We start from the raw sequence: 56,599 nt of genomic DNA, 5'->3' as shown, positions 1-56,599 counted from the left end.
GCGGGTCCAGCGCCGTCGAGGCCACCACCGAGCCGCCGTCGTCGGAGCCGGTCGTCACCGCGACGGCGCCGGCGCCGACCGCGCCGCCGACCAGCAGCCCCGCGGCGACGGCCAGCCATCCGCGGCTCGGGCCGGACACCCGACCCCGGCGGGGCCGAGCGACCCGCGGTCCGGGGGCGGCGTCCGGGTCGTCGGACACCGGATGGGGCACGGCGCGCAGCGGCACCGCGTCCGGCGCCTGGACGACGACGGGGGCCGGCTCCTCGGTCAGCTCCCGGCGCGGGGCGACGGTGACCCCGGTGGCGGCGGCGATCGCGTCCCAGACCCGGGGCGGGGGCGGCACCGCCGGTCCGGGCGCGGCCAGCGGCGGCACCGCGAGCGCCTCGACCGGGCGGCGCAGCGAGGCCACCTCGGCCTGGCACTGCGCGCAGCCGGCCAGGTGGTCGGCGTCGCGGGCCGGCAGCGGCTCGCGGAGCGCGGCCAGCGCGAGCTGTTCAGGCTTGCAGTGCCGCACCGTCCACCTCCAACCGGTTCCTCAGGCGTTCGAGCGTCCGCCGGATGTGGGACTTCACCGTGCCCAGCGGGATCCCCGTGCGGTCCGCGATCTGGGCGTGGGTCAGGTCGGCGAAGAACGCCAGCTCGATGATGCCCCGCTGCGGCTGGCCGAGTCGGTCCAGCTCGCCGAGCAGGAGCACCCGGTCGGCGACCACGCCGTCGACCTCGTCGCCGCGGGACGCCGACGGGCGCGACCGGGCGTCCACGGCGACGGCCTCGGCCTGCCGGCGCTGGCGCTCCATCCGGGCCCAGGTGTCGGCGATCTTGTGCCGGCAGATCCCGACCAGCCACGCCGGCAGCGGTCCCTGCCGGGCGTCGTAGCGGCGCCGGTCGGTCCAGGCCGACACGAAGGTCTGCTGGGTGACGTCCTCGGCGTCCGGGCCGCTGCCGAAGGCGCGCACCGCCATGCCGTGCACCTGACCGGCCCACCGTTCGTAGGCCCAGGCCAGTGCCTGCTCCTCGCCGGCGGCGAACCGCGCCGCGATCTCGGCGTCGTCGGGGTCCCGTGGCCCCGGACGCAGCTGCGCGACCTCCTCCGGCATGCCCCGACCGTAGGGCCCCTCGCTGCTCAGCGGCACACCGACCGCCACGGCGGTCATGCCGGCACCGCCACGACGACCACGTTGTCCCGGTAACTGCGCAGCTCGGGGAGGTACGGGCCGCCGCAGGTGACCAGCACGAGTCGCGGGTCGCCCGTGCGGGCGAACAGCGTGTCCAGCGGGAGGGCCCGCTTCTCGAGCACCTCGCGGCCGACCACGCGCCAGCGGGTCACCGTGCCCGCCCCATCGGTCACCAGCACCTCGTCGTCGACCTCGGCCCCGCGCAGCGGCGCCAGCGCGCCGAGCCCCTGGTCCCAGCCGTCGACGTGCCCGGCCAGGACCGCGGATCCCCCGGCGCCGGGCACCGGGCCGAAGCGGTACCAGCCGACCCGGTCGACGTCGTCCGGCAGGGCCATCGAGCCGTCGTCGCCAACCCCGACCGGGTCGACGGCGGTGTCCACGCCCAGCGCCGGCACGGCGAGCCGGACCGGCGGCGGGACGACGGCCGGCGGGGCCGGCGTGGCGTCCCGGGTGGGAACGGCGGGGACGGCGTCCGCGGTGGGGACGCCGGAGGACGGAGGAGCCGGCGTCGTCGTCGCGGCTGGCGGCACCGGTGTCGCCGCCAGGGCCTGCTCCACCGGTGCGCCCGCCGACGCCGGCGGCTGGGCGAGTTCCCAGACCGTCGGCACGCCGACGGCGAGAGCCAGCCCGAACACCACTCCGGCGGCAGCGGGTCGCACGGTGGACCTCCTCCAGGCGGTGCGGGTCAGACCCGGTCGGCCAGCAGCCGGCGACCGGCCAGCGCGGCACCGAGCAGGCCGGCACCCGAGAGGGCCATCAGCGGCAGCGGCAGGCCGTCGTCGACCAGGCCGGCGGTGCCACCCGGGACGCCGGACGGCGAGGAGTGCGCGCCGCTCAGGGTCTGGACGGCGAGCTGGTAGCCGGCCTCCTGGTTGCCCCAGGCGTAGACGACGGTGGTGGTGCCCTCGGTGAGCGTGAGGTCGGCGGGCCCGATCGCCACGGTGTCCGTGCCGGCCAGGACGACGTCGGCGGAGACGGTGCCGGCCGGGACGACCAGGGTGGCCTCGTTCGGGTTGGTCAGCCCGGGCGCGACCACCTGGCCGCCGGCCCGGACGTCGACCGCGGGCGCGGCGGCGGTGTGCCGCACGGTCACCCGGGCCTGCCCGGCCGGGACGGCGGACACGTCGTTGACGAACGGTGTGAGCACCGGGGCGCCGGCCTCGGTCAGGTGGGCGACCACGGTGGCGTTCGCGCCCGCCGGGACGGCGACGTCGTCGGCCTTGGCGGCGGGCTGCGTGCTCGCCGGGTCCGAGCCGGCCGGGTAGATGGCCAGGTCGTACTCGCCGGCGGGCAGCGACAGCGGGTCGGTCAGCGTGCCGGGCGCGAAGTCCGGGATCAGCTCCTCCCCGTTGGCGTACACGTCCACCGTCACCCCCGGGACGGCGTGCAGCACGGAGACGGTCGCCTCGTCCGCGGCCCCGGCGGGAGGAGCGGCCAGCAGCACGAGCGCGCCTGCGGCGCCGGCGACTCCGGTGGAGAGGGCGACGGTGCGGGTCCTGGTCACGATGGGTCCTTCCGGTAGAGGGGGACTGCGTTCACCCCTCATTCCGGCCGGTGTCGTCCCCTGGATGCAGCCGGCTGCCTCAGGACGCGAGCGCGGTGGCCAGCAGGTCCAGCTGATCGGCGGTCGCGTCCAGGTGCGGGGAGACCCGCAGCACCGGGCCGGTCAGCTCGGCCGGCGCCCGCTCCCGGCCGGCCGCGGTGACCACGATGCCGTGCTGCTCCCGGAGCCGGACGGCCGTCGCCCGGACGTCCACGCCCGCCGGCGGCCGGAGCGTGGTGATGGCCGTCGGCTCGTCCAGCGGCTCGGCCACCGACCAGCCGCCCCGCCCGTCCAGCCGCTCGCGGGTGGCCCGGCCCAGGGCCGCCAGCCGCTCCCGCACCCGGTCCGGCCCGGCCGCCAGGTGCTCACCGATCGCGACCACCAGCCCCACCCGGCCGGCGACGTGCGCGTCGGAGGACTCGTACCAGCGGGCGTGGTCGGTGCCCGCTCCGCCGTCGTCCATCAGCTCCGGTCCGACCACGGGCGCGAGCCGGGCGCTGACCGACGGCCGCAGCACCAGGAAGCCGACGCCCCGTGGGCCGGCCAGCCACTTGCGCGAGGTGCCGTAGGCGGCGTCGGCGCCCAGGTCGCAGTCCACCTGCCCCAGCGCCTGCGCCACGTCCAGCGCCAGCGGCACCCCGGCGGCGCGGCACAGCGCCGCCAGCTCCCTGCCGGGCTGCAGCACGCCGCGGTGACTGGCCACCAGGGTCACGTGCACCAGGTCCGGCGGGTCCCGGCGGAGCAGCCGCTCGACGCCAGCCAGGTCGGCGCGGCCGTCGTCGTCGGCCGGCAGCACCAGCGGCTCCAGTCCCGCGTCGGCCAGGGCCGCGAGGTTGTGCCAGTACTCGCCGGGCAGCACGCCGACGCGGGCGCCGGGCGGCAGCTGCCAGCGGCCGACCAGGGTGCGCACCGCCGCTGAGGCGCTCTCGGTGAAGGCGACGTCGGCGGCGGCCATCCCGACGAGCCCGGCGAGCACCGCACGGCCCTGCTGCAGCAGGCCGGCCGCCGCGGCCTCCGCGACGTAGCCGCCGATCTCGGCCTCGTGCCGGGCGTGCCGGGCGACGGCGTCGAGCACCGCGGTGCTCTGCCGGCTGCAGGCGGCGCTGTCCAGGTGGACGCCGGCCGAACGCGGGCGGGCGTCCCGCCAGGCGGTCGCGAGGTCGTCGTACGGCAGGGTGCTCACCCACCCGACGCTAGAGCCTCCGCGCTTTCGGTACCGAAAGCGCGGAGGGGCGGTGGGTCAGGGGGTGGGGACGGCGAGGGAGAGGGCGTAGTCGCCGTCGGGGTCGGTCCACCAGTGGGTCAGCCGCAGCCCGGCCGCGGCCAGCTCCTCCTCCACCCTGGCGCGGCGGAACTTGGCCGACACCTCCGTCCGCAGCTCCTCACCTGCCGCGAAGGGGACGTCGAGGTCCAGGTCGGCGACGTGCACCACCTGGTCCCGGGTCGAGCGCAGCCGCATCTCGACCCACTCCCGCTCGGCGTCCCAGACCGCCCGGTGGGTGAACGCGGACGGGTCGAAGTCGGCCTTCAGCTCCCGGTTCACCACCGCCAGCACGTTCCGGTCGAACTCCGCCGTGACCCCGGCCGCGTCGTCGTAGGCGCGGACCAGGCGGTCGGCGTCCTTGACCAGGTCGGTGCCGAGCAGGAACGAGTCCCCGGGCGCCAGCGTGGCGGCCAGGGCGCGCAGGAAGGTGGCCCGGGGACCGGGCTCCAGGTTGCCGATGGTGGACCCGAGGAAGGCCACCAGCCGGCGCCCGCCGGCGGGCAGCCGGTCCAGGTGGGCGGTGAAGTCGGCGACCACCGCCTCGACGACGACGCCCGGGTGCTCGGCGGTGATCGCCTCCCCGGCCAGCCGCAGCACCGAGGGGTCGACGTCCACGGGCACGTACCGGCGCAGCGTGCCGACCCCGGCCAGCGCGGACAGCAGCAGCCGGGTCTTCTCCGAGGTGCCGCTGCCCAGCTCGACGAGCGTGTCGGCGCCGGAGGCCGCGGCCACGTCGCCGGAGTGGGCCGCCAGCAGCGCCCGCTCGCTGCGGGTCGGGTAGTACTCCGGCAGCCGGGTGATCGCGTCGAACAGCTCGCTGCCGCGCTCGTCGTAGAACCACCGCGGCGGCAGCGTCTTCGGGGAGGCGGTGAGACCGGCCAGCACGTCGGCCCGCAGCGCGGCACCGGCGTCCACCGGGCCGAGGTGGTCGGTGAGGGAGAAGGTCACGCGCCGGCTCCGGGGAGCGGCCGGTCGGCGTCGAAGGCCAGCCGGATGCCGCTGAACACCTGGCGGCGGACCGGGTGGTCCCAGTTGCGGAAGCTCGGCCGCAGGATCGAGGCGGCCACCGCCCAGGAGCCCCCGCGCAGCACCCGGTAGTCCCCGTCGAAGAACGGCGCGGAGTAGTCGGCGTACAGCATCGGGGAGAACCCGGGCCACGGCCGGAACGGCGAGGAGGTCCACTCCCACACGTCGCCCATCAGCTGCTCCACGCCGTAGGCCGACGCGCCGGCCGGGTAGGCGCCCACCGGCGCGGGCCGCAGCGCGTCCCCGCCCAGGTTCGCCAGCGCCGGCGTCGGGTCGCTCGAACCCCACGGGAAGCGGCGGCGCCGGCCGGCTCCCGGGTCCCACGCCGCGGCCTTCTCCCACTCCACCTCGGTGGGCAGCCGGCCGCCGGCCCACGCGGCGTACGCCTCGGCCTCGAAGAAGGTGACGTGCTGCACCGGCTCGTCCGGCGGCAGCTCCTCCACCAGGCCGAACCGGGTCCGGGTGCCGTCGGTCCCCCAGAACTGCGGCCGGGTGAGCCCGGCGTCGCAGCGGTGCTGCCAGCCGCGGGCCGACCACCACCGCGGCTGGTCGTAGCCGCCGTCGTCGACGAAGGCGGCGTACTCGGCGTTGGTCACCGGCACCCGGCCGATGCGGAACGCCGGCACGTCCACCACGTGCGCGGGCCGCTCGTTGTCCAGGGCGAAGGGCTCGTCGGTGCCGTCCACCCCGAGGACGAACTCCCCGCCGGGGACCAGCACGGTCGTCCCGGCCACCCCCGGACGGCCGGCCGGCAGCGGGGCGCCCGCGCCGAGCAGCGCCGGGCCGGTGCGCAGCTGCAGGGCCTGCAGCATCGTCTCGTCGTGCTGCTGCTCGTGGCTGACCACCATGGCCACCTCGAAGGCGACGGCGTCCGCGTCGCCGTCCCGGCCGGCCCGCTCGAGGCGGTCCAGCACCCGCCCCCGGACCTCGGTGCAGTACGCCCGGGCCTCCACCGGGGGGAGCAGGGGCAGCCGGGCGCGCACCGCCCGCGGGTGGGTGAACGCGTCGTAGAGCGTCTCGACGGCCGGGGGGAGCAGCCCCGCCCGGCGGGCGTCCCCGCCGCGGAGCAGCCACAGGTCTTCCTGCTGGCCGATGTGCGCGAGGTCCCAGATCAGCGGGCTCATCAGCGGGGAGTGCTGGCGCAGCAGCTCGGGCTCGTCGTGGTCGGTGAGCAGCAGCGTGCGGTCGCGGGCGGTGGTGAGCTCGCGGGCCAGGTGGTCCCTCAGGTCGGGCACGGCTCCTCCTCGGGATCGCGGGCGGTGTCGAACGGTGCGGTGTCGAACGGGGCGGTGTCGAACGGGGCGGTGCCGGCCAGGGCGGTGTCCCGCAGCGCGGCGTCCGGGCCGACGCTGCGGGCCGCCTGCTGCAGCTCGTCGCCGGGGCAGCTCCCGCGGGCCACCAGCTCGGCCAGCGCGGTCACCTCCGCGGACAGCGCGGCGGGGCCGTGCCGCACCGCGGCGTCCAGGCAGGCCACCGCCGCGGCGTGCAGCGCCGGGTCGGCCAGGCCCACCCGGGCGGCGCGGTCCCAGGCGTGCCGGACGGGCTCGGTGGCGGCCGCGGCGGCGTCGGCCGCGGCCGGGTGGTCCAGCAGCGTGGTGGTGACCGCGGCCAGGGCCGGCCACCACGGCTCCGGCGCCGCGTCGAGGTAGCGGACCTCCAGGAAGCCCCGCAGCCGGACCGGCGGGAACAGCGTGGTCAGGTGGTAGTCCAGGTCCGCCACGGTGGGCCGCCGGCCGCCGAGCGTCCCGTCGGTGAGCCACTCGGCGAACGACGTCCGGCCGCGGACGGCGACCGCGCCGCCCGAGCCGTCCCGGACCAGCATCACCGGGGCGGCCAGCGCGTACTCGGCCCACTCGTCCGCCGGCGCGTCCCGGCCGAGCAGCGGCCCGCAGCGGGCCTGGTCCAGCCGGCCCCACACGTGCTGGCGGGTGGACCGCCAGCCGGTCTCCCGGCCGGCCAGCAGCGGCGAGCAGGCGGACACCGCGATGAGGACCGGGCCGAGGGCGTGGGCCAGGCGCACCCGCTGCTCCCAGCCGGCGGCGGGGCCGGCCTCGAGGTTCACCTGGAGCGCCGCGGTCGAGGTCATCATCGCCCTGCCGGCGGACAGGCAGCCGACGGCGGAGAAGTGCTGCTCCATGGCCGCGTAGCGCGCCCCGGGGTTCACCCGCCCGGCCGGCCGCGCCGGGTCGGCACCCAGCGGTGCCAGCCCGAGTCCGGCGGCCCGCAGCTCCGTGTGCAGGACGGCGGTGTCGGCCCGCAACGCCGACACCGCGGCGGCCACGTCGGCGCCCGGCGGACCGGAGAGCTCGACCTGGCCGCCGGGTTCCACGGTCACCCGGCTGTCCCCGGGCAGTGGCGGCAGGGCCCCCAGCGCGGCGGTGACCCGCGCCCAGGGCACGCGGGCGCCCGGGGCGGCGAGGTCGACCAGGTGCGCCTCGAGCTCGAGGCCCACCTGGCCGGGGACGGAGGGCCGCAGCGCGGTGTCCGCGACGTGCGACCGGGCGGCCTCGAGGTCGCCGAGCGCGCCGTCCTGCTCCGGAGCCAGGGGCACGGCGACGGGTTCGCGGGACACGGGTCCGCGGGACACAGTGCCCACGGACACGGTGTGCCGGGACGGTTGAGCAGGCACGGGCCACCCCCTCCAGGTCCGGACCGGTCGGATCGACCGCGGGTCGGTGCGGGGGCGGCACGCCGTCCGGGCGGCCGTCCTCGGCTCCATCCTGCACTTGAGTACGTTGTGCGCAACCCCCTGGGTGGCGGAGTCCGCCGGAGGGGGTGGCTGCGCGGGCCGCCCCCCGGACGGGGGTGCGCCGACGGCCCGAGGCCTAGGTCGGGGCGGGCCCGGGTAGGGGTGCACGGCAGGCTGCCCCGCCGGGGCGGCCGGACCAGCACGGACGGGAGCTGCGCGCGCATGGACGGGGCAACGGGGTCCGGCGTGCACCGCGCGCTCGTCGCCGGCTCGGACGCCGACCTCGTCGCCGGGGCGGAGCAGTTCGTCTGCGACGGCCTCGCGGCCGGGGAACCGGTGGTGCTGGCCTGCACCGAGGTCACCGCCGACCTGCTGCGTCCGGTGCTCCGTGAGCACGGCCAGGTGGTGTGGGCGGCGTGGTCCGACGTGTTCGGCAGCGGTGCCGCGGCCGCGGTGACCGCCGTCCGCCGGCTCGCCGAGCGGCACCGCACCGGCGACGGCGGCCTGGTCCGGGTGGTGCTGGAGCCGCAGCCGGGCGACGACCCCGACGGCTGGCGGGAGTGGCAGCGCTACGAGGCCGTGCTGGACCACGAGGTGGGCGTCGAGCCGGTGCTCACCCTCTGCGTCACCGACGTCCGCCGGGTGCCTGCCGTGCTGGTGGACACCGCGCGGGCCACCCACCCGGTCCTCGTGGTCGGGGCCACGGACGAGTCCAACCCCGGGCACACCGACCCGGCGGCCTTCCTGGAGTCGCTGCCGGTGCCGCCGGAGCCGCTGGAGGAGACCCGGCCGCTGCTGCAGGCCGACTCCGTCCGCGACCTGCGCGGGCTGCGCCGCGCGCTCGCCGACCGCGTCGCCGACGCCGAGCTGGCCCCCGGCTCCGAGCCCGCCCTCGAGGACTTCCTGCTGGCGGTGGACGAGATGACGACCAACGCGCTGCGGCACGGCCGACCGCCGGTCAGCCTCCGGATGTGGGCCAACGGCGAGAAGCTGGTCTGCACCATCACCGACCGCGGCGCCGGGTTCGAGGACCCGTTCATCGGCTACGGCCCGGCGCACGGCAGCGACCTGTCGCTGGGGGGCATGGGCCTGTGGCTGGCCCGCCAGCTCTGCGACCACGTCGACATCACCCCCGACGGGGACGGCGTCCAGGTCCGGCTGACCACCGTCCTGGACTGACCGTGTCCGGTCCGGGCCTCCCGGGACGGGACCGGGACCCCGACGGGCGGGCCCGCAACGCCCGCCCCCGCGACGCGCTCGGCCGCCCGCTGCCCTACGGCGCGGTGGGTGAGGACCGGGCCCCCGAAGGGGTCGTGCGCACCCCGGGCCAGACGCTGGCCGAGGCACAGCGACTCCTGGACGCCGGCCGGCCGTTCCACGCCCACGAGGTGCTGGAGGACGCCTGGAAGACCGGGCCCGCGGAGCAGCGGGACCTCTGGCGCGGCCTGGCCCAGCTGGCCGTCGGCCTCACCCACGCCGCCCGCGGGAACCGTACGGGCGCACGGACGCTGCTGGACCGGGGCGCCCGGTCGCTGGCGGACGCGACCGCCGTCGCCGCCGACCTGGGCGTGGACGCCCCCGGGCTGACCCGGTGGGCGCGCGGGCTGGCCGAGGCGGCTGCCGGGGAGGGGCCGCTGGGGCTGAGCCCGCCGCAGCTCCGGGTCGCGTTCCACCAGCCGGGATGACGGGCCCGAGTGGTGGAACCTGCGGCCGCCGGGTGCCAGGATGAGCGGGCCATGAGCATCGACATCCAGCAGAACGGCGCGCCCGCGGCTGCCCCCGCGCGCGGCCCGGTCACCTCCGCGTCCTACTCGATCACCGTCCGGCTGTCCGCCGAGGGCGACCCGGCCAGCATCGGCCGGATCGCCACCGCGGTCGGCAGCGCCGGCGGCGCGGTCACCGCGATCGACGTCGTCGAGTCCCGCCCCGACGGCCTCACCGTCGACGTCACCTGCTCGGCCGCCGACGCCGCGCACTCCGAGGAGGTGGTCGCCGCCCTCGACGCCGTGGACAACGTGCACGTGCGCAAGGTCAGCGACCGCACGTTCCTGCTGCACCTGGGCGGCAAGCTCGAGGTCGCGTCGAAGGTGCCGCTGAAGACCCGCGACGACCTGTCGATGGCCTACACCCCCGGCGTCGCCCGGGTCTGCCTGGCGCTGGCCGACCACCCCGAGGACGTCCGCCGGCTGACCATCAAGGGCAACACGGTCGCCGTGGTCACCGACGGCTCGGCGGTGCTGGGCCTGGGCGACATCGGTCCGGGCGCGTCCATGCCGGTGATGGAGGGCAAGGCGGCGCTGTTCAAGCGGTTCGCCGACATCGACGCCTGGCCGATCGCGCTGGACACCCAGGACGTCGACGAGATCGTCCGCACCGTCGAGCTGATCGCCCCCGGCTTCGGTGGCATCAACCTGGAGGACATCTCCGCGCCGCGGTGCTTCGAGATCGAGGCCCGGCTGCGGGCGAAGCTGGACATCCCGGTCTTCCACGACGACCAGCACGGGACGGCGATCGTCGTCCTGGCCGCGCTGCGCAACGCGCTGCGGGTGGTGGAGAAGGTCCTCGAGGACGTCCGGATCGTCGTCGCCGGCGGCGGCGCGGCCGGGACGGCAATCGTGTCGCTGCTGCTGGAGGCCGGCGCGCGCAACGTGCTGGTCTGGGACCGGGAGGGCATCCTCTCCCCGGACGACGAGCGGCTGTCCCCGGCCAAGCTCGAGCTGGCGACCCGGACCAACCCCGAGTGCCGGCGCGGTGACCTGCCCGACGCCCTGGTCGGCGCGGACGTGTTCATCGGGGTCAGCGCGGCCAACGTCATCCCGCCGGAGGCACTGGCCGGGATGGCCGAGCGGGCGGTGGTCTTCCCGATGGCCAACCCCACCCCGGACGTCGACCCGGTGGGCGCCCGGCAGTACGCCGCCGTCGTCGCCTCCGGCCGGTCGGACCTGCCCAACCAGATCAACAACGTCCTGGCCTTCCCCGGCGTCTTCCGGGGGCTGCTGGACGCCCGGGCCAAGGAGATCCGGCCCGGCATGCTGCTCGCCGCGGCCGACGCGCTCGCCGCGGTCGTCAAGGACGACCAGCTGAACGCCAACTACATCATCCCGAGCGTGTTCGACCCGGCCGTGAGCCATGCCGTCGCGAGCGCCGTGGAGGACACCGCGCGGGCCGAGCCGGGCGCCACCGTGGACCTGGACGAGGAGGCCCACCTCAGCTGAAGAAGGACCTGCCTGCCCCCCACGGCTCGCACGCTCGCCGCGGGCCCCTACAGGCAGGCCACCGTCCCCCGCACCCCGCGCGGGCGCGGGCGGCGCCGGACGGGGTACCCGATCAGGTGAGCTGGTCCGCGCAGCAGCCGTCCCGGCGTGGATCATGGGCGGATGCCCGAGTTGCCCGAGGTCGAGGCGCTGGCGGCGTTCCTGCGGGAGAACGCCGTCGGCCGAGTCGTGACGAGGGTCGACCTCGCCGCCGTCCAGGCGATCAAGACCTTCGACCCCCCGCTGTCCGCCCTCGGCGGGCTGGAGCTCACCGGCGCCTCGCGGGTCGGCAAGTTCCTCGACCTCGACGTCTCGGGGCTGCACCTCGTCGTCCACCTGGCCCGGGCGGGGTGGCTGCACTGGCGGACCGCGCTGCCCCCGGCGCCGCCCAAGCCCGGCAAGGGCCCGCTGGCGCTGCGCGTGCACCTGAGCCCGGCCGAGGACGGCGCGCTGCCCGACGGGTTCGACCTCACCGAGGCCGGTACCCGCAAGGGGCTGGCGGTCTACGTGGTCCGCTCGGTCGCCGACGTCCCGGGGGTGGCCCGGCTCGGGCCCGACGCGCTGGCCGTGGACCGCGACCAGTTCGCGGCGCTGATGGCCGGCCGGCACGGCCAGCTCAAGGGCACCCTCACCGACCAGACCGTCGTCGCCGGGATCGGCAACGCCTACTCCGACGAGATCCTGCACGCCGCGAAGCTGTCGCCGTTCAAGCCGGCCGACCGGCTGACCGACGACGAACTGGTCCGTCTCTTCGACGCCGTGCGGGTCACGCTCACCGACGCCCTCGAGCGGCAGGTCGGGCAGCGGGCCGCCACGCTCAAGGGCGAGAAGCGCTCCGGTCTGCGGGTGCACGCCCGCACCGGCCTGCCCTGCCCGGTGTGCGGGGACACCGTCCGCGAGGTGAGCTTCGCCGACACCTCGCTGCAGTACTGCCCGACCTGCCAGACCGGCGGCAAGCCGCTGGCCGACCGGAGGATGTCCAAGCTGCTGCGCTGACGGAGGACGGGGTCCTTCGTCAGTGGTCGAAGCCGACGCGGTCGACCTTGCGGTGGTACCGGGCGCCCAGCAGCCCGCCGAGCACGGCGGCGACGAGCGTCACCACCAGGACCGACACCAGCGAGATGATCCCGGCCGTCGTCGCGGTCCCCTCGTCGACGGGGATCCGCGGCAGGTCCAGCCGGGACAGCACGTTGTACTGCGAGCCGAAGACCACGCCGGCCAGCGCCAGCAGCAGCACGACCAGCAGGCCGATGACCCAGACCGCGACGCCCTGCTTGGCGCCGTCGAAGCGGGCCATCCGGCCGGCCACGTAGCCGCCGGCCAGGTAGGCCAGGAACAGCGCGACCAGCAGCGCGATGCCCGCGCCCAGCCCGATGCCGGTGGCGGCCTGCTCGGTGGCCTGCTGCGCGTCGTCGATGCCGGCGGTCAGGCCGAAGGCCACGCCCAGGGCCGACAGCAGCGCGATCAGCAGGACGGCGACGCCGTTGGCCGACAGCCAGCCGAAGAAGGCCGACCCCCAGGAGATGCCGCCGTAGCGGGCCCGCTGGGCGGCCACCACCTCCTTGCGGCCGGCGGTCGACACCGGGGCGGCCGGCGCCATCGGGGCGGCAGGGGGCGCTCCGACCACGGCCCCAGGCGTGCCCGGGGCGCCCGCCGTCGACATGGTGCGGGTGGTGTCGGCCGGCGAGCCGACCGAGGTGCCCGGGGTGGTCGGCGTGCGGTCGGGGTGGGTGCCGGTCGGCTGGACCACCGTCGGCTCGTCGGCCGGCGCGGCGGTCCGGGACGAGGTGGGGGCCCCGGACGACGGCGTCCCGGACCCTGACATGCCGGTGCTCGCGCCGGGACCCGCCTGCGCGCCGAGGCCGGGACCGCCCACGGCCGTGCTCCCGTGGGCGTCCCCACCGGTGCCGCCGGCGGCGGGCACAACGCCCTGCACGCGGGTGGTGTCGTCGTGGTCGTCGTCGCGGCGGTGGCCGGGCATGGGTGTCCTCCTGGTCGACCCGGGCTGGATCGTCGGTGTCGGGAGTGCCCGCCGAGGGGCGCGGTCAACCGTCCTCCGCGATCATGGTCCGGTGGCCTGGGTGACCTTCGACCTGTTCAGCGCGCTGATCGACGCCCGCACGGGCGGGTCGGCCGCGTTGTCCCGGGTCGCGTCGGGCCACGGCTGGGACGCCGACGGCGGCGAGCTGTACGACGAGTGGGACACCCGGAACAAGGCCGCCCAGAAGGACACCCCGCAGGGCGGGGGTGCACCGTGGGTGCCGTTCGCGGAGCACTGCCGGCGCGCGCTGGCCGCCACCTACGCCGCCCGGGGACTCACCGCCGACCCCGCCGTCGCCGCGGCCGACACCGCCGCCCTGCTCGACACGCTGCCCGACTGGCCGCTGTGGCCGGACGTGGCCGCCGCGCTGCCCGAGGTCGCCCGGTCGCACCGGGTCGGGATCCTGTCCAACGTCGACGACGTCCTGTTCCGGCGCACCCGGGCCGCCGCCCTCATCGGCGACCCGGACGCCGTCCTCACCAGCGAGCGGCTGCGGGCGTACAAGCCGCACCCCGAGATCTACCGGCGTGCGGCCGCGGCCGGGGTGGACGTGCACGTGCCGGCCTCGGCCCGGGACACCCGGGGTGCGCTGGAGGCCGGGCTCGCCGTGGTCCGGGTCGAGCGGCCGGGGCACCGGGTCGACCCGGACGGTCCCGCCCCGCAGCACGAGGTGGCCGGGCTGGACGAGCTGCCGGCGGTGCTGGCCCGCCTCGGGGCCTGACCGCCGGCGCCGTCACCGGCGGGGCGCGAGCCGCCGCGGCCGCGGCGTCGCCGGGCCGACCGGTCGGCCCTCGCCCGAGCCGACCGCCGACCACCAGTCGGTCAGCGGCGGCGGGGTCAGCGCGTCGACCCGCTCACCGGGGCGGGGGACGACCAGCCGCACCCCACCGCGGAGCGCCCCCGCGGCCAGCCGCTGGACCGGCTCGGCCCACCGGTGGAAGGCCAGGTTGAACGTCGCCCAGTGCACCGGCACCAACACGTCGCCGCCGAGGTCGCCGTGCGCCCGGAGCGCCTCCTCCGGGTCCATGTGCATCGGCTTCCAGGCGTCGTTGTAGGCGCCGATGGGCAGCAGGGTGAGGTCGAAGGGGCCCAGCCGGGCGCCCACGGCGGCGAACGCCGGGGTGTACCCGGTGTCCCCGCCGAAGAAGACCCGGTGCCGGGGCCCGGTGACCACCCAGGACGCCCACAGCGTGGTGTCCCGGGCGAAGAACCGGCCGGAGAAGTGCCGGGCCTCGGTGCAGGTGAGGGTCAGCCCGGCGACTGTCGTCGCGCCGTCCCAGTCCAGCTCCACGATCCGGTCCTCGGGGACCCCCCAGCCGCGCAGGTGCGCGCCGATGCCCAGCGGGACGACGAACGGTGCGGACTGCTCGCGGACCAGCGCCCGGACGGTGGGCACGTCGAGGTGGTCGTAGTGGTCGTGGCTGATCAGCACGGCGTCCACGCGCGGCAGGGAGGCCAGCGGGGTCGGGGGCGCGTGCAGGCGACGGGGGCCGACCAGCGGGGACGGCGACACCCGCTCGCCCCACACCGGGTCGATCAGCACCCGCCGGCCGTTGACCTCCAGGAGTGCGCTGGAGTGCCCGAACCAGGTGACCGCGAGGTCGCCGGCCTGCTCGGGGATCCGTGGGGTCACCACGGGGATCGGCGCGGCCGGCAGGCCGGTGTGCCGCTCCCCGTGCACCTGCCGCAGCAGCCCCGCGCGGGCGCTGGCGGGGGGCAGTGCCGGGGTGGGCAGGCTGTTGTGGAACTTCCCCTCGCTGAAGTGCGGGGAGCCGGTGACGGTGGGCCGCAGCCGGCGCCGGCTGGCACCCAGGGCGGTGGGCAGCCCCCAGGCGGCCCGGGCGACCCACTGGGCGCCGCTGAGGAGGGCGGTGGTGGTCACGACGGTGGCGGTGCGGCGGACGGACGACACGGTCCCAGCATCCCCTGCCCGGCTGTGCGGCGGCGACGGGGTGCAGTGGGCGGGGAGCGCAGGGTCAGGGCGCTCCAGGCCCGCGGCGGTGGCGACGACGACGATCGCGGCGATCTGCGGCACCGGGACGTCGAGCACGACCACCCCGACACCGTCGCGCCCGGCGCCGTCGTCCCGCGTCGTCTCCCGGGCGGGTTCCCGGGTCATCCCCCGGTCGGACGCCAGGCGCTGGGCCTGCCTCAGGGGGCGTCGCGGAGCAGGTCGGCGGGGGCGACCAGTCCGGTGCGGTAGGCCAGCACCACGGCCTGCACCCGGTCCCGGGAGCCGGTCTTCGCCAGCACCCGCCCGACGTGCGTCTTCACCGTCGCCTCGCTGACGAACAGCCGGCCGGCGATCTCGGTGTTGGTCGCGCCGTAGGCCATCAGCTCCAGCACCTCGCGCTCGCGCGGGGTGAGCTCGGCCAGCGACCGGTCGTCGGTGGCGACCGCCGCCGGGGTCGCCGACCCGCGCAGCAGCGGGGCGACGTGCTGGAGCAGCCGCCGGGTGGAGCTGGCGGCGATCACGGCCTCGCCGGCGTGCACCGTGCGCACGGCGGCCAGCATCTCCTCGGGCGGTGCGTCCTTGAGCAGGAACCCGCTGGCGCCGGCGCCGATGGCGGAGACCACGTACTCGTCCAGGTCGAACGTGGTCAGCACGACGACCCGCGGCGGGTCCGGCATGACGGTGATCTGCGCGGTCGCGGCGATGCCGTCGGTGCCGGGCATCCGCACGTCCATCAGGACGACGTCGGCGGGGGTCCGGCGCACCAGCTCCACCGCCGCGTCCCCGTCCCCGGCCTCGCCGACCACGGTGAGGTCGGGCTGGGAGTCGATCACCATCCGGAAGCCGGCCCGGACCAGCTGCTGGTCGTCGACCAGGACGACGCGGACGGGGGCGGCTGCTCCGGGTGCGCTCATCGGACCGGACGGTAGGGGAGGAAGGCGTGCACCCCGAAGCCCCCGCCGTGCCGCGGCGCGGCGGACAGCCGGCCACCGTGCAGCTCCGCCCGCTCCCGCATCCCGAGCAGGCCCTGCCCCAGGCCGTCGCCGCGCTCGGCGACCAGCGCCCGGGCGGCCGGACGCCCGCGCAGCGCGTCCTCCAGCAGCCCGCCGTCCAGCACCTCGGTGTCGGCTCCCGGGTCGGCGACCGCGGCGGCCGCGCCGCGGCCGTCGTCCAGCACGGCGACCTCCAGCCCGTCGGGCCGCCAGTGCAGCCGTACCCAGGCGCGGCTGGCCGGCCCGGCGTGCTTGAGCACGTTGGTCAGCGACTCCTGCACGATCCGGTAGGCGGCCAGCTGCGGGCCGGGGCCCAACGGCTGGGACGCGCCTTCCACGATCAGGTCGACGTCCAGCCCGCTTGCCCGGACGTCGGCCACCAGCCGGTCGATCGCGGCGACATCGGGCTGCGGCGCGTACTCCTGCTGGCCGCCCTCGCGCAGCACCCCGAGCAGCGTCCGCATGTCGGTGAGCGCCTGGCGGCCGGTGGCGGCGATCGCCTCCAGCGCCCCGGTGGCCGCGGCGGGGTCGGACCGGCCGGCGTAGCGGCCGCCGTCGGCCTGGGCGATGACCACCGAGAGGGAGTGGGCGACGACGTCGTGCATCTCGCGGGCGATCCGGGCCCGCTCCGCGGTCGCGGCCAGGCGCACCTCCTGCTCGTGCTCGACCTCCAGCAGCCGGGCCCGCTCGCGGAGCCCGACCAGCTGCTGCAGCCGGGCCCGGCGCAGGTCGCCCAGGGCCCAGGCGGCCACCACGGTGACGGCGATCGCGCCGGCGGCGGTGAGGAAGGCCTGGGCGTCGCCGTAGTAGGCGTACCGGCCGGCTGCCAGCACCGCCCCGGCCAGCCCCGCGGCGAGCCCGGCCCGGCCGGCCCAGCGTGGGGCGTAGGCGGCCAGCGCGTGGACCATCACCAGTGCGGCCACGTCGGCCGGCAGGAACGTGTCGACGACCGCCAGCTGGAGCAGCCCGGCCAGCACCACGGCAGCCGCGGCGGCGAGCGGTGCCACCCGCCGCCAGGCCAGCGGGACGGTGAGCAGCAGCCCGACGGGCAGCGCGTCGCCGTCGTAGCTGCCACCGACACCGGCCAGCACGAACACCGTGCAGAAGCAGACGACGCCGGCCAGGACGGCGTCGACGGCGAACGGGTGGCCGCGCAGCCAGGTCGCCAGACGCTCGATCAGCGGCTGGTCCATGCCGCCGACCCTAGGGACCGCGGACGGCGGAGTCGTCGTCCCGCGGGGTGAACCGCGCGTCGTCCTGCGGGATGACCCGTCGGTACCGTCCGGCGGTGTCGTCCCTGCGGATCACCCCCGCCGTGCCCGCGGACGCCGGCGAGCTGCTGACCCTGCAGCGGGCCGCCTTCGTGACCGAGGCGCAGGTCTACGACGACCCCCGGCTGCCCGCCCTGGTGGAGACCCCCGACGAGCTGCGGAGCGCGCTGGGCGGTCGCTGCGGCTCTACCGGCGGGCCGGGTACGTCGAGCAGCGGCGCGAGCGGGTGGACGACGTGCTGACGTCCGTGCACCTCGGCAAGGTCCTCCGTCCCCCGATCCCCTGACAGGCTCGGGGCAGGTCGGCCCCGGTCGGAGGTGACGGACCGGTCCGGCTCCCGGGGGCCCGGCCGGTCGGGCCGGTCCGGGCTGGCAGGGTCGGGGCGGTGACCCGTCCCCTCGGCCCGGCGTTCCGGCGGCTGCTCGCCGCCAGCGCGTCGGCCAACCTGGCTGACGGGATCACCCGGGTGGCGCTGCCGCTGCTGGCGGCCAGCCTGACCCGCGACCCGGTGCTGGTCGCCGCGCTGACCTCGCTGGCGTTCCTGCCCTGGCTGCTCTTCGCCCTGCCGGCCGGCGCGGTCGTGGACCGGGTGGACCGCAAGCGGGCCATGGCCGCGGCCACCACCGTGCGGGCACTGGCGCTGGGCGCCCTCGGCGTCACCGTGCTGACGGGGACCGCGTCGCTCGCCGTCCTCTACGTCGTCGCCTTCGGCGTCGGGGTGGCCGAGACGTTCTACGACAGCGCGGCCCGGGCGATGCTGCCGCAGGTCGTCCGGCGCGACCAGCTCGACCGCGGCAACGGCCTGCTGACCGTGGGGGAGACCGCCGGTGAGGGCTTCGTCGGCGCGCCGGTGGGGGCGGCGCTGTTCGCGGTGGCCGCCGCGGCCCCGTTCCTGACCACGGCGGCCGCCTACGCGCTGGGCGGCGTCCTGGTCTGCACCGTCGCCGGTCGGCACCGGCCGACCCGCGCCGACGGCGGTGGACCGGCCGGCATCGGGCGGGACGTCGCCGACGGGGTGAGCTGGCTGTGGCGGCACCGCTTCCTGCGCGGCCTCACCCTGGTGTCGGCCAGCACCTCGGGCCTCCAGTCGCTGACCACCGGCGTCCTGGTGCTCTGGGCCCTGGAGGTGCTGCGGGTCGGCGAGGCGGGCTTCGGGCTGCTGATGACCGCCTCCGGCGTCGGCGCGGTGCTGGGCGGGCTGGTCGCGGCGCCTCTCGGCGCCCGGTTCGGCCGCTCGCCGGTGCTGGTCGCCGGTGCGGTGGTCGCCGGGCTCGCCACGCTGGGCTCCGGGCTCACCTCGCACGGCCTCGTCGCGGCCGCGCTGATGGCCGCCGGTGCGGTGGGGGTGATGTTCTGGAACGTGCTGACCATGTCGCTGCGGCAGGCGATGATCCCGGCCGAGCTGTTCGGCCGGGTCCAGGGCGGCTACCGCACGCTGGTCTGGGGGGCGATCCCCCTGGGCGCGCTGCTGGGCGGCCTGCTCGCCGACGCCACCACGGTGCCCACGGTCTTCGTGGTCGCGGGCTGCGCCCAGCTGGCGGTCGCCGCGGCGCTGTGGCGGCTGCTCGCCGTCCACCGGGACGCCGTCCGGTCCGCGCTGGCGGCCGGGGACGAGCCGGCCTCCGCGGACCGGACGGACCCGTGACCAGGACCGATGCGCCCGCGTTCCCGGGGGCCGACCGTCCCTGGTCACTTCGCGGTCACGTCTGGCGCACCGCCCCTCGCCGACGGGCGGTACGCAACCTAGGGTGACTCCGATCACCTCTCAGGCCACGCACACGGAAGGTGTCCCGTGACCCAACCTCCAGAACGCAGGCTCCTCACCCCCGAGGAGTACCGGGCGGCGCAGAACAGCCCGGAGTTCGTAGACCTGAAGCGGCGGTTCCGCCGGTTCGCCTTCCCGATGACCGTGGCGTTCTTCACCTGGTACGTGCTCTACCTGCTGCTCTCCACCTACGCCCCGGACTTCATGTCCACCCCCGTGCTCGGCAACATCAACATCGGGATCCTGCTCGGCCTGGGCCAGTTCGTGACGACGTTCGTCATCACCCACGTCTACGTCGCGCACGCCAACCGGCAGACCGACCCGATCGCCGACGAGATGCGCGGCCGGCTCGAGGCGCACGAGTTCGCCGAGGGCGGCCGGTCCACCGGTCCGGCCGGCACCGAGGGGGCGTCCCGTGCGTGACGTCACCGCCGCCGCCGCGGCGACCGAGACGATCGGCAACCCGATCATCAACATCTCGATCTTCGGCGTCTTCGTGCTCATCACGCTGGCCATCACGTTCAAGGCCAGCAGCAACAACAAGAGCGCCGCGGACTACTACGCGGCCGGCCGCAACATCAGCGGCACCCAGAACGGCCTGGCCATCGCCGGCGACTACCTGTCGGCCGCCTCGTTCCTCGGCATCGCCGGGGCCATCGCCGTCTACGGCTACGACGGCTTCCTCTACTCCATCGGCTTCCTCGTCGCCTGGCTCGTGGCGCTGCTGCTGGTCGCCGAGCTCATGCGCAACACCGCCCGCTACACGATGGCCGACGTCCTTGCGTTCCGGATGCGGCAGACGCCGGTGCGCATGGCCGCCGCGATCTCGACGCTCACCGTGTCGCTGTTCTACCTGCTGGCGCAGATGGCCGGTGCCGGCGGGCTGGTCACCCTGCTGCTCGGGGTGAGTGGCGAGGCGGCCCAGGCCATCGTCGTCACCATCGTCGGCGCGCTGATGATCTTCTACGTGCTGGTGGGCGGCATGCGCGGCACCACCTACGTGCAGATCATCAAGGCGACGCTGCTCATCTTCGGCGCCTTCGTGATGACGGTGTGGGTGCTCGGCAAGTACGGCTTCAACCTGTCCGCGCTGCTCGGTGGCGCGGCCGAGAGCTCCGCCGCGGCCGCCACGCCGCGGGACGTCCTCGCCCCGGGAGCCCAGTACGGCGCCACCGGGACGTCGAAGCTGGACTTCCTCTCCCTGGGTCTGGCCCTGGTGCTGGGGACGGCGGGCCTGCCGCACGTGCTGATGCGCTTCTACACCGTGCCCACCGCCAAGGACGCCCGTCGTTCGGTGGTGTGGGCGATCTGGCTGATCGGGATCTTCTACCTGTTCAGCCTGGTCATCGGGTACGGCGCCGGCGCCCTCGTGGGAGCCGACACGATCCTGGGGGCACCCGGTGCGGTGAACGCGGCCGCGCCGCTGCTGGCCTTCGAGCTGGGCGGGACAGTGCTGCTCGGCGTCATCGCCGGGGTCGCGTTCGCGACGATCCTCGCCGTCGTCGCCGGCCTGACCATCACCGCGTCGGCGTCCTTCGCCCATGACGTCTACGCGTCGGTGATCAAGAAGGGGCAGGTGTCCGGGAACGGGGAGGTGCGCGTCGCCCGGATCACCGCGATCGTGATCGGCGCCATCTCCATCGGGCTGGGCATCCTGGCGCTCCGGGCGGGCATCAACATCGCCTTCCTGGTGGCCCTGGCGTTCGCCGTCGCCGCGTCGGCGAACCTGCCGACGATCATCTACACGCTGTTCTGGAGCCGCTTCACCACCCAGGGCGCGCTGTGGTCGATCTACGGGGGGCTGATCGCCTGCGTGACCCTGATCATCTTCTCTCCCGTCGTCTCGGGTGCGCCGGTGAACCCGGCGACCGGGCTGAGCCCGTCGCTGCTGCAGGACGTGGACTTCCACCTGTTCCCGCTGAACAACCCCGGCCTGGTGTCGATCCCGCTCTCGTTCTTCCTGGGCTGGCTCGGCACGAAGCTGTCCAAGGAACAGCCGGACGAGCTCAAGAACGCCGAGCTCGAGGTGCGGTCGCTCACCGGCATCGGGGCGGAGAAGGCCGTCGAGCACTGAAGAAGGACCCTCCTGCCCCCCACCGCTCGCACGCTCGTGGAACGGCCCCGCTGCAGGGGCCCGCGGCGAGCTTGCGAGTCGTGGGGGGCAGCGGGGTCCTTCTTCAAGCGGTCGCCGGGGCGACGGCGGGGGCCTCCTCGGGGAGCACGGTGTCGACGGCGGCGGTCGCGGCGGTGACCGCGCCGACGGCGGAGCGGCGGCGGTGCACCGCCCAGCGGGCGGTCAGGCCGGCCAGGACGACGAGCCCGGCCAGCGTGTTCGCGCCGGGCGCGGTCAGCGCCACGAGCACCGCCGCGAGGTAGACGGCGGTGAGCAGCAGGGTGGCGACGGGCAGCGGACGCCCGGTCGACCGGGGCAGGGACAGGCGCAGCGCGGGGACGTGCAGGACGGGGCTGGTCAGGTGCACGGCAGGACCTCCGGGTCGGGGGCGGCCCGCCGGCCGGCGTCCCAGGCCCGCGGGAGACGGGTCCGGGGCGCCGGCACGGCGACGGCGCAGGGGAGAACGGGTCCTACTTGAGGGCGTCCTTGGCCTTCTGCAGCAGGGAGGTGCCGGGGGCGGGCGGCGTGCCGTACAACCGCGGGTCGCCCGGCGGCAGGATCGGGGCGTCGGCGTGCGCGGCGATCGGGGCCGCCCGGAGGACGTTGTCCGTCCCGTCCAGGGCCGGACCGCTGGCCCACCGCCCGGAGGCGGCCTCGGGGCCGTCGGACGCGTCGATGAACGTGTAGGCGAACTCCGGGAGCTCCTCCTCCAGCGGGAACGCCTCGGGGACCGGGATGCCGTCCAGACCGTCGGCCTTGAGCTCCTCCATCGCGGCCAACCACTGCTGCTGGTGCATGTGGTCCCGGGTGAGGAGGAAGCGGAGCAGGTCCTTCACGCCGGGGTCGTCGGTCATGTTCCACAGCCGGGCGACCTGCAGCCGGCCCTGCATCTCGGCGGTGGCGTTGTAGGAGAAGTCCGCGTACAGGTTGCCGCTGGCGGTCACGTAGGCGCCGGTCCACGGGTTGCCCATGCTGTCCATGTAGGAGGCGCCGGCACCGTTGACGATGGCGTGCTGGGGGTTGTGCTGGCCATAGCCCGCGGCTGCCTCCTTGGTGCGGTCCGCGGCGTCCGGCTTGAGCGGCACGTGGTCCAGCAGCCGGTCGATCATCGTCACGATCATCTCGACGTGCGCCAGTTCCTCGGTGCCGATCGCCAGCAGCATGTCCTTGTACTTGCCGGGCAGCCGGCAGTTCCAGCCCTGCAGCAGGTACTGGGTGGCGACGGTCATCTCGCCCCACTGGCCGCCGAGCACCTCCTGCATCTTGCGGGCGAAGTCGGCGTCCGGGCCGTCCGGCTTGGCCTCGAACTGCAGGGCGTGGGTGTGCGTGAACACGGGCGTCTCCCTCTGCGGTGGTCGCTGTCGCCGCCCTCGCGGTGACACCACTGGGATGCCCCTCCCCGCTGTCACCCCCGTGCCGTCCCGTGGCCCCCGGGGGCCGACCTGTCAACGGTCGGGGAGTCGGACGACGAGGGTGAACGCCCCGTCGTCGTCGGTGCACCAGGCCAGCCGGCCGCCCAGCTCGCGGGTCTGCCGCTGCACCGACCACAGCCCCAGCCCGGTGAGGTCCACCGGCGGCTCGCTGCGGGTCAGGTGTCCCAGCACCCGGTCGGTCGGCACGCCGGCCTGGGTCAGCGCGAGGTCCACCCAGTCGGCGCGGCGGGCGACCCGCAGCCCGACCGGGGCCCCGCCGCCGTGCCGGTGCGCGTTCTCCAGCAGGTTGGTGAGGATGCGCTGCACCCGGGCGTCGGCCACCGCGACGTCGCAGGCGTCCCCGGCGATCTCCACGCGGAGCTGCTCGGGCGGGAGCCCGGAGGCGGCCACCGAGGCCCGGACCACGTCACCGAGCCGGCGCAGGCCACGGCGCTCCGGTGCGCCCCCGGTGGCGTCGGCGGTGCGCAGCATGGAGGACAGCTGGGAGGCCTGTTCCCGGGCCAGCTGCACCAGCTGCGGGTGCGTGTCGGTGTCGAGGTGGTCCAGCACGGACTGCAGCGCGGCCAGCGGGCTGCGCATGTCGTGGCACAGTGCCCGGACCAGGGCGTCCGCCGGGGCCACCGGTGGCACCGCCGTCGGGCGCAGCCGGTTCCGCAGGACCCCCAGCAGGTCGGTGAGCAGCCCGGTCGGGGCGGACGGTCGTGTGTCGGTGGACAGGGTCACGGGCACCTCCAGGAGTGCGGTCGGTCAGCCACGCCGGACGCGGTCCGGGGCAGGGGGACACGTGGAGGAACACGCGATCGGTGCCGGGGCTGGGCACGGTCCTCCGGTGGACGTGGTCGTCATCGACGACCACCCGCTGTTCAGCCGAGGGCTGGCGTTGCTGCTGCCCCCGGTGAGCGGTGGCCGCGTGCAGGTCGTCGGGACGACGGACGACGCGTCGGCGGGCGCCGCGCTGGTCCGCCGGCACCACGCCGACGTCGCCGTCGTGGACCTGCACATGCCCCCGCCCGGGGGTGTCCGGGCGATCGCGGCCATCCGCCGGACGGAGCCGCTGACCCGGGTCGTCGCCCTGTCCGGACTGGCCGAGCCGGACGCGGCGCTCGAGGCGCTGCGCGCCGGTGCGGCCGGCTTCCTGCCCAAGACGGCGACGCCGGAGGCGCTGGTCCTCCCGCTGCTGGCGGTGCTGGACGGCTGGTCGGTGGTCCCGGAGCCGCTGCTCCGCCAGCTGCTCGACGACGCCGCGCCCACCGGCGACCAGGGCATCGCGGAGCGGCTGACCAGCGACGACCGGCGGCTGTGGCGGCTGGTCGCCGCCGGCACCAGCACCGTGGACATGGCGACCACGCTGCACGTGTCCGAGCGCACGGTGAAACGGCTGGTGGCCGGCCTGCTGCGGCAGCTGGGGGTCAGCACCCGGGTGGAGGCGGCCGCCCTCGCCGGCCGCGTCGGCCTGGACGGGCCCGACGGGTCCGGGCGTGGAGCCGCGCACTCGTGGGGGCACTGACCGGCCGCGCATCGACCCCGCCCTACCCGGGCGGGTGATCCACACGCACGACCCGCCCGGACGTGCCGGTCGGAGCGGCCCGGTTAGGGTCCGCGCATGCCCGCACGGATCGTCCTGCTCGGCGCCACCGGGCACACCGGTGGGCGCACCGCCCGGGCGCTGGCCGCCCGCGGGGCGCGCCCCGTGCTGGCCGGCCGCAGCCCGGCCCGGCTGGCGCCCCTGGCCGCGGAGCTGGGCGGGGACGGCGGCCCGCTGGAGACCGTGACGGTGGACGTCGCCGATGTGGCGAGCGTGCGGCGACTGGTCGGGCGCGGCGACGTGCTGGTCACCACCGTCGGGCCGTTCCTGCAGCTCGGTGAGGCCGTCGTGGCTGCCGCCGCGGACGCCGGCGCGGTCTACCTCGACTCGACCGGCGAGCCGCCGTTCCTGCGGCGGGTGTTCGAGCGGCACGGTCCGCGTGCCGAGGCGACCGGCGCCGCGCTGCTCACCGCCTTCGGTCACGACTACGTCCCCGGGACCCTCGCCGGGGCGCTCGCCCTGGCCGAGGCCGGCCCGCGGGCCGCCCGGCTGTCGGTGGGCTACGCGCTGGACGGCGTCCACGGGCAGGCCTTCTCCCGCGGGACCCTGGTCTCGCTGATCGGGGTGGCGCTGGAGCAGGGGCACGCCTTCGAGGGGGGCCGGCTGGTCGACCAGGCCGCCGCCGTCCGGTCCTGGCAGTTCATCGTGGGCGGCCGGACCCGGCACGGGCTGTCCGTCGGCGGCGCCGAGCACCTGACCCTGCCGCCGCTGGCCCCCACGCTCACCGACGTCGGCGTCCACCTCGACTGGTTCGGGCCGGCCACGCCGGTGGTGCACCGGCTCGCGCCGCTGACGCCCTGGCTGGCCCGGGTCCCGGGGGTGCGGGACGCCGTGCCCCGGCTCGCGGCCTTCGTCGGGGGCCGGGTGGCCGAGGCGCCGTCGTCCGGTGGGCAGGTGTCCACCCGGGTGCTGGCCGAGGTGCGCGACGCCGCCGGCGTGCGCGTCGCCGCGGTGGCGCTGCGCGGCCCCGACCCGTACGCGCTGACCGCTGACCTGCTGGCCTGGGGCGCGGTCCGGGCGGCCACCGAGGGGGTCCGGGGCACCGGCGCGCTGGGCCCGGTCCAGGCGTTCGGCCTCGACGAGCTCAGCGCCGGCGCGGCCGGCGCCGGCCTGGTGCGGACCTGACCGGCCGGCTCAGCCGACCGTGATGCCCAGCTCGGCGGACAGGTCCGGCGCCCACGCGACGAGCTGGGCGGGGTCGATGGTGCAGCCGCGCAGCCCGGCGACGCCGTCCAGCCGGTCCACCCGGGCGCTCCGCAGGTCGACCGATCGGCAGCGGGCCCCCTCGAGCACCAGCGAGCCGATCGTGCAGCAGGTCAGCCGCAGGTCCCGCAGATCGGCGCCGGCCAGGTCCAGTTCGCCGACCGTGCACCCGGCCAGGGTCACGTCGACCAGCGTGGCGTTGCGCAGGCCGAGGTAGTCCACCTTCAGGTCACCCAGCCGGACCCGGGTCAGGTCGCTGCCGTGCGCCGTGACCGCGCCGAACCGGCCGCCCTCCACCACCACGTCCAGCAGCCGGGCGTCCAGCAGCGACCAGGCCGAGGAGCGGACGCCGGTGAGCAGACAGGTGGCCAGCCGAGCCCGGTCGAAGCCGACGCCGCCGAGGTCGCAGTCGGCCAGCACGCACTCGAGGAACCGGGCGCCGGTGGCGTCCCCCGTGAGCGCAGCACCGGAGAAGCGCACCCCGTCCGTGGTCTCCCCGCCGCGGAGCTCGGACCCGGGTGCCGGATCCGTCGGCGGCAGCAGCGCCGCCAGCTCGTCGGCGTCGATCGGCACGGCTCCTCCTCCGGTCCCGGCAGCCTGCCGGTCTCAGCGCGGTGGCGGGAACCGGCGGAGCAGCACGACCTGCTGGCCGAGGGTCCACAGGTTGCTGGCAGCCCAGTACAGCAGCACCCCGATCGGGAAGAGGAACCCGGAGGCGAACAGCGTCAGCGGCATCCCGTAGAGCAGCAGGCCCTGCACCGTGGCCGCCGGGCCCTGCACCGGCCCGGACCGGCGCTGCACCAGCCGCTGGGTGAGGAAGCCGGCCAGGGACATGGCGACCATCAGCAGCAGCGGGACCGCCCAACTCGCCGGCAGCCCGGCCAGGGTGAACGAGCTGGCCAGCGGCGCGCCGAGGACCTCGGCCTGCGCAGCCTGGCGGGTGAGGGCGTCGGACCAGCTGTAGAGCCCCTCCGCGTCCGGGGAGATCCGGCGGAGGACGTGCAACAGGGCCAGGAACACCGGCGCCTGCAGCAGGGCGGGCAGGCAGCCGGGCAGCGGGCTGACCCCGCGCTCGCGCCGCAGCGCCAGCACGGCGGCACCGGCTCCCTGCAGGTCGTCGCCGTGCCGGGCGCGGAGGGCGTCGACCTCGGGCTGGAGGGCCTGGGCGGCGCGGTGCGAGCGCATCTGGGCGACGGCGAGCGGGAGCAGCAGCGAGCGGACGGCGACGACCAGCAGGAGGACCGCCAGCGCCCAGGCGCCGCCGCCTGCCGGGTCGAGGACGGTGGAGAACAGGGCGTGGCACTGCTTGAGCACCCAGGCGATGGACGTGTAGAGCCAGTCGAGCACGGGGGACCTCGAGTCGTGAGGAGGAGGCGTCGGCGCGGCGCCCGTGGCGCGGAGCGGCACGGGACCGGGACGCGGGAGAGGGAGGGAGCCGGCTGCCGCCGGGAGCGGCAGGAGGCGTCGGAGCGCACGGGCAGGCGGCCGGTACGGGACCGGGGCTGCCGGGGGCGAGGCGCTGCGGACGTACCGCTCAGGCGGTGCGGGACGCCCGCCGGGGGCGGGCGCCGCGTCGGCAGCGGGTCAGGCGGGTTGCGGTGCGCGCGGGCGGACGCGACCGGGGGCGTCCGGGCTCGTCTGGCGCCGGAACACCCCGCGGTGGCAGCGCTCGTCGGCTGCGGGTGCGTCCGGCGACCGGGCGGACCCCGGTGCCGGGACGGTGGAGCGGGCGGCCGGGAGCAGCAGGCCGGTGGTCAGGGCCAGCGCGAGGACGGCGCTCAGCGCGGTGCCCGGGGCGTCGAGCGGCAGCACCGTCGCCAGCATCCCGAGCGTGGAGACGAGCACGACGACGCGGACGGCGACGGCGCGCAGCATCAGCGCCCGCAGCACGACCTCGGCTCCGCTCCCCACGGCCCCAGTGTCACCCGTGGCGGCGGCGCTGGGCAAGATCACCGGTGCCGTGGCGCCCGGACGGGTCGGTCCGGCACGCGCAGGGTGCCCGCCCACCGGCCCGAGGCGGCCTCGGCGAAGGCGGCGGCCTCGTCGGCGGCCATGTCGACCGCTGCGTAGCCGCCGCTGCCGGCGCCCACGCAGGCCAGCACGGTGGCCAGCCCCGCCCGGCGCTGGAAGGGGCTCTGCCGCACCTGCCAGCCGATGACGGCCCGGCGCTGCAGGACGGTGTGCGAGCGCAGCAGCCAGCCCGAGCGGACGGCGAGCGACCGCGGCCCCGCGGCGTGGCCGAGGGCCGCGTACCGCCCCAGCCCGAGCGGCACGCCCAGCACGGCCAGCACGGCGCCGGCGACCGGGACGCCCCACCAGCCCAGCGCGGCGGTGGCCGGGACGCCGGCAGCCAGCAGCACGAGCCCGGGGACGACGGAGCGCACCACCGCCCGCCGCCGGGCCGCCGGGGGGTGCGGACGCAGTGGCCGGGGCGCCTCGACCAGCCGTTCACCCAGCGCCCAGGCCTGCTCGCGTGGACCCAGGGGCAGCAGCTGGCCCCGGCGGGTGGCGTCCCCGAGCCCGGTGACCAGCGCGCTGGCCCGGGCCGCCCCGACCAGCCGCATGCCCAGGCCCTCGCTGACGGTGTAGCCGCGGATGCGGTCGATCTCCAGCTCGGTGTGCCGGCGGGTGACCAGCCCCCGGACGGCGACCAGCGACCCGCCGCGGCGGACCAGCCGGAAGCGCCAGTTGACCACCGCCGCACCGACGACCGACCCCAGCACGAGCAGCAGCAGGGCGGCTGCCACGGCGGCGGCGACCGTCCAGCCGTCCACGACGTCGGGGCCGCGGACGTCCGGGACGTAGCGCTCGGGCAGCTCGTCGAGCAGCCGGCCGAGCGCGCCCACGGCGGCCAGCGGCACGGCGAGGTAGCCCCCGACCAGGGGGGCGTAGAGCAGCCAGCGGTTGTCGAAGCGGGCGATCTCCTCCTCGACGGCCGCGACCGGACCCGCCGGCCCGCCGCCGTCCCCGCTGTCGTCCCCGGCGCCGTCCGGAGGCACCGCCGCGGACCGGTCGCGGCGGGTGAGCAGCAGCGCGCGCAGCCGGTCCCCCTCGGCCCGGGTCACCCCGTCGACCAGCAGCTCCTCGGCGCCGCCCACCGCCGAGCCGGCGGCCGCGTCGATGCGCACGCGGACCAGGCCGAACACCCGGTGCATCAGCGGCGCCTCCACCTCCACACCGCGCACCCGGTCCAGCGGCACGGTGCGGACCGAGCGGGTGACCAGGCCGCGGGTGACGACGACGCTGCTCTCGCCCACGACGTAGCTGAAGCGCCACCAGGTCACCGCCGCCCACAGCAGCGAGAGCAGCGTGATCCCCACGACCAGCGCCGCGACCGTCCACGCCCCGTCGTCCAGGCCGCGGGCCGCCCCGACGCCCAGCACCACGGGGACCAGCGAGCGGGCCTGCCGGAAGGTGACCGTGTGCACCAGCAGCACCCGGGGTGAGGTGCGCCGTCCCGGGACCGGCGGGGCCGACCCGTCGATCACGGACCGCTCACAGGGCGCTCACGTGGCCTCGTCCCGGACCAGCTCGGCCCGGCGGGCGAGGTCGTCGGCGACCCGCCGGGCGACGTCGGTCTCCAGGTGCGGCACCCGGACCGTCCCCTGCGAGGAGGCGGTGAGCACCAGCACGGTGGACAGCCCGAACAGCCCCTGCAGGACGCCGCGGGTGACGTCGACGGTCTGGATCCGGGAGATCGGCACCAGCGTCCAGGTCCGGGTCAGCCAGCCGGTCAGGGTGTAGACGGCCTCGTCGGTGACCTCCCACCGGTGCACCCGGTAGCGCAGCCGCGGTCGCACCGCGACGGCCACGATCCCGTGCACCGCCGCCAGTACCGGGAGCGCCCAGTGCGCGACGCCGGCCAGCGGCCCGGCGTCGGCGGGGACGAGCAGGAGGAAGGCGGTCACCAGCAGCACGTCGACGACCGTGGTGACGACGCCCTGGGTGAGCCACAGGCCGATCGCCGAGCGGGACAGCGACCAGGCCGGGTCGCGGACCGGGGCGGGCGGGGGAGCGGGCATCACGCCCCATATTGGCAGCGCCGGCGGGCGACGTGCCGCGTGCCACGATGGAGGGCATGACGATGCCCCAGCAGGTCCCCACCGTGCCCGCGTCGCAGCTGCCCGAGGACGCCGTCGTGCTCGACGTCCGGGAGGACGACGAGTGGGTCGCCGGCCACATCGAGGGCGCCACGCACATCGCGATGGGCGACGTCCCGGCGCGCCTGGACGACCTGCCCGAGGGCGACCCGCTCTACGTCACCTGCCGCGGGGGTGGCCGCTCCGCGCGGGTGGCCGCCTGGCTGAACCAGAACGGGTACGACGCGGTCAACGTGGGCGGCGGCATGGGCGAGTGGCAGGCGGCGGGCCGGCCGATGGTGAGCGAGACCGGCCAGGAGCCCTTCGTCCGCTGACGGCCGTCGGGGTCGGGCGGGGGTGGTGGACCCGTCGGGAGCCCGACGGGTCCACCCCGCTACTGGCTGCCGCCGGCGTGCTCCGCGAAGCGGGCGCGCAGGTCCTTCTTGGAGAACTTGCCCACGCTGGTCTTGGGCACCTCGTCGATGAACTCGACCGCGTCGGGCATCCACCACTTGGCCACCAGCGGGCGGAGGTGCTCGAGGATCTCCTCCGACGTCGCCGTCTTGCCCTCCTTGAGGACGACGCAGGCCAGCGGTCGCTCGTCCCACTTGGGGTGCGGGATCCCGACGACGGCGGCCTCCTTGACCGCCGGGTGGCTCATGATCGCGTTCTCCAGGTCCACCGAGCTGATCCACTCACCGCCGGACTTGATGAGGTCCTTGGTGCGGTCGGCGATGCGGATGCTGCCGTCGGGTGACATGGCGGCGACGTCCCCGGTCCGCATCCAGCCGTCCGGGGTGGTCAGCGTGACGCCGGCGTCCGGGTTGTAGTACTCGGCGGCGCACCACGGACCGCGGACCTGCAGCTCGCCGGTGGCCTTGTCGTCCCACGGCTGGGGCTCGAGGGTGTCGGCGTCCACGATCCGCGCCTCGACGCCGACGAACGGGATGCCCGCCCGGGACCGCCAGGCCGCCTTGGTCTCGTCGTCGGCGTCGTCCATCGACAGCTTCAGCACCGCGGACGAGGCGACCGGGTGGGTCTCGGTCATGCCCCACGCCTGCAGGATGGGCAGTCCGACCTGCTCCCGGTAGGCCTCCGACAGCGCCTTCGGCACCGCCGACCCGCCGCAGCCGATCTCCCGCAGCTTGTGCTCCCGGCCGGCCAGGTGCGGCAGCACGCCCTGCCAGATGGTCGGGACGCCGGCGGTGAAGGTGACGCCCTCCTCCACGATCAGGTCGGCGAGTGCCTGCGGCTGCATCATCGAGCCGGGCATGACCATCGCCGAGCCCGCGGCGGGGCCGGCGTGCGCGATGCCCCAGGCGTTGGCGTGGAACATCGGCACGACGGGCATGGCGGCGTCGCGGACGCCCAGGCCGAAGGCGTTGGGCGCGATCACGGCCATGGTGTGCAGGTACGTCGAACGGTGGCTGTAGACGACCCCCTTGGGGTTGCCCGTGGTGCCGCTCGTGTAGCACATGTAGGCGGCCGACCTCTCGTCGGTGACCGCGAAGTCGACCGGCTGCGCGTCGGCCAGCAGCGTCTCGTAGTCCAGCACCCGAGGGTCGTCGGGGATCTCGTTGTCCCCGCCGTCGTCCATCACGACGACGTTCCGCACGGTCTTCATGGTGTCGATCAGCGGCCACAGCAGCGGCAGCACGGTGCGGTCGACGAAGACCACCTCGTCCTCGGCGTGGTTCGCGATGTAGGTCAGCTGCTCCGGGAAGAGCCGGATGTTGAGGGTGTGCACGACCCGCCCGGTGCAGGGACCGGCGAAGTACAGCTCCAGGTGGCGGGCGGAGTTCCAGGCGAAGGTGCCGATCCGGCCGTCCGCGCTGATGCCCAGGGTGTCGAAGACGCCGCCGAGCCGGCGGGTCCGCTCGGCCCACTCGGCGTACGTGCTCCGCAACCGGCCGTTGGGCCCGTTGGTCACCATCGGGACGTCGCCGTGGTGCCGCTCGGCGTAGCGGAAGATGGTGTCGATCGTCAGAGGGACGTCCTGCATCAGTCCGTGCATGGCCGCATGGTGCCAGTGACCCGGCTCACCTTCCACCCGTCCCCGGCCCGCGCGGTGGCCACGCACCGCCCCCGCGCCGGTGAACGGGCCGTTACGAGACCGTGACGAGCCACTTCCGGACAAGGGGTTGACGCACCCACCCTGTTAACGCTCACACTGGCACGGCTCGCGCGGAAGCGGGCCTGAGCGCCGGATCCTGCGGCGGCCAGAGGTCTCGAGGAGGAGATGGCAGTGAGCAAGAAGCTCAGGTTGACCGCGCTGGGGGCCGCGCTGGCCGTCGGGCTGGTGGGTTGTGGAGGTGAAGGCGCCGGAAGTGGCGGCGCCGGCACGGAGAACGCCTCGCCGGAGGACCTCTCGATCGGCGTCGCGATGCCGACGGAGACGTCCGAGCGCTGGATCGCCGACGGCAACAACGTCAAGGAGCAGCTGGAGGCGGCCGGGTACACCGTCGACCTGCAGTACGCCGGTGACGACATCCCGACGCAGTCCCAGCAGGTCGACCAGATGATCACCCAGGGCGCCGACGCCCTCATCGTGGCCGCCATCGACGGCACCGCGCTCAGCAGCCAGCTGCAGGCCGCCGCTGACGCCGGCATCCCCGTCATCAGCTACGACCGGCTGATCCGCGACACCGAGAACGTCGACTTCTACGTCAGCTTCGACAACTACAAGGTCGGCGTCGCCCAGGGCACCGCCCTGCTGGTGGGCCTGGGCCTGCTGAACGAGGACGGCTCGCCGGGCACGGCCACCGGGCCGTTCAACATCGAGCTGTTCGCCGGCTCGCTGGACGACAACAACGCCGCCTTCTTCTTCAACGGTGCCGTCGACACCCTCCAGCCCTTCATCGACGGCGGTCAGCTGGTCGTCAAGTCCGGCCAGACCGGCATCGAGCAGGCGGCCATCCTGCGCTGGCAGCAGGAGACCGCCCAGCGTCGCATGGAGGACCTGCTGACCGGGGCCTACAACGACGGCTCCAAGGTCAACGGCGTCCTGTCGCCCTACGACGGCATCTCGCGCGGCATCATCACCGCCCTGCAGAACGCCGGCTACGGCCCGAACCTCGACTCGCCCAACCCGATGCCGATCGTGACCGGGCAGGACGCCGAGATCGCCTCGGTGAAGCTGATCGCCGACGGTGTCCAGCACTCCACGGTCTTCAAGGACACCCGGCTGCTGGCCGAGCAGGCCGTGACCGCCGCCGAGGCCTTCCTCGAGGGCAACGAGCCGGAGGCCAACGACACCGAGACCTACGACAACGGGGTCAAGGTCGTCCCGTCCTACCTGCTGCCGATCGAGACGGTCTACCAGGACGACATCCAGCCGGTCCTGATCGACTCCGGCTACTGGACGGCCGAAGAGGTCGCCAGCGGCCAGTCGGACTGACCTCCGGCTCCCAGTCCCGGCCGGGCCGGGCAGCTCAGCTGCCCGACCCGGCCGGCACCACCTGCTCGCGGCGCGCCGGGAGCGCCGGGCCCGGATCCCGGATCCGGGCGTGCATCTGGTCCACCCGGGCGGACTGGCGCACACTCTGCGCACCACGTGGTGCCCCACATCACAGTGCCCCACCGCCCGACACCCGCTGCGACGACGAGGACGACGGAGTCCATGGACGACCACATCCTGGAGATGCGTTCCATCACCAAGACCTTCCCCGGCGTCAAGGCGCTGGAGGACGTCTCACTGGCCGTTCGCCGCGGCGAGATCCACGCCATCTGCGGTGAGAACGGCGCCGGCAAGTCCACGTTGATGAAGGTGCTGTCCGGGGTGTACCCCGCAGGCAGCTACGACGGCGAGATCGTCTTCGACGGGCAGACCTGCCAGTTCGGCGGGATCCGCGACTCCGAGCACGTCGGGATCGTGATCATCCACCAGGAACTGGCCCTGGTGCCGTACCTGTCCGTCGCGGAGAACATCTTCCTGGGCAACGAGCGGCGTGGCCGCGGTGGCCTGATCGACTGGAACAAGGCCAACGCCGAGGCGGCGCAGCTGCTGCACTCGGTGGGTCTCCACGAGAACCCGGTGACCCCGGTCGGTCAGCTCGGCGTCGGCAAGCAGCAGCTGGTCGAGATCGCCAAGGCGCTGTCCAAGGACGTGAAGCTGCTGATCCTCGACGAGCCGACCGCCGCGCTCAACGACACCGACTCCGAGCACCTGCTCGGGCTGCTCCGGCAGCTCAGGGAGCGCGGGATCACCTGCATCATGATCTCGCACAAGCTCAACGAGATCACCGCCGTCTCGGACAACGTGACCATCATCCGGGACGGCAGGACCGTCGAGACGCTGAGCCTGCACGCCGGCGAGGTGACCGCGGAGCGGATCATCCGCGGCATGGTCGGCCGGGACCTGGAGTCCTACTACCCCGAGCGCGAGTCGCACCCCGGCGAGGAGGTCCTCCGCGTCGAGGACTGGACCGTCCGGCACCCCACCCAGGACCGCCTGGTGGTCGACCACGCGAACTTCAGCGTCCGGGCCGGCGAGGTCGTCGGCATCGCCGGGCTGATGGGCGCCGGGCGCACCGAGCTGGCGATGAGCATCTTCGGTCGCTCCTACGGCCGGGACATCTCGGGTCGGATCTTCATGCACGGCAACGAGGTCAAGGCGCGCAGCGTCGCCGAGGCCATCGACCGGGGCATCGCCTACGCCACCGAGGACCGCAAGAAGTACGGCCTGAACCTCATCGAGGACATCCGCCGCAACGTCTCCGCCGCCGCTCTGTCGAAGCTCGCCACCCGTGGCTGGGTGAACGGCAACGAGGAGATCAAGGTCGCCGAGGACAGCCGCAAGAGCATGAACATCAAGGCCCCCAGCGTGATGTCCATCGTCGGCAAGCTGTCCGGGGGCAACCAGCAGAAGGTCGTGCTGTCCAAGTGGCTGTTCACCGACCCCGACGTGCTGATCCTCGACGAGCCCACCCGCGGCATCGACGTCGGCGCCAAGTACGAGATCTACACGATCATCAACCGGCTGGTGGCGGCCGGGAAGGCCGTGCTCGTCATCTCCTCCGAGCTGCCCGAGCTGCTGGGCATCTGCGACCGGATCTACACGTTGTCGGCCGGCCGGATCACCGGTGAGCAGCCGGTGCGCGAGGCCACCCAGGAGAGCCTCATGGCGCTCATGACCAAGGAGAGGGAGCTCGTCGGATGACCAGGACCGTGCCCCCGCCGGCGGACCAGACGCCCGCGGAACCCACCGTCGCACCAGGTGTGGCGCTGCACACGGGGACGAGCGACTTCCGTCAGCTCATCTCCCGCAACCTCCGGCAGAGCGGCATCTACGTCGCCTTCGTGGCGATCGTGGCGCTGTTCGCGATCCTCACCGGCGGCACGTCGCTGAGCCCGGGCAACATCACGAACATCGTCCTGCAGTACTCCTACATCCTCGTGCTCGCCATCGGCATGGTCATCGTGATCATCGCTGGGCACATCGACCTCTCGGTCGGGTCGGTGGTCGCGCTCACCGGCGCGGTGTCCGCCGTCCTGGTGATCCAGCAGGGCCTGCCCTGGTGGGTCGGCATGCTCGCCGCCCTCGCCGTCGGCCTGGCCGTCGGCGCCTGGCAGGGGTTCTGGGTCGCCTACGTCGGCATCCCGGCGTTCATCGTCACCCTGGCCGGCATGCTGCTGTTCCGCGGTCTCACCCTGCAGGTGCTGGACAACATCTCCCTGTCACCGTTCCCGCCGCAGTACCAGAAGGTGGCCAGCGGCTTCCTCAACGGCCTTCTCGGCGGCAACGGCTACGACGCGTTCACGCTGCTCATCGGGGCGATCGCGGTGGCCGGCTACGCGGTCAGCGGTTTCCGCACCCGGCTGGCCCGGATCAAGTACCAGCAGCCGGTCGAGTCCTTCCCGCTGTTCGTCGCCCGGGTGGTCGCCGTCGGCGCCGTGGTCATGTACTTCGCCTGGCAGCTGGCCCACGCCCGCGGCCTGCCGATCGTGCTGATCATCCTCGCCGTGCTGATCATCGCCTACGGCGTCATCACGACCCGGTCGGTCTTCGGCCGGCAGGTGTACGCCATCGGCGGCAACCTGTCCGCCGCCACGCTGTCCGGCGTCAAGGTGAAGACCGTCAACTTCTGGATCTTCGTCAACATGGGCTTCCTGGCTGCGGTGGCCGGGGTCATCTACTCCTCCCGGTCCAACGGCGCACAGCCCGCGGCGGGGAACATGTTCGAGCTCGACGCCATCGCCGCGGCCTTCATCGGTGGCGCTGCGGTCACCGGCGGTGTCGGCACGGTCGTGGGCGCCATGGTCGGCGGCCTGATCATGGCCGTCATGAGCAACGGCATGCAGCTCATGGGCGTCGACCAGTCGATCCAGTCGGTGGTGAAGGGCCTGGTGCTGCTGCTGGCCGTTGCCTTCGACGTCTACAACAAGCGCCGCGCCGGGGCCTCCCGCTGAGCCGGTGTCGCCCGGCGGCTGCGCCGGGCGACACCGATGGCCAGGCCGGAGGTCTCCGGCCGGCGACTGCTCGACGAACAGGGGGAACGGTGGAGCCCGAAGGGGCGACCAGGGCGTTGGTCATGTCCGACGTGGCCGCCCGGGCCGGCGTCTCGCACCAGACCGTCTCCCGGGTGGTCAACGGGCACCCGCACGTGGCGCCGGCGACGCGGGAGCGCGTCCAGCAGGCCATCGAGGAGCTGGGGTACCGGCCGAACACCGCGGCCCGGGCCCTGGTCACCGGATCGACCCGGACCATCGGCCTGATCACCTCGCACATCAACCAGTACGGACCGGCCCAGACGCTGCTGGGCCTCGAGCAGGCCGCCCGGGCAGCCGGCTACTCCCTGGGTGTCGCGCTCCTCGACGACGACAGCGAGGGGGCGATGCGCGAGGCGGTGGACCGCTTCGTGGCCCAGTCCGTCGACGCGGTCATCGCGCTGTCCACGTACGGGCAGGCGGTGGAGTCGCTGCGCCGCTTCGAGGCGCCCGTGCCGCTGGTCGCCGTACAGGTCGGCCGGGACGAGCGGCGCCCCACGGTCTGGGTGGACCAGGAGGCCGGCGCGGCGCTGGCGACCCGGCACCTGCTCGAGCTGGGGCACCGGACCGTGCACCACGTGGCCGGGCCCGGTGACTCGATGGAGGCCCGGGGCCGGGTCGTCGGGTGGCGCCGGGAGCTGGTCTCCGCCGGCGCGCCGGTCCCCGAGCTGCTGACGGGCGACTGGTGGCCGGAGTCCGGACACGCGGCCGGCCTCCAGCTGGCCGCACGGATCCGCTCCCGCCCGGCGGGCTCGCCCGAGGTGACCGCCGTCTTCACCGCCAACGACCAGATGGCCCTCGGGCTGCTCAACGCGCTGCACGACGAGGGGTTGTCGGTGCCCGGCGACGTGAGCGTCGTCGGGTTCGACGACGTCCCCGAGGCCGCCTACTACACCCCGCCCCTGACCACGGTCCGGCAGGACTTCGCCGAGCTGGGCCGGCGGGGCGTGGAGCTGGTGCTGGCCCGGCTGCACGGCGACGAGCACGAGGTCCAGCCGGTGGCCCCCCAGCTGGTGGTGCGGTCGAGCACCGGCCCGGCCGGGCGGCTCGGGAGACGGACAGCGTGAGCGCACCCGTCGCCGACTCCGCGTGTTAGCGCTAACATCAGCCGCCCCTCCGGGCGTGAGGACCGGTCCGACCACCCCGTGGCGAGAGGCTCAGCAGAGATGACGATGGACGTCGGCGCGGCGATCTCCGGTGGTCGCACGGCCCTGGGCATCGAGCTGGGGTCGACCCGGATCAAGGCGGTGCTGATCGGCCCGGACCACGCTCCGCTCGCGGTCGGCAGCTCCGACTGGGAGAACCAGTTCGTCGACCGGCTGTGGACCTACTCGCTGGAGGCCGTCTGGGCCGGGGTGCAGCAGAGCGTCGCGGCGCTGGCCGACGACGTGCGGCGACGTCACGGCGTGGAGCTGGCAGGGGTCGGCGCGCTGGGCGTGTCGGCGATGATGCACGGCTACCTGGCGCTGGACGCCGAGGGCGAGCTGCTGACGCCGTTCCGCACCTGGCGCAACACCAACACCGGTCCGGCTGCCGAGCGGCTCAGCACGGAGCTCGGCGTCAACATCCCGCACCGGTGGAGCGTCGCGCACGTCTACCAGGCGATCCTGGACGGCGAGGACCACGTCGGCCGGCTCGACCACCTGACCACCCTGGCCGGGTACGTGCACTGGCGGCTCACCGGCGAGAAGGTCCTCGGCGTCGGGGATGCCAGCGGCATGTTCCCCATCGACACCTCCGTGGCCGACAGGGCCACCGCCGGGTACGACGCCGCCATGCTGGCCCGGTTCGACGAGCTGGCTGCTGAAGCCGGGGTCGGGTGGTCCCTCGCCGACCTGCTGCCCAGGATCGCGTCCGCGGGCGAGCCGGCCGGCGAGCTCACCGAGGACGGCGCGCGGCTGCTCGACCCGTCCGGGCGGCTGCGTCCCGGCATCCCGCTGTGTCCGCCCGAGGGCGACGCGGGCACCGGGATGGTCGCCACCAACTCGGTCGCCCCGCGCACCGGCAACGTCTCGGCCGGCACGTCGGTCTTCGCCATGGTGGTGCTCGAGCGCGAGCTGAGCCGGGCGCACCGGGAGCTGGACCTGGTCACCACTCCGGCCGGCGACCCGGTGGCGATGGTGCACTGCAACAACGGGGCCAGCGAGATCGACGCCTGGGTCGGGCTGTTCGCCGAGTTCGCCCGGGCGGTGGGGTCCGACGCGGACACGTCGGCGGTCTTCGAGGTGCTGTTCGGCGCCGCCCTCAGCGGGGCCAGCGACGGCGGCGGGCTGCTGGCCTTCAACTACCTCTCCGGGGAGCCGATCACCGGCCTCGAGGAGGGGCGGCCGCTGTTCCTGCGGTCCCCGGACAGCCGGTTCGACCTCGCCACCTTCATGCGGACGCACCTGTTCGCGTCCCTGGCCACGCTGCGGATCGGCATGGACGTCCTGCAGAGGACCGAGCGCGTGCGGCTGGACCGGATGTTCGCGCACGGCGGCCTGTTCCGGACCAAGGGCGTGGCGCAGCGCTTCCTGGCCGCCGCGATCGACACCCCGGTGTCCGTCGGCGACGTCGCCGCGGAGGGCGGCGCCTGGGGCATCGCCGTCCTGGCCGCCTTCGGAACCGGCCGCGCGCCGGGGCAGGACCTGGCCGACTACCTGGAGACCGCCGTCTTCGCCGGAGCCAGCCAGCAGACCGTCGAGCCGGACCCGGCCGACGTCGCCGGGTTCGACGAGTTCATGCAGCGGTACGTCGCCGCGCTGCCGGTCGAGCGGGCCGCCGTGGCCCACGTGGGCGCCGACCACGGCACCTCCACCCCATCCCCCGAGGAGCAGGCATGACCGCCTCCCTGACCGAGCAGGGCACGCACCGCGCGCAGCGCGAGCACGTCGCCGCCCTGCACGCCGAGCTGACCCGCTACCAGCTGGTCACCTGGACCGCCGGCAACGTCTCCGAGCGGGTGCCCGGCGAGGACCTGTTCGTCATCAAGGGCAGCGGCGTCTCCTACGACGAGCTCACCTGGGAGGGCATCACCGTCTGCGACCTGGACGGCGCCGTCGTCGACGGGGTGAAGGCACCGTCGTCCGACACCGCCGCGCACGCCTACGTCTACCGGGCCATGCCGCAGGTCAACGGCCAGGTGCACACCCACAGCCCGTACGCCGCGGCCTGGGCCGCGCGGGCCGAGCCGATCCCGTGCGTGCTGACCGCCATGGCCGACGAGTTCGGCGGGCCGATCCCGGTCGGTCCCTTCGCCCTGATCGGCGACGACTCCATCGGCCAGGGCATCGTCGCCACGCTGTCCGGGCACCGCTCGCCCGCCGTGCTGATGCAGAACCACGGCGTCTTCACCATCGGGCCGTCCGCGACGGCGGCGGTCAAGGCCGCCGTCATGACCGAGGACGTCGCCCGCACCGTGCACCTCTCCCGCCAGCTGGGGGAGCCCGTCCCGATCGCGCAGGCCGACATCGACAGCCTGTACGCCCGCTACCAGAACGTCTACGGCCAGCGTTGAGCCCGAAGGAGCAGCACGTGTCGTTCGAAGGTCAGGAGATCTGGTTCCTCACCGGCAGCCAGGGGCTGTACGGCGAGGAGACCCTCCAGCAGGTCGCCGAGCAGTCCCAGCGGGTGGCCGCCGTCCTGGAGGACGCCGACGCCGTCCCGGTCCGGGTGGTCTGGAAGCCGGTGCTCACCGACGCGGGCGCGATCCGCCGCACGATGGGCGAGGCCAACGAGGACCCGGCCTGCCTCGGGGTGATCACCTGGATGCACACCTTCTCCCCGGCGAAGATGTGGATCTCCGGGCTGGACGCACTGCGCAAGCCGCTGCTGCACCTGCACACCCAGGCCGACGCCGCGCTGCCGTGGTCCACGATCGACATGGACTTCATGAACCTCAACCAGGCCGCCCACGGCGACCGGGAGTACGGGTTCATGCTGACCCGGCTGCGCACGCCCCGCACCACGGTCGCCGGGCACGTCGGCAACCCGCGGGTGCAGGCCCGGGTGGGGTCCTGGGCGCGCGCCGCGGCCGGCGCCGCGGCCGCCCGCGGGCTCAGGCTCGCCCGGTTCGGCGACAACATGCGCAACGTCGCGGTGACCGAGGGGGACAAGGTCGAGGCGGAGATCCGCTTCGGCATGTCGGTGAACACCTGGGGCGTCAACGACCTGGTCGAGGTGGTGGACGCCGTCCCGGACGGCGACGTCGACGCCGTGGTGGCCGAGTACGGCGACCTGTACGACATGGACGACGACCTGCGCCCCGGCGGCGAGCGGCACGACAGCGTCCGCTACCAGGCCCGGGTCGAGGTGGCGCTGCGGCAGTTCCTCACCGACGGCGGCTTCGGCGCGTTCACCACCAACTTCGAAGACCTCGGCGGGCTGCGGCAGCTGCCCGGCCTCGCCGTCCAGCGGCTGATGGCCGACGGGTACGGCTTCGGCGGCGAGGGGGACTGGAAGACCTCCGCGCTGCTGCGGGTGCTCAAGGTCGCCGCCGCCGGGCTGCCGGGCGGCACGTCCTTCATGGAGGACTACACCTACGACCTGGCCTCGGACCCGCCCAAGGTCCTCGGCGCGCACATGCTCGAGGTCTGCCCGTCGATCACCGGCGAGCGGCCGAGGCTCGAGGTGCACCCGCTGGGCATCGGCGGCCGGGAGGACCCGGCCCGGCTGGTGTTCACCGCCGCGCCGGGCGCCGGCGTGGTGATCGGCTGGTCGGACCTCGGCGACCGGTTCCGCTGGGTGGCCAACGAGATCGACGTGGTGGAGCCGTCCGAGCCGCTGCCCAACCTGCCGGTCGCCCGGGCGGTGTGGGAGCCCCGGCCGGACTTCGGGACGGCGACCGAGGGCTGGCTGACCGCCGGTGGGCCGCACCACACGGTGCTGTCCACCCAGCTCGGGGCTGCGGAGCTCACCGACCTGGCCGAGGTGTTCTCCACCGAGCTCGTGCTCATCGACGCCGACACCACGCGGCGCAGCCTGGCCCAGGAGCTGCGCTGGAGCGCGGCCTACCACCGCCTGGCCCAGCGCCTCTAGTTGAAAGGACCCCCTTGCCCCCCGCCGCGAGCTTGCGAGCGGTGGGGGGCAAGGGGGTCCTTCGTCAAGCGGGTACCAGTCGGACGCCGGCGGCGGCCAGCTCCACCAGCGTGGGGGTCTCCCGCGGCACGTCGGTGACGACGCCGGCCACCTCGGCCAGCGGGAGGACGGCGAACGGCGACGCCGCGCCGATCTTCTCCGCGCTGGCCAGGACGTAGGTGTCCGCCGCCCGGTGGGCCAGCGCCCGCTTCATCGCTGCCTCGTCCGCGTCGCCGGTCGTCAGCCCGGCGGTGGGGTGCACGCCGGTCACCCCCATGAGGAAGACGTCGGCGTTGATCCCCTCCAGCGTCTCCAGTGCGGCGGCGCCGCAGGTCACCGCCGAGTGCTTGAACAGCCGCCCGCCGATGACGAAGACCTCCACGACCGGGTGCTCGACGAGCGCCGCCGCGATGGTGGGGCTGTGCGTCACCACCGTCGCCCGCAGGTCCGGCGGGAGCGCCCGGGCGACCGCCAGGGCGGTCGTGCCGCCGTCGAGCAGCACGGTGGCGCCGGGGAGGACCAGCGCCGCCGCGGCCACGGCGACCGCCTGCTTGCTCGCCGTCCCCACCGACTGCCGGGCGCGGTAGTCGGCGACGGCGGGGGAGGCGGGCAGCGCTCCGCCGTAGACCCGCTGACACAGGCCGGCAGCGGCGAGGTCCCGCAGGTCCCGCCGCACGGTGTCCTCGGAGATGCCGAACTCCTCGGCCAGCTCGCGGGCCACGACCCGGCCGTCGGTGCGCAGCCGGTCGAGCAGGGTGTCCCGGCGTTGGGCAGCCAACATGCACGTTTCCTCTCGTTCCTGCACGATTGTGCATGTATTGTCCGGGTCATGTCGACGACGACGCGACCGATGCCCATCCTCGTGGCCACGCCTCCCGGACCCGGCCGTCCGGGCATCGACGTCCCCGACCACCGCGGACGCACCGGGCTGGACCGGGCCGGCCGGGACCTGACCGGCAACCCCGACGTCCGGGTCGTCGACGTCGAGCTGCTCGCCGCCGGCTGGCACGTGCTGCGCCGCACCACCGTCGACCGGCGCCGGGCCGACGGCTCCTGGACCCGGGAGGCCCGGGAGACCTACGACCGGGGCAACGGCGCCACGGTCCTGCTCTACGACCCCGCCCGGCGGACCGTGCTGCTCACCCGCCAGTTCCGCTACCCCGTCTACGTCAACGGGCACCCCGACGGGATGCTGGTGGAGGCCGCCGCCGGGCTCCTGGACGACGACGCCCCCGAGGACGCGATCCGGCGGGAGGCGGCCGAGGAGACCGGGGTGGAGATCGGGGACCTCGAGCACGTCTTCGACGTCTACATGAGCCCCGGGTCGGTGACCGAGCGGCTGCACTTCTACGCCGCGCCCTACACCCCCGACCGCCGCACGGGTGCCGGCGGTGGACTGGCCGAGGAGGGCGAGGACATCGACGTCCTGGAGCTGCCCTTCGACACCGCGCTCGAGATGGCCGCCGACGGCCGGATCGCCGACGCCAAGACGGTGATGCTGCTGCAGTGGGCCGCCCTGCGCGGACCGTTCAGCGGGACAGGACGACGGGGAGCTCCCGCAGGCCGCGGATGACGAACTCGGGACGGCGGCGGGCCGGGGCCCCGAGCTCCAGCCGGGAGGTGCGGTCGAGCAGGGCGCCGAACGAGGCCTGCAGCTCGACCCGGGCCAGCGGCGCGCCGATGCAGAAGTGCACGCCGGCGCCGAAGGAGACGTGCGGGTTGTCGGCGCGTCCGACGTCCAGGGTGTCGGGGTCGGCGAACACGGCCGAGTCGCGGTTGGCGCTGCCCAGCAGGGCCGCGATCTTCTGACCGCGGCGCACGGGAACTCCGCGGATCTCGACGTCCTCGGTGGCGGTGCGTTCGAACAGCTGCAGCGGGGAGTCGAAGCGCATCAGCTCCTCGACCGCCGTCGGCAGCAGCCCGGGCTCCTCCCGCAGCCGCCGCAGCTGGCCGGGGTGCTCGAGCAGCGCCAGCAGGCCGTTGCCGGTGACGTTGACCGTCGCCTCGTGGCCGGCGTTGAGCAGCAGGATGCAGGTGGTGACCAGCTCGTCCTCGGTGAGCCGGTCGCCGCCTGCGTCCCGCACGCCGACCAGGTGGCTGAGCAGGTCCTCGCCCGGGGCCCGGCGGCGCTCGGCGGCCAGCGCGCGCAGGTAGCCGACGAACTCGGCGGCGGCCCGCTCGGCGTCGTCCTCGACCTGCGCCGTCCGGCCGTACTCGTACATCTTCACGATCGCGTTGGACCACGGGCGCAGCAGCGGCCGGTCGGCCGGCGGCACGCCCAGCAGCTCGGCGATGACCGCGACCGGCAGCTCCTCGGCCATCCCGGTGACCACGTCCACCGGCTGGGTCCCGCCGGACCGCTCCACCAGCCGGTCGACCAGCGTGCCGGCGAGCTGCTCGACCCACGGCCGCAGCCGCTCCACGTGCCCGCGGGCGAAGGCGGTGCTGATCAGCCGGCGCAGCCGGGTGTGGTCCGGCGGCTCCATCTCCAGGATCGCGTTGCGGTGGATCAGGTTGAAGGCCTCGAACCGTCCGGCCGGCTCCCGGTCCGTCCAGATCCGGCCCAGCCGCCGGTCCCGCAGCACGGTGTTGGCCTCGGAGTGGGTGAAGGCCAGCCACAGCCCCAGCCCCTCGTGCCACTGCACCGGCGCGGAGGCCCGCGCGACGGCGAAGGCCGGGTAGGGATCGGCGACGACGGCCGGGTCGCCGAGGTCCAGGGGCGCAGCCGGCCGCACCCCGGCAGCGTAGTGCGGCCCCTTCGCAGGGTCCCGCCGCGAGCCTGCGAGCGGCGGGGGGCGAAGGGGTCCTTACCCTCGGGGCATGGCCCGCTCCGCGACCCGACGCCGTCCCGCCGCCCCGGCCCCCGCCGCCGACGGTGAGGTCAACCCCAAGGCCCCGTGCCCGTGCGGCTCGGGCCGCCGGTACAAGCACTGCCACGGCTCGGGGTACGCCCCGCCGGTGCGCCGGCCCTTCGAGGGGCTGCCGGCCGAGGCCGACTGGGTGGCGATGCGGGAACTGGTCCCGGCCGCCACCGCACCCCTGAGGACGACGGACGGCCGGACGGTGACCCTGGCCAGCGTGCTGCCCGGTGGCGCGCCGGCGCTGGTCCGCGCCAACGGCGAGATCATGCTCGGCCTGCAGCTGCCCACCTCCTCCGACGACGTCAGCCGGGACGTCGGCACCGCGCTCGCCGCGGCGCTGGAGGCCCCGGCCGGCGCACCGGTGGACCCGGGCCCGATCGGCGCCGCCGGCTCGGCCGGGCCGCGGCTGCAGGAGCTGGTGGACCTCGCCGCCCCGCTGCAGGTGACGGTGCACGACGACTTCGAGTTCTGGCTGGAGGGCACCGACGCCGGACCGGCGGCCCGCGCGGGCCTGCAACAGGCCAACGAGATGGTCATGCCCACCGTGCGGCTGGCCGGGCTGGAGGCGGCCTACTGGTGCCGGCCGGCACCCGAGCGGGCGCACGTCCGCTGGGTCCGGCCCGAGCCGGAGGAGCCGCTGCTGGACGCGCTGGCCCGGCTGCGCGCCGCCGAGCAGCTGACCCTCAGCGAGGACACCCGCTACGCCGGGGCCTTCCGGGCGCACGGCCTGGTCGTGCCGGTGTGGGACGTGCCGGCGGAGACCCCGGGTGCCGACTGGGCCGCGCCGGCCGCCGAGCTGCAGACCCGGCTGGAGGCGGCGCTGCAGCAGGACGCGCCGCTGACCGCGGACGAGCGCCGCGCCCGCGCCGGCCTGCTGTCCCGCCAGGTCACCCTGCGCTGAGGAGGGACCGCCTTCCCCAGCCGCTCGTCGGCCTCGCCCGGAGGCTCGGCCCGAGCCTGCGAGGGCTGAGAGGGGCGGGGTCCTCCGAGGGGCCAGGGTCTCCCGGCGGCGGAGCGCTCGGCGGGCTTACCGTGGGGGCGTGGAGCACGAACACGGCAGCATGGGGCACGTCCTCCCGGAGCTGCCGCCGACCCTGGGCCGGTTGCTCGCCCTGGACCTGGGCTACGCCTCGCCGCTCGCCTGGCTCGCACTGGTCCTCGCGGTGGTCTACCTGGTCGGCGTCCTCCGGCTGAGGCAGCGCGGCACCGCCTGGCCGGTCCTGCGGACCGTCGCGTTCCTCGCCGGGTGCGCCAGCGTCTTCCACGTCTGCGCCAGCGGCCTGCAGTCCTACGGCATGGGGCTGTTCAGCGTGCACATGGTCCAGCACATGGTGCTGTCGATGATCTCGCCGCTGGGCCTGCTGCTCGGTGCCCCGGTGACCCTGGCGCTGCGGGCACTGCCCGGCAGCCGGGGCGCGGCCGGCGTCCCCCGCCGGCTGCTGCTGGCCGGGCTGCACAGCCGGCTGGGCCGGTTCGTCTCCAGCCCGCTGTTCACCGTGCCGCTGTTCATCGCCAGCCTCTACGGCGTCTACTTCACCCCGGTCTTCGACGAGCTGATGTCCACCACGCCCGGGCACACGCTGATGCTGACGCACTTCCTGGTCACCGGGCTGCTGTTCTTCGGGCCGATCCTGGCCGTCGACCCGTGGCCGCGGCGCGCCGGCCACGGCGCCCGGATGCTGGAGCTGGTGCTGCCGGTGCCGTTCCACGCGTTTTTCGGCGTCGCCGTGATGATGAGCAGCAGCCTGCTGCTGACCAGCTTCTCCACCCTCCCGGAGTCCTGGGGCATCGACCCGATGGTCGACCAGGGGTGGGCCGGCGGCGTGGCCTGGTCCTTCGGTGAGCTGCCGACGGTGATCGTGCTGGCCATCGTCTTCGTCCAGTGGAGCCGGTCGGAGGACCGGGCCAACCGGGCGGCCGAGCGGAGCCGCGAGCGCGCCATCGCCCGCGGGGAGAGCGGCGAGGACCCGGCGCTGACCGCCTACAACGAGCGGCTGCGCCGGCTGGCCGAGCAGCGCTGAGCGGCCCCCGTCACGAGGGACGCCGGGCGCGCGGGTGCCCGGCGGCGAGCAGCGCGTCGACGAGGTCGGCGCGCGCCCGGGCCACCCGGGAGCGGATGGTGCCCACCGGGCAGCCCACCACCTCGGCGGCCTCGGCGTAGGGCAGGCCGATCAGCTGGGTGAGCACGAACGCCTCCCGCCGGTCGGGCTCCAGCCGGTCGAGCACGTCCTGCGCGGCGACCGCGCCGCCCACCTCGTCGGCCGGGACGTCGCGTTCCAGTCCGGCCAGGTCGGCGTCGTCGGCGACCAGCACCAGCCGGCGGCGCTGCCTGCTCCGCACGTGGTCGGCGCAGACCCGTCGCGCGATGGACAGCAGCCAGGTCCGCACGCTGGACCGGCCCTCGAAGCCGGCGAGCGCCGGCAGCGCACGCAGGTAGGTCTCCTGGGTCAGGTCCTCGGCCACCTGCCGGTCGCTGAGGTGCGCGCACAACCGCCAGACGTCGGCCTGGGTCGCGCGCACGAACTCCGCCTGCGCGGCGCGGTCGCCGTCCGCGGCCAGCGCCGCGAGCCGCTCCAGCGGTGCCACGTCACCTCCCGGGAACTCCTCGGCCTCCTCCTCCGACTCTGCCAGTGTGGACTGTGACCCCTTCCGCACAGCGGTGTCCGCCCGGCTGGACGGCGAGTCGCCGGGGGTGCCGGCGGCCCGGCTGGACGCGCACCTGGCCGGCTGCGCCGCCTGCCGCGACTGGCAGGAGGCCGCCGCGGAGGTGACCCGGCGGGCCCGGCTGGTGCCCGCGGTCCCCGTCCCGGACGTCACCGCGGCCGTGCTGGCGGGGCTGCCTGCGGCCGGTCGGCCGCGCCGCCCCCGCACCGACGCCGTCGTGCGCGTGGCCCTCCTCGCCGTGGGCGCCGCCCAGCTGGCCGTGGCGCTGCCCACGGTGACCACCGGGACGACGTGGGCGGCCGAGCCGCACCTGGTCGCCGAGACCGCGGCCTGGAACCTCGGGCTGGGTGCCTGCTTCCTGGTGGTGGCCGCGCTGCCCCGGCTGGCCGCCGGGTCGCTGCCCTTCCTGCTGTCCTTCACCGCCGTCCTCGGCTGGGTCACCGTCCGGGACCTCGCCGCCGGGCACGTGCACGCCGGGCGCGCGGGGGTGCACCTGCTGCTGGTCGCCGGCGCGCTGCTGGTCAGCCTGCTGGCGCTGCGCGGCCGGGCCGACCGCAGCAGCCCGACGGGCAGGAGGACGCCGTCGCGCCGCTGGGCGGCGTCCGGGCGGACGGTCTCGCGGAGCCGAGTCCAGCGGCCCGCCGCCGCCGGCCTGGGGGACGTCGGCCCGGTCACGGGGCGGGCTGCCTGAACGTCGGTGGCTGGACCGTGAACCCGGATCCGGGGATCGGACATGTAGGGGTGTGACCACTACACGCACAGCTGCCAGCCCCTCGCAGGGCGTGAGGGGAATGGTCGTGTCCGGAGCCGAGACGTCGTCGGACGGCGACCCACCCCGGACCGACGCACCCCCGACCGACGCGGACCTGATCGCGGACTCGGTGTCCTCCCCCGAGCGCTTCGCCGTGCTGTTCGACCGGCACGCGCCGGCCGTGCACCGGTACCTGGGCCGCCGGGTGGGGGACCTGGCCGACGACCTGCTCAGTGAGACCTTCCTCGTCGCGTTCCGCCGGCGGGCGAGCTGGACGGCCGTGCACGTGGACGTCCGTCCCTGGCTCTTCGGCATCGCCACCAACCTCGTGCACCACCACCACCGCGCCGAGCAGCGCCGCTACCGGGCGCTGGCCCGGGCCACCGGCGCCCCGGACGCGCACGGCTCCGAGGCCCATGCCGAAGCCGACGACCGGATCGACGCGCAGTCGCTGCGGGCCCCGCTCGCCGGCGCGCTCGCCGCCCTCAAGGCGCCCGACCGCGACGTCCTGCTGCTGTTCGCCTGGGGCCAGCTCTCCTACGAGGAGATCGCCGCCGTCCTCGACGTCCCCGTCGGGACCGTCCGCTCGCGGCTGAACCGAGCCCGCCGTCAGACCCGCGCCGCGCTGGGCACCCTCGCGGCCACCCCGGAGGAGCACCTGTGAACGACATCGCCCTGCTCCAGGAGGCCGGGCCGCAGGCCCCGCCGCTGTCCGACCGCGTTCTGCGGGACGCCCGCGCCCTGCTCGACGCCGAGATCGCCGACGCCTCCGCCGCCCCCGCCGGCCGGGTGGTCGCGTTGCGCCGTCCCCGCGTGGGGCTCCTCGGGGGTGTGGCGGCCGCGGCCGCGGCCTGCGTGGCCGCCGTCGCGCTGTGGCCCTCCACCGGCACCGCACCGGCGGGCTCCCCGGCGACGTCGGTGACCTTGGTCGCCTTCGAGATGCCCGCCTTCCCGCTGTCCCTCTCCGAGGTGCCCGACGGGCTGTCCCCGGAGCCGGGCATCGAGGGCAGCGACGAGGGCCTGATGCTGTACCACCGGGGCGCCGACCCGGACGGCTCGGACATCCTGCGGATCACCGTGCGCGACGAGCCGGACATCGGGGTCTGGGAGTGGGACGCCGAGGACGTGACCGTCGACGGCCGCGACGGCGAGTACGTGTCGGAGACGCCGGAGGGCTCCCCCTACGGGACCGAGTACCTCGAGTGGGAGCGCAGCCCCGACCAGTGGGTGACGGTGAGCGGTGACGGCCGGTTCGCCGAGCAGGACGAGCTGGTCGCGGCCGCCGAGTCGCTGGTCGACCGGCCGCAGGTACTGCCGCTCCGGCTGTCGCTGGCGCCGGCCGGGTGGAGCCTGGCGTTCTTCAAGGAGAGCGGGCGGATCGTCACCCTGGCCAACGACGCGTACCCCGAGCAGACGCTGAGCGTGCACCTCCCCGGGGACGCGGTCCCGCCGGCCGAGCTGCCGCGCATGCTCGAGGCCGTGACCGGGCCGGTGCAGGAGACGTCGGTCAACGGGCTGCCCGCGCAGCTCGTGCCCACCGGGAACGGCTGGTACCTGCAGGCGCAGTTCACCGACGGCACCACCTTCGTGGTGCAGGCGCCGGCGGCGTTCACCGCCGAGCAGGTGCTCGAGGTGGCCGGCCAGGTCGTGCACACCCCGTGAGCCGGGTGCGGGAGCGCAGGTCCGCTGCGCTCCCGCAGCCGGCTACAGCGGGTCGCGGGCCACCGGGCAGGACATGCACCGGGGCCCGCCGCGGCCGCTGCCCAGCTCCGAGCCCGCGATCGGGACCACCTCGATCCCGGCGGCCTCCAGCGCGGCGTTGGTGACCGTGTTGCGTTCGTAGGCCACGGCCAGCCGGGGCGCCAGGGCGAGGGTGTTGTTGCCGTCGTCCCACTGCTCGCGCTCGGCGGTCACCGGGTCGAGACCGGTGTCGATCAACCGGAGCCGGTCGATGCCCATCGCCGCCGCCGCGGCGAGCAGGAAGGGCTCCGGCCCGGACACGGCCAGCTCGACGGTGTCCGCGTCGTCGGGGAGCTCCTCGCCGGCGGTCACCGTCCAGGCCTGGAGGGTGTCGGCCACCGCCGGGTACATCACCATCGCGTCGACGTCGACCATCGTGCAGATGGTGTCCAGGTGCATGGTCGCCCGTTCCTGGGCGATCGGGACGACGAGCACCGTGTGCGCCAGCCCCCGGGCGAACACCCGCCGGGCCAGCCGCTCGGCGCCGCCGGCCGTCGTCCGCTCGCCGACGCCGACGGCCAGCACCCCGGGCGCGAGCAGCAGGACGTCGCCGCCCTCCAGGTGCTCCAGCTCGGACTCGTAGAGCTGCTGCGCCCCGGCGAAGCGGGGGTGGTGGGCGTAGAGCGCGGCGGTCAGCGCGCTCTCCCGGTGCCGGGCCGGCATGGCCAGCGAGGTGACGGCCACCTGGTCGCCGACCCACACCGAGGAGTCGCGGGTGAACATCAGGTTGGGCAGCGGCGGGACGACGAACTCCCCGCGGCCCATCAGGTGGTAGGCCAGCCCCCGGCCACCGCGCAGCTCGTCGTGCGCGACCCCGGTGACCAGCGCGGCGGCCAGGTCCTCCGGGGACAGCCCGGACAGGTGCGCGGTCGTCGCGTGCTGCAGGGTGGCGCCCAGCCGGGGGTCGTCCACGGCGGCGGCGATGACCTCGGCCCGGGCGTCGGGCACGGCCATGACCTCGGTGAGCAGCCGGTCCAGGTGCAGCACCTCGACGCCCCGCTCGGTGAGCGCGGCGGCGAAGGCGTCGTGCTCCTCCTGGGCCCGCGCCACCCACGGGACGCCGTCGAAGAGCAGCTGGTCGTTGTTGCGCGGGGTCAGCCGCCGCAGCTCCGCGCCGGGGCGGTGCAGCAGCACGGTGCGCAGCCGGCCGACCTCGCTGGTCACCTGGTTCGCGGGTGCCGTCATGCCGCGAGCCTGCCCGATCACCGCCCCGACCGGCGACCGGGCCCTATCCGGCCATCCGGCGGAGGTGGGCCTGCGCGCGGGCGACCTGGTGCGGCGACCCCACCGCCCGGCCCTGCGCGCACGCCGCCTCCCACCAGCGGACCGCGGCCGCCGGGTCACCGCGGTGCTCGGCGAACCGGCCGAGCAGCTCGTCGTAGGACCCCAGGCTGAACGCCGGCGTGCCCAGCACGGCCTGCCGTCCGCGGTAGGGCAGCAGCGAGAGCACGGCGGCGTCCCACTCCGGCTCGTCGTCCAGCAGCAGCGCGTTCTCCGCCTGCAGCAGGACGGCGACGTCGCTGGCCCAGTCGCGCACGTCCGTCCGCCCCCAGCGCAGCCGCAGCCGGAGCGCCTCGGCGGTGTCGCCGCCCTCCGCCGCGGCCAGCACGGCCATCTCCTGCAGCAGCGGGCTGCCCTCGTCGCCGGTCTCCACCAGCAGCCCCAGCACGGTGTCCAGCCGGCGGTCGGCCCGGCGCAACGCGAACTGGTGGGCGGCCCAGGCGTGCCGGGCGTGCGGGGTGACCCGGCGGTACAGCTCGTAGGCCTCCCCGGTGAACGCCTCGGCCTCCTCGACGTCCCCCCGCAGCCACGCCTGCCCGGCCGCCTGCCACACCCCCTGCGGCCGGACCTCCGGCCCGGACAGCGACGGCGCCAGCCGCCGGGCCGCGGCGTGGTCGGCGTCGAAGCCGGCCGCGTCGGTGAAGTGCAGCCGGATCGCCGCCCGGTGCAGCAGCGCGAAGTACTCGGTGCGCCGCGGCAGGCCGTGCCCGGCCAGCGCGAGCGCCTCGTCGGCGGCGGCCAGCCGCAGCTCCGCCGCCCCGGGCCGGCCCCAGACGGCGATGCCGTAGTTGTTCAGCGTCCGGCCCAGCAGCTCCGGGTCGCCCAGCGAGCGGGCCAGCGCCACGGCCCGTTCGGCGTACCGGACCCCGCGGCCCAGGTCCGCGCTGAAGGCGAGCTCGATGCCCAGCGTGCCCAGCAGCCGCGCGGTCCGGCGCTGGTCCTCGACCGACGGCGGCCGGCCGGTGTCGGCCTCCGCCTCGGCCAGCAGGTCCTCCAGCACCGCGACCATCCCGGCGTCCACCACCCCGTGCGGACGCCAGTTCCACAACGTCACCCCGCCCCACACGGCGGCGGCGTCGGCCAGCCGCTGCCGGTCGCCGGCCTCCCGGGCGGCGGTCATCGCCTCCGCGACCACCTGCTGGGCCTCCAGCAGGTGGCCGCTGCGCAGCAGGTCGTCGCCCAGCGCGGTGAGCAGGTCCAGCCGGGTGCTGCGGCTGTCGGCGCCGTCCCGGGCGAGCAGGTCCAGCGCCCGGCGGGTGTGCGCGGCGGCCTCGTCGTGGGACAGCCGGGCGCGGGCGGTCCCGGCGGCCCGCACCGACCAGTGCAGCGCCCGGTCCGGGCCGAGCACCGGCACCGCCTCGACGAAGTGGTGCGCGAGCCGCTCGTCGAGCGCGTCGCCGTCCCGCCCGGTGCCCGACCGGCCCTGCCGCTCCAGGGCCTGGGCGACCCGGCCGTGCAGCCGGGCGCGGCCCAGCCGGGACAGGTCGCCGACCAGCACCTCCTGGACCAGCGCGTGGCTGAACCGCCAGCTCCACGGTGTGGCGCCGTCCTCGACCAGCCCCGCCGCCAGCGCGGTGTCCATGGCGGCCAGCGTCTGCTCCGGCGGCGCCCCGGCGGCCTCCAGCACGTCGAGGCCGGCCTCCCGGCCGAGGACGGCGGCCAGCTGCAGCACCTCCAGCGTCTCGGCGGGGAGCCGGGCCAGCCGGGTGCGCAGCACGTCACGCACCGATGGCGGCACCGGTGACCGGTCCAGGTGCAGGTCGTGGGCGCCGACCATCCAGCGGGACAGCTCCACGACGTAGAAGGGGTTACCGCCGGTGCGGTCGTGCACCGTGGCGGCCAGGCCGCGGTCGCCCACCTCGCCCAGCTGGGCGGCGAGCAGCGCCGACACGTCGGCGGTGTCCAGCCCACCCAGCAGCAGCCGGCTGGCCGCCGGTTCCCGGGACAGCCGGGTCAGGAACTGCTCGACGACCGCCGGCAGCTCCTCCCCGACGGTCCGCACGGTCACCACCAGCAGCACCGGCGCGCGCAGGTGCCGGGCCAGCAGCCCCAGCAGCTGCACCGACGTGGTGTCGGCGCCCTGCAGGTCGTCCAGCACGACGGTCAGCGGACGGCGGGCGGCGACGGCGGTCAGCCGGGCGCAGAGGTCCTGGAACAGCCGGAACCGGGCGGCGTCGGCGTCGTCCTCGGCACCGGCGGTGGGCTGCAGCGGCTGCTGGCCGAGCTGTTCGAGCACCTGGGTCCAGGGCCACAGGGCGGGCGCGCCGGTGTCGTCGGCGCAGCGGCTCCAGGCCACCGCCCAGCCGCGCTCCCGGGCCAGCCCGGCGGCGGCCTCGGCGAGCCGGGTCTTGCCGATGCCCGCCTCGCCCTCCAGGACCAGGACGGCGGCGCGGCCCGCCGCCACCTGGTCGGCGACCACGCCCAACCGGGCCAGCTCCGGACGGCGGCCGACCAGCGACCCCGGGGCCGGCGCCGCTGCCGGGTTGGGTGCGGCCACCGGTGCCGGGAGGCTGGGCCGGGGGAGGCGCTGCTGCAGGCGGGGGTCCTGGTCGAGCACCGCCCGCTCCAGGTCCCGGATCTCCGGCCCGGGGTCGATGCCCAGCTCCTCGCGGAGCAGCTCGGTGCAGCGCCGGCAGGCCTCCAGCGCGTCGGCCTGCCGGTCGGCCAGGTACAGCGCGGTGACCAGCCGGGCCCACAGCCGCTCCCGCAGCGGGTGCTCGGCGACCAGCCGCTGCAGGTCCTCGACCGCCGCCTCGGGCCGGCCCAGCGCGAGCAGGGCGTCGCAGCGGCGTTCCCGCGCCCGGACCCGCAGCTCCACCAGCCGCAGCCGGTCGGTGGCCGCGGCGGGGGAGTCGCCCAGGTCGGCCAGCGGCTCCCCGCGCCACAGCGCCAGGGCCTCCGCGAGCCGCTCCACACCCTGGCCGGCGTCCCCCGCGGCCACCAGCCGGTCGCCCTCCTCGACCAACTGGCCGAACCGCAGCTGGTCCAGCTCGGCCGGCCCGACCTGCACCAGGTAGCCGGGCGGGCGGGTGAGCAGCACCTGCGGAGCCCGTCGCGGGCCCCGGCCGGGCTCCAGCACCCGGCGCAGCTGGGAGACGTAGGACTGGAGCGTCCCGGTCACCGTCGGCGGCGGGTCGTCGCCCCACAGCGTGTCCATGATCCGGTCCACGCCGACCACCCGGCCCGGCTCGGACAGCAGCAGGGTCAGCAGCGCCCGCGGTTTCGCGCCGCCCAGGTCCAGCGGGCGTCCGTCGTCCCCGGTGACCTCCAGCGGACCCAGGATGCGGAAGCGCACGCCCGCGAGTATGGAGCCCTTCGGCCCCGGTGCCCAGGCCCGCCGCCGCCCCGGCGGCCGCCCTCTCCACCGGTCCCAGTCCCGCCCCAGGTGCGGTCCCAGTCGCTCTCCAGCCCGGCACAAGTGCGCCCCGGCACGGTCTGTCCGTCCCGTTCAGCACCGCGGCGACCGGCCGCGGACGACGAGCCCGAGGAAACGTCCGACATGAGCATCACCGACCTGCCCGTCCCCACCCCGGCTGCCCCCACCTCGGCCGCCCCCGGGGAGGCCGTCCCCGTCCTCCGCCTGCCCGACCCGGCGCCGCCCGCGGCGGCGGACGTGGACCTGCTGCGCAGCCGGGTGCACGGGCCGGTCTACCTCGCCGGCGAGGGCGGCGCTGCGGGGGAGCAGGGCATGGCCGCCGAGGCCGCCTGCTGGAACCTCGCCTTCCAGCACCGCCCGGCCGTCGTCGTGGGCGCCACCTGCGCCGCCGACGTCGCCGCCGCCGTCGGCTGGGCGGCCGAGCACGACCTGCCCGTCGCCGTCCAGGCCACCGGCCACGGCCCGGTCCGCGCCGTCACGGGCGCCGTGCTGATCTCCACCCGGCGCATGCAGGGCGTCGCCGTGGACCCGCACCGCCGCGTCGCCCGCGTGCAGGCCGGGGTCAAGTGGGCGAAGGTCCTCGAGGCCGCCACCGAGTACGGGCTCACCCCGCTGGTCGGGTCCTCCTCCGACGTCGGAGTCGTCGGCTACACCCTCGGTGGCGGCGTGGGCCCGCTGGGCCGCAAGCACGGGTTCGCCGCCGACTCCGTCCAGGCGCTGGAGATCGTCACCGCCGACGGGGTGCTGCACCGCGCCTCCGCCGACGAGGAGCCCGAGCTGTTCTGGGCGGTCCGCGGCAGCAAGTCCAACCTCGGCATCGTCACCGCCATCGAGATCGGCCTGTTCCCCGGCGACGAGCTCTACGGCGGGGGGATCTTCTTCGCCGCCGCCGACGCCGCGGCCGTGCTGCACGCCTACCGGCAGTGGGCGCCGACCCTCCCGGAGGAGGTCACCACTTCGGTGGCGGTGCTGCGGCTGCCGCCGATGGACGAGCTGCCGCCGCCGCTGCGCGGGGCGACGACGGTCCACCTGCGCTTCCTGTCCACCGGTCTGGCGCCAGCGGACGCCGAGGCGCTGCTGGCCCCGATGAAGGCGGCCGGCGGCATCCTGCTCGGCCACGTCGGGCCGATGCTGCCCACCGAGCTCGACGCGGTGCACATGGACCCGGTCGACCCGATGCCGGCCTGGGAGAAGGGGATGCTGCTCGCCGAGCTGACGGAGGGAACGGTCGACGCGCTGCTGGCCGCCGCCGGCCCCGACGTCCCGGTGCCGCTGGTGATGGTGGAGCTGCGCCAGCTCGGCGGTGCGCTCGGCCGGCAGCCGCGGGTGCCCAACGCCGTGCCCGGCCGCGACGCCCCGTGGTCGGCCTTCGTCATCGCCCCCGCGGTGCCGGAGCTGGCCGAGGTGGCGCCGATGGTCGGCCGCGGGGTGCTGGGCGCACTGGCCCCCTGGGCGGCGCCGGGGGGCCTGGTCAACTTCCTCGGCGAGGCCGGCGGCCCGGCCGACGTCGTGGCCGCCTACCCGCCCGCGGTGGCCGAGCGGCTGCTGGAGGTCAAGCGCCGGGTCGACCCGGCCGGCGTCTTCAGCTTCGGCTACGCGCTCACCGGGCGGACCCGCACCGACCGGCCCTGACCCCGCCGGTCTCGCTGACCGCCCCGGGCGCCGCCCGGGGCGGTCAGCCGCGCGCGGACGAGCCGGGCCGGGTCAGGCGCTGGCGGCAGTGTCCCGGGGCGGGGCAGGAGGGGCCGGGGCGGGCGCGGACACCCAGTGCCCGATCCGGGTCAACCCGCCCTGCTCCATGGCCCGGCGCAGCGCGGCCGGCGGCGCGACGATCTCCAGCTCGCCGCCGAAGCGCTTCTGCTTGCGGGCCAGGTGCAGCAGCAGTTCCACGCCGGCGCCGTCCAGGGCGTCGACCCCGCTGAGGTCCACCCTCGAGGGCCAGGCCTGCGGACGGACCCGGACGCGGAAGTCCCGGACGACGTCCTTGGTGACCGTGCCGGTGAACCGGAGCTGACGGACCGGCTCCTCCTCCAACGCGATGCCGCCGGGGCGGGCGCCCGGAGAGACGGCTGCGGTGGGTTCCACACCTCAGTGCCTGCCCGCTCGGCGGGGTGCGAAACGCCGTGCAGGCGTGTCCTGGCCTTCCTGCCCGCTCCGCGGCGCCGGAGCGGGGGTGTGCGGCAGGCTGTCCACCGTGGACACCTACACCCACGGGCACGCCGACCCGGTCCTCCAGTCGCACCGCTGGCGGACGGCGGAGAACTCCGCGGCGTACCTGCTGCCGTCGCTGCGCCCGGGGCTCGACGTCCTCGACGTGGGCTGCGGCCCGGGGACCATCACCGTCGACCTGGCGCGCCGGGTGGCACCGGGCCGGGTGGTGGGGCTGGACGTGTCGCCGGCGCCGCTGGACGAGGCCCGCGCGCTGGCCGACCGGGAGGGCGTCGCGGTGACCTTCGCCGTCGGCGACGTCTACGCCCTGGACGCCGCGGACGACTCCGTCGACGTGGTCCACGCCCACCAGGTGCTGCAGCACCTCACCGACCCGGTGGCCGCGCTGCGCGAGATGGCCCGGGTCTGCCGGCCCGGCGGGGTGGTCGCCGTCCGGGACGTCGACTACGCCGCCACCACGTGGTTCCCCGCCGACCCGGGCCTGGACCGCTGGCTGGACCTCTACTCACGGGTGGCCCGGCACAACCGGGCCGAGCCCGACGCCGGGCGGCGGCTGCTGTCCTGGGCGCACGCGGCCGGGCTGCGGGACACCACGGCGACCGCGAGCACGTACTGCTACGCCGGTCCGGCCGAGCGGGAGTGGTGGGGGCGGTCGTGGGCCGGCCGGGCGACCGGGTCGGCCTTCGCCGAGCAGGCCGTCGACTACGGCCTGGCGACGACGGCGGAGCTGGAGGAGGTCGCCGCGGCCTGGCTGCGCTGGGCCGCCGCGGACGACGGCTGGCTCGGCATGCTGCACGGCGAGCTGCTCATCCGGGTCTGATCAGCGCCC

Annotated in this window: 54 protein-coding genes (1 of these 54 only partly in view); 27 read left to right on the top strand and 27 right to left on the bottom strand. The window is 75.6% G+C overall.

The genetic code is table 11. The features are described 5' to 3' along the window. The 8 genes from ACWIX6_RS23105 to egtA all read right to left on the bottom strand — a co-directional run. A protein-coding gene (locus ACWIX6_RS23105; protein ID WP_448614786.1) for an anti-sigma factor domain-containing protein crosses the window boundary here: on the bottom strand, positions 1-514 show its 5' portion. Its footprint begins 299 nt before the window's first position; only the first 514 of its 813 coding nucleotides appear in the window; it begins with the start codon at positions 512-514; the stop codon falls past the left edge of the window. Further along, on the bottom strand, positions 495-1,154 hold the full coding sequence (locus tag ACWIX6_RS23100; protein WP_448614785.1) for an RNA polymerase sigma factor: 660 nt from the start codon (positions 1,152-1,154) through the stop codon (positions 495-497). Before ACWIX6_RS23100 ends, ACWIX6_RS23105 begins: the two co-directional genes overlap by 20 nt. Further along, positions 1,151-1,834 carry a class F sortase gene (locus ACWIX6_RS23095; RefSeq protein WP_448614784.1) on the bottom strand — a complete coding sequence of 228 codons (684 nt, stop codon included), beginning with the start codon at positions 1,832-1,834 and terminating at the stop codon, positions 1,151-1,153. Before ACWIX6_RS23095 ends, ACWIX6_RS23100 begins: the two co-directional genes overlap by 4 nt. 26 nt (positions 1,835-1,860) lie before the next feature. Next, on the bottom strand, positions 1,861-2,679 hold the full coding sequence (locus ACWIX6_RS23090; protein WP_448614783.1) for a DUF4397 domain-containing protein: 819 nt from the start codon (positions 2,677-2,679) through the stop codon (positions 1,861-1,863). Between the two features lie 79 nt (positions 2,680-2,758). Further along, positions 2,759-3,901 carry an ergothioneine biosynthesis PLP-dependent enzyme EgtE gene (egtE, locus tag ACWIX6_RS23085; protein ID WP_448614782.1) on the bottom strand — a complete coding sequence of 381 codons (1,143 nt, stop codon included), beginning with the start codon at positions 3,899-3,901 and terminating at the stop codon, positions 2,759-2,761. Between the two features lie 57 nt (positions 3,902-3,958). After that, the gene (gene egtD / locus ACWIX6_RS23080) at positions 3,959-4,930 is read right to left on the bottom strand and encodes an L-histidine N(alpha)-methyltransferase (protein WP_448614781.1); all 972 of its coding nucleotides are present in this window, start codon (positions 4,928-4,930) and stop codon (positions 3,959-3,961) included. Then, positions 4,927-6,243: an ergothioneine biosynthesis protein EgtB gene (gene egtB, locus ACWIX6_RS23075; RefSeq protein ID WP_448614780.1), complete on the bottom strand. Its 1,317-nt coding sequence runs from the start codon at positions 6,241-6,243 to the stop codon at positions 4,927-4,929. The genes egtD and egtB overlap by 4 nt, the downstream gene beginning before the upstream one ends. Beyond that, a complete protein-coding gene (egtA, locus tag ACWIX6_RS23070; RefSeq protein WP_448614779.1) occupies positions 6,231-7,580 on the bottom strand; it encodes an ergothioneine biosynthesis glutamate--cysteine ligase EgtA in 1,350 nt (449 codons plus the stop codon). The genes egtB and egtA overlap by 13 nt, the downstream gene beginning before the upstream one ends. Before the next feature lie 339 nt (positions 7,581-7,919). Between egtA and ACWIX6_RS23065 the strand changes: the two genes are divergently transcribed. The 4 genes from ACWIX6_RS23065 to ACWIX6_RS23050 all read left to right on the top strand — a co-directional run bounded on the left by ACWIX6_RS23065 (position 7,920) and on the right by ACWIX6_RS23050 (position 11,947). Further along, on the top strand, positions 7,920-8,876 hold the full coding sequence (locus ACWIX6_RS23065; RefSeq protein ID WP_448614778.1) for an anti-sigma factor RsbA family regulatory protein: 957 nt from the start codon (positions 7,920-7,922) through the stop codon (positions 8,874-8,876). 2 nt (positions 8,877-8,878) lie between these two features. Further along, positions 8,879-9,382, top strand: coding sequence for a DUF309 domain-containing protein (locus tag ACWIX6_RS23060; protein WP_448614777.1), 504 nt, complete (start codon positions 8,879-8,881; stop codon positions 9,380-9,382). A gap of 51 nt (positions 9,383-9,433) precedes the next feature. Further along, positions 9,434-10,912, top strand: a complete 1,479-nt coding sequence (locus tag ACWIX6_RS23055; protein WP_448614776.1) for a malic enzyme-like NAD(P)-binding protein — start codon at positions 9,434-9,436, stop codon at positions 10,910-10,912. A 162-nt stretch (positions 10,913-11,074) separates the two neighbouring features. After that, entirely contained in the window at positions 11,075-11,947 is an 873-nt protein-coding gene (locus ACWIX6_RS23050) for an Fpg/Nei family DNA glycosylase (RefSeq protein WP_448614775.1), read from the top strand. Positions 11,948-11,966: 19 nt separating this feature from the next. Here ACWIX6_RS23050 and ACWIX6_RS23045 read toward each other — a convergent pair whose 3' ends face one another. Beyond that, positions 11,967-12,932 (bottom strand): hypothetical protein, encoded by a 966-nt coding sequence (locus ACWIX6_RS23045; RefSeq protein ID WP_448614774.1) that lies wholly within the window; start codon positions 12,930-12,932, stop codon positions 11,967-11,969. 91 nt (positions 12,933-13,023) lie between these two features. Here ACWIX6_RS23045 and ACWIX6_RS23040 point away from each other — a divergent pair, with 91 nt between their 5' ends. Further along, a complete protein-coding gene (locus tag ACWIX6_RS23040) occupies positions 13,024-13,713 on the top strand; it encodes a haloacid dehalogenase (RefSeq protein WP_448614773.1) in 690 nt (229 codons plus the stop codon). 12 nt (positions 13,714-13,725) lie between these two features. Here the strand turns inward: ACWIX6_RS23040 and ACWIX6_RS23035 are convergent, their stop codons facing one another. Genes ACWIX6_RS23035 through ACWIX6_RS23025 form a run of 3 tightly spaced genes read right to left on the bottom strand, consistent with a single transcriptional unit; the run spans position 13,726 to position 17,131 of the window. After that, the gene (locus tag ACWIX6_RS23035; RefSeq protein ID WP_448614772.1) at positions 13,726-15,111 is read right to left on the bottom strand and encodes an MBL fold metallo-hydrolase; all 1,386 of its coding nucleotides are present in this window, start codon (positions 15,109-15,111) and stop codon (positions 13,726-13,728) included. 32 nt (positions 15,112-15,143) lie between these two features. After that, positions 15,144-15,860 (bottom strand): response regulator, encoded by a 717-nt coding sequence (locus tag ACWIX6_RS23030; protein WP_448614771.1) that lies wholly within the window; start codon positions 15,858-15,860, stop codon positions 15,144-15,146. Continuing rightward, positions 15,857-17,131, bottom strand: a complete 1,275-nt coding sequence (locus ACWIX6_RS23025) for a sensor histidine kinase (RefSeq protein WP_448614770.1) — start codon at positions 17,129-17,131, stop codon at positions 15,857-15,859. Before ACWIX6_RS23025 ends, ACWIX6_RS23030 begins: the two co-directional genes overlap by 4 nt. A gap of 95 nt (positions 17,132-17,226) precedes the next feature. On the opposite strand from ACWIX6_RS23025, the gene ACWIX6_RS23020 reads away from it, so the two are divergent. The 4 genes from ACWIX6_RS23020 (at position 17,227) to ACWIX6_RS23005 (ending at position 21,048) form a co-directional block, all read left to right on the top strand. Continuing rightward, complete coding sequence (locus tag ACWIX6_RS23020) at positions 17,227-17,451, top strand: hypothetical protein (protein ID WP_448614769.1); 225 nt, start codon at positions 17,227-17,229, stop codon at positions 17,449-17,451. Positions 17,452-17,594: 143 nt separating this feature from the next. Then, a complete protein-coding gene (locus tag ACWIX6_RS23015) occupies positions 17,595-18,854 on the top strand; it encodes an MFS transporter (protein ID WP_448614768.1) in 1,260 nt (419 codons plus the stop codon). 147 nt (positions 18,855-19,001) lie between these two features. Further along, on the top strand, positions 19,002-19,397 hold the full coding sequence (locus ACWIX6_RS23010; protein WP_448614767.1) for a DUF485 domain-containing protein: 396 nt from the start codon (positions 19,002-19,004) through the stop codon (positions 19,395-19,397). Then, on the top strand, positions 19,390-21,048 hold the full coding sequence (locus tag ACWIX6_RS23005) for a solute symporter family protein (RefSeq protein WP_448614766.1): 1,659 nt from the start codon (positions 19,390-19,392) through the stop codon (positions 21,046-21,048). Before ACWIX6_RS23010 ends, ACWIX6_RS23005 begins: the two co-directional genes overlap by 8 nt. Positions 21,049-21,151: 103 nt before the next feature. Here the strand turns inward: ACWIX6_RS23005 and ACWIX6_RS23000 are convergent, their stop codons facing one another. The 3 genes from ACWIX6_RS23000 to ACWIX6_RS22990 all read right to left on the bottom strand — a co-directional run bounded on the left by ACWIX6_RS23000 (position 21,152) and on the right by ACWIX6_RS22990 (position 23,243). Next, positions 21,152-21,454, bottom strand: coding sequence for a hypothetical protein (locus ACWIX6_RS23000; RefSeq protein ID WP_448614765.1), 303 nt, complete (start codon positions 21,452-21,454; stop codon positions 21,152-21,154). Positions 21,455-21,557: 103 nt separating this feature from the next. After that, the gene (locus tag ACWIX6_RS22995) at positions 21,558-22,421 is read right to left on the bottom strand and encodes a manganese catalase family protein (RefSeq protein WP_448614764.1); all 864 of its coding nucleotides are present in this window, start codon (positions 22,419-22,421) and stop codon (positions 21,558-21,560) included. Between the two features lie 111 nt (positions 22,422-22,532). Further along, entirely contained in the window at positions 22,533-23,243 is a 711-nt protein-coding gene (locus ACWIX6_RS22990; RefSeq protein WP_448614763.1) for a sensor histidine kinase, read from the bottom strand. A gap of 106 nt (positions 23,244-23,349) precedes the next feature. Here ACWIX6_RS22990 and ACWIX6_RS22985 point away from each other — a divergent pair, with 106 nt between their 5' ends. Continuing rightward, a complete protein-coding gene (locus ACWIX6_RS22985; RefSeq protein ID WP_448614762.1) occupies positions 23,350-24,027 on the top strand; it encodes a response regulator in 678 nt (225 codons plus the stop codon). A gap of 96 nt (positions 24,028-24,123) precedes the next feature. Next, the gene (locus tag ACWIX6_RS22980) at positions 24,124-25,230 is read left to right on the top strand and encodes an SDR family NAD(P)-dependent oxidoreductase (RefSeq protein WP_448614761.1); all 1,107 of its coding nucleotides are present in this window, start codon (positions 24,124-24,126) and stop codon (positions 25,228-25,230) included. Positions 25,231-25,239: 9 nt separating this feature from the next. Here the strand turns inward: ACWIX6_RS22980 and ACWIX6_RS22975 are convergent, their stop codons facing one another. The 5 genes from ACWIX6_RS22975 to ACWIX6_RS22955 all read right to left on the bottom strand — a co-directional run bounded on the left by ACWIX6_RS22975 (position 25,240) and on the right by ACWIX6_RS22955 (position 29,330). Then, a complete protein-coding gene (locus ACWIX6_RS22975) occupies positions 25,240-25,881 on the bottom strand; it encodes a pentapeptide repeat-containing protein (RefSeq protein ID WP_448614760.1) in 642 nt (213 codons plus the stop codon). A gap of 33 nt (positions 25,882-25,914) precedes the next feature. After that, the gene (yidC, locus tag ACWIX6_RS22970) at positions 25,915-26,655 is read right to left on the bottom strand and encodes a membrane protein insertase YidC (RefSeq protein WP_448614759.1); all 741 of its coding nucleotides are present in this window, start codon (positions 26,653-26,655) and stop codon (positions 25,915-25,917) included. A 237-nt stretch (positions 26,656-26,892) separates the two neighbouring features. Next, the gene (locus tag ACWIX6_RS22965) at positions 26,893-27,219 is read right to left on the bottom strand and encodes a DUF6412 domain-containing protein (protein WP_448614758.1); all 327 of its coding nucleotides are present in this window, start codon (positions 27,217-27,219) and stop codon (positions 26,893-26,895) included. 38 nt (positions 27,220-27,257) lie between these two features. Then, positions 27,258-28,796 carry a PH domain-containing protein gene (locus ACWIX6_RS22960; protein ID WP_448614757.1) on the bottom strand — a complete coding sequence of 513 codons (1,539 nt, stop codon included), beginning with the start codon at positions 28,794-28,796 and terminating at the stop codon, positions 27,258-27,260. 18 nt (positions 28,797-28,814) lie between these two features. After that, the gene (locus tag ACWIX6_RS22955) at positions 28,815-29,330 is read right to left on the bottom strand and encodes a PH domain-containing protein (protein ID WP_448614756.1); all 516 of its coding nucleotides are present in this window, start codon (positions 29,328-29,330) and stop codon (positions 28,815-28,817) included. A gap of 56 nt (positions 29,331-29,386) precedes the next feature. On the opposite strand from ACWIX6_RS22955, the gene ACWIX6_RS22950 reads away from it, so the two are divergent. Continuing rightward, complete coding sequence (locus ACWIX6_RS22950) at positions 29,387-29,722, top strand: rhodanese-like domain-containing protein (RefSeq protein WP_448614755.1); 336 nt, start codon at positions 29,387-29,389, stop codon at positions 29,720-29,722. A 59-nt stretch (positions 29,723-29,781) separates the two neighbouring features. On the opposite strand, the gene ACWIX6_RS22945 is transcribed toward ACWIX6_RS22950, so the two are convergent. Continuing rightward, positions 29,782-31,401 (bottom strand): long-chain fatty acid--CoA ligase, encoded by a 1,620-nt coding sequence (locus ACWIX6_RS22945; protein WP_448614754.1) that lies wholly within the window; start codon positions 31,399-31,401, stop codon positions 29,782-29,784. A gap of 231 nt (positions 31,402-31,632) precedes the next feature. On the opposite strand from ACWIX6_RS22945, the gene chvE reads away from it, so the two are divergent. The 7 genes from chvE to araA all read left to right on the top strand — a co-directional run bounded on the left by chvE (position 31,633) and on the right by araA (position 40,889). Continuing rightward, the gene (chvE, locus tag ACWIX6_RS22940) at positions 31,633-32,784 is read left to right on the top strand and encodes a multiple monosaccharide ABC transporter substrate-binding protein (RefSeq protein ID WP_448614753.1); all 1,152 of its coding nucleotides are present in this window, start codon (positions 31,633-31,635) and stop codon (positions 32,782-32,784) included. A 222-nt stretch (positions 32,785-33,006) separates the two neighbouring features. Beyond that, the gene (gene mmsA / locus ACWIX6_RS22935) at positions 33,007-34,545 is read left to right on the top strand and encodes a multiple monosaccharide ABC transporter ATP-binding protein (protein WP_448614752.1); all 1,539 of its coding nucleotides are present in this window, start codon (positions 33,007-33,009) and stop codon (positions 34,543-34,545) included. Then, positions 34,542-35,795 carry a multiple monosaccharide ABC transporter permease gene (gene mmsB / locus ACWIX6_RS22930; protein ID WP_448614751.1) on the top strand — a complete coding sequence of 418 codons (1,254 nt, stop codon included), beginning with the start codon at positions 34,542-34,544 and terminating at the stop codon, positions 35,793-35,795. The genes mmsA and mmsB overlap by 4 nt, the downstream gene beginning before the upstream one ends. A 122-nt stretch (positions 35,796-35,917) precedes the next feature. Next, positions 35,918-36,940: a LacI family DNA-binding transcriptional regulator gene (locus ACWIX6_RS22925; RefSeq protein WP_448614750.1), complete on the top strand. Its 1,023-nt coding sequence runs from the start codon at positions 35,918-35,920 to the stop codon at positions 36,938-36,940. A 99-nt stretch (positions 36,941-37,039) separates the two neighbouring features. Then, positions 37,040-38,695, top strand: a complete 1,656-nt coding sequence (locus ACWIX6_RS22920; protein ID WP_448614749.1) for a xylulokinase — start codon at positions 37,040-37,042, stop codon at positions 38,693-38,695. Then, complete coding sequence (locus ACWIX6_RS22915) at positions 38,692-39,369, top strand: L-ribulose-5-phosphate 4-epimerase (RefSeq protein ID WP_448614748.1); 678 nt, start codon at positions 38,692-38,694, stop codon at positions 39,367-39,369. The genes ACWIX6_RS22920 and ACWIX6_RS22915 overlap by 4 nt, the downstream gene beginning before the upstream one ends. A gap of 17 nt (positions 39,370-39,386) precedes the next feature. Continuing rightward, on the top strand, positions 39,387-40,889 hold the full coding sequence (araA, locus tag ACWIX6_RS22910; RefSeq protein ID WP_448614747.1) for an L-arabinose isomerase: 1,503 nt from the start codon (positions 39,387-39,389) through the stop codon (positions 40,887-40,889). A 64-nt stretch (positions 40,890-40,953) separates the two neighbouring features. Here the strand turns inward: araA and ACWIX6_RS22905 are convergent, their stop codons facing one another. Then, positions 40,954-41,709: a DeoR/GlpR family DNA-binding transcription regulator gene (locus ACWIX6_RS22905; protein WP_448614746.1), complete on the bottom strand. Its 756-nt coding sequence runs from the start codon at positions 41,707-41,709 to the stop codon at positions 40,954-40,956. Positions 41,710-41,757: 48 nt separating this feature from the next. On the opposite strand from ACWIX6_RS22905, the gene ACWIX6_RS22900 reads away from it, so the two are divergent. Beyond that, entirely contained in the window at positions 41,758-42,501 is a 744-nt protein-coding gene (locus ACWIX6_RS22900) for an NUDIX domain-containing protein (RefSeq protein ID WP_448614745.1), read from the top strand. On the opposite strand, the gene ACWIX6_RS22895 is transcribed toward ACWIX6_RS22900, so the two are convergent. Continuing rightward, positions 42,458-43,663 (bottom strand): cytochrome P450, encoded by a 1,206-nt coding sequence (locus ACWIX6_RS22895; RefSeq protein WP_448614744.1) that lies wholly within the window; start codon positions 43,661-43,663, stop codon positions 42,458-42,460. The genes ACWIX6_RS22900 and ACWIX6_RS22895 overlap by 44 nt on opposite strands. A gap of 85 nt (positions 43,664-43,748) precedes the next feature. On the opposite strand from ACWIX6_RS22895, the gene ACWIX6_RS22890 reads away from it, so the two are divergent. Both ACWIX6_RS22890 and ACWIX6_RS22885 read left to right on the top strand, forming a co-directional pair. Continuing rightward, entirely contained in the window at positions 43,749-44,690 is a 942-nt protein-coding gene (locus ACWIX6_RS22890; RefSeq protein ID WP_448614743.1) for a DUF5926 family protein, read from the top strand. Positions 44,691-44,829: 139 nt separating this feature from the next. After that, positions 44,830-45,810 (top strand): cytochrome c oxidase assembly protein, encoded by a 981-nt coding sequence (locus tag ACWIX6_RS22885; RefSeq protein WP_448614742.1) that lies wholly within the window; start codon positions 44,830-44,832, stop codon positions 45,808-45,810. A gap of 10 nt (positions 45,811-45,820) precedes the next feature. Here the strand turns inward: ACWIX6_RS22885 and ACWIX6_RS22880 are convergent, their stop codons facing one another. Further along, the gene (locus ACWIX6_RS22880) at positions 45,821-46,375 is read right to left on the bottom strand and encodes a sigma-70 family RNA polymerase sigma factor (protein ID WP_448614741.1); all 555 of its coding nucleotides are present in this window, start codon (positions 46,373-46,375) and stop codon (positions 45,821-45,823) included. Positions 46,376-46,421: 46 nt separating this feature from the next. Between ACWIX6_RS22880 and ACWIX6_RS22875 the strand changes: the two genes are divergently transcribed. The 3 genes from ACWIX6_RS22875 (at position 46,422) to ACWIX6_RS22865 (ending at position 48,866) form a co-directional block, all read left to right on the top strand. Then, complete coding sequence (locus ACWIX6_RS22875) at positions 46,422-47,144, top strand: zf-HC2 domain-containing protein (protein ID WP_448614740.1); 723 nt, start codon at positions 46,422-46,424, stop codon at positions 47,142-47,144. A gap of 106 nt (positions 47,145-47,250) precedes the next feature. Continuing rightward, positions 47,251-47,868, top strand: a complete 618-nt coding sequence (locus ACWIX6_RS22870) for an RNA polymerase sigma factor (RefSeq protein ID WP_448614739.1) — start codon at positions 47,251-47,253, stop codon at positions 47,866-47,868. Then, positions 47,865-48,866, top strand: coding sequence for a hypothetical protein (locus tag ACWIX6_RS22865; protein WP_448614738.1), 1,002 nt, complete (start codon positions 47,865-47,867; stop codon positions 48,864-48,866). Before ACWIX6_RS22870 ends, ACWIX6_RS22865 begins: the two co-directional genes overlap by 4 nt. Positions 48,867-48,908: 42 nt before the next feature. Here ACWIX6_RS22865 and ACWIX6_RS22860 read toward each other — a convergent pair whose 3' ends face one another. Continuing rightward, entirely contained in the window at positions 48,909-50,129 is a 1,221-nt protein-coding gene (locus tag ACWIX6_RS22860; RefSeq protein WP_448614737.1) for an arginine deiminase, read from the bottom strand. Between the two features lie 43 nt (positions 50,130-50,172). Further along, the gene (locus ACWIX6_RS22855) at positions 50,173-53,520 is read right to left on the bottom strand and encodes a BTAD domain-containing putative transcriptional regulator (protein ID WP_448614736.1); all 3,348 of its coding nucleotides are present in this window, start codon (positions 53,518-53,520) and stop codon (positions 50,173-50,175) included. Positions 53,521-53,724: 204 nt separating this feature from the next. On the opposite strand from ACWIX6_RS22855, the gene ACWIX6_RS22850 reads away from it, so the two are divergent. After that, positions 53,725-55,233 carry an FAD-binding protein gene (locus tag ACWIX6_RS22850; protein WP_448614735.1) on the top strand — a complete coding sequence of 503 codons (1,509 nt, stop codon included), beginning with the start codon at positions 53,725-53,727 and terminating at the stop codon, positions 55,231-55,233. Between the two features lie 72 nt (positions 55,234-55,305). On the opposite strand, the gene ACWIX6_RS22845 is transcribed toward ACWIX6_RS22850, so the two are convergent. Continuing rightward, positions 55,306-55,686 (bottom strand): STAS domain-containing protein, encoded by a 381-nt coding sequence (locus tag ACWIX6_RS22845; RefSeq protein ID WP_448614734.1) that lies wholly within the window; start codon positions 55,684-55,686, stop codon positions 55,306-55,308. A gap of 109 nt (positions 55,687-55,795) precedes the next feature. On the opposite strand from ACWIX6_RS22845, the gene ACWIX6_RS22840 reads away from it, so the two are divergent. Continuing rightward, the gene (locus tag ACWIX6_RS22840) at positions 55,796-56,590 is read left to right on the top strand and encodes a methyltransferase domain-containing protein (RefSeq protein ID WP_448614733.1); all 795 of its coding nucleotides are present in this window, start codon (positions 55,796-55,798) and stop codon (positions 56,588-56,590) included. Positions 56,591-56,599 lie beyond the last annotated feature (9 nt).

Source organism: Modestobacter sp. URMC 112 (assembly GCF_053502575.1).
Note: the sequence above shows the minus strand (reverse complement) of the source record. Positions and strands in the feature narration are given on the sequence as shown.

Bases quoted from the DNA above. Each gene is read 5' to 3' on its own strand.
- ACWIX6_RS23100 (WP_448614785.1), bottom strand. From the start codon at position 1,154: ATGACCGCCGTGGCGGTCGGTGTGCCGCTGAGCAGCGAGGGGCCCTAC.
- ACWIX6_RS23065 (WP_448614778.1), top strand. From the start codon at position 7,920: ATGGACGGGGCAACGGGGTCCGGCGTGCACCGCGCGCTCGTCGCCGGC.
- ACWIX6_RS23055 (WP_448614776.1), top strand. From the start codon at position 9,434: ATGAGCATCGACATCCAGCAGAACGGCGCGCCCGCGGCTGCCCCCGCG.
- ACWIX6_RS23050 (WP_448614775.1), top strand. From the start codon at position 11,075: ATGCCCGAGTTGCCCGAGGTCGAGGCGCTGGCGGCGTTCCTGCGGGAG.
- ACWIX6_RS23045 (WP_448614774.1), bottom strand. From the start codon at position 12,932: ATGCCCGGCCACCGCCGCGACGACGACCACGACGACACCACCCGCGTG.
- ACWIX6_RS23035 (WP_448614772.1), bottom strand. From the start codon at position 15,111: ATGACCCGGGAACCCGCCCGGGAGACGACGCGGGACGACGGCGCCGGG.
- ACWIX6_RS23030 (WP_448614771.1), bottom strand. From the start codon at position 15,860: ATGAGCGCACCCGGAGCAGCCGCCCCCGTCCGCGTCGTCCTGGTCGAC.
- ACWIX6_RS23025 (WP_448614770.1), bottom strand. From the start codon at position 17,131: ATGGACCAGCCGCTGATCGAGCGTCTGGCGACCTGGCTGCGCGGCCAC.
- ACWIX6_RS22980 (WP_448614761.1), top strand. From the start codon at position 24,124: ATGCCCGCACGGATCGTCCTGCTCGGCGCCACCGGGCACACCGGTGGG.
- ACWIX6_RS22955 (WP_448614756.1), bottom strand. From the start codon at position 29,330: ATGCCCGCTCCCCCGCCCGCCCCGGTCCGCGACCCGGCCTGGTCGCTG.
- ACWIX6_RS22950 (WP_448614755.1), top strand. From the start codon at position 29,387: ATGACGATGCCCCAGCAGGTCCCCACCGTGCCCGCGTCGCAGCTGCCC.
- ACWIX6_RS22945 (WP_448614754.1), bottom strand. From the start codon at position 31,401: ATGCACGGACTGATGCAGGACGTCCCTCTGACGATCGACACCATCTTC.
- mmsA (WP_448614752.1), top strand. From the start codon at position 33,007: ATGGACGACCACATCCTGGAGATGCGTTCCATCACCAAGACCTTCCCC.
- mmsB (WP_448614751.1), top strand. From the start codon at position 34,542: ATGACCAGGACCGTGCCCCCGCCGGCGGACCAGACGCCCGCGGAACCC.
- ACWIX6_RS22925 (WP_448614750.1), top strand. From the start codon at position 35,918: ATGTCCGACGTGGCCGCCCGGGCCGGCGTCTCGCACCAGACCGTCTCC.
- ACWIX6_RS22920 (WP_448614749.1), top strand. From the start codon at position 37,040: ATGACGATGGACGTCGGCGCGGCGATCTCCGGTGGTCGCACGGCCCTG.
- ACWIX6_RS22915 (WP_448614748.1), top strand. From the start codon at position 38,692: ATGACCGCCTCCCTGACCGAGCAGGGCACGCACCGCGCGCAGCGCGAG.
- ACWIX6_RS22905 (WP_448614746.1), bottom strand. From the start codon at position 41,709: ATGTTGGCTGCCCAACGCCGGGACACCCTGCTCGACCGGCTGCGCACC.
- ACWIX6_RS22900 (WP_448614745.1), top strand. From the start codon at position 41,758: ATGTCGACGACGACGCGACCGATGCCCATCCTCGTGGCCACGCCTCCC.
- ACWIX6_RS22890 (WP_448614743.1), top strand. From the start codon at position 43,749: ATGGCCCGCTCCGCGACCCGACGCCGTCCCGCCGCCCCGGCCCCCGCC.
- ACWIX6_RS22860 (WP_448614737.1), bottom strand. From the start codon at position 50,129: ATGACGGCACCCGCGAACCAGGTGACCAGCGAGGTCGGCCGGCTGCGC.
- ACWIX6_RS22850 (WP_448614735.1), top strand. From the start codon at position 53,725: ATGAGCATCACCGACCTGCCCGTCCCCACCCCGGCTGCCCCCACCTCG.